Consider the following 57,671-nt stretch of genomic DNA (forward strand, 5'->3'; position numbering starts at 1 on the left):
GTCACGAAGGAGATAACGCAAATTAGCGGGCATGCAGAAACGACTGAGCGCGATCCGCAAAGGCTCGCCGAGGCGCGTTTAGTTGCGGGAAAGCGGTTGCTCACACAACTTGGCTTCGTTAGAGGAGAAGTCGAAACGGATACTCATATCTATGAACATTCTCGCCTGACCAACGGCAAGCGGGTCGAAGTCTCATTCCTTCCCGAGTGCCCCAACGTGTGTTGTCCGACAAGTTCGGGTCTTCCAAGGAACTAGGCAAAGTCGCGGTCCGCTGTGGCGCGTCTGCCGGCGCACGAGTACGCGCCGCCCGCTCACTTCTCGATGTTTGTCTTCTCGTCATGTGCAGCATTGTGTGCCGGCAATTGGATGTGAGCTTAGCAAGGACGCAGTAAATGCCGCCAACCCCGACGCACTGTCCCATAGGGCTCGCCGGCCGGCTCCCGCACAGGGGCAACGCCAATAGACCACTTAGAAAACGAGATCCGGCGAGAGCAAAAATAAAACCAAACCCTCAAGCCTTCCGAATAGCCTCAATCACCAACTGCGTGGCAGGACTAATCCGCCTGTTCTTCCTGAGAATCAACCCATAAGGCGCGAGACGCCCCCGCAACGGGGTGGGCAAAGAAGCGATGGTATCGAGCGCAGCATAATAATCCGCGACCGAGCTAGGCAACACAGCCAGCATGTCCGAATCCCGCAACAGCGACAACGTGGTCAGAATCGAAGAAGTCTCCACGGTACTCACCGGCGGCGCCACACGCGACTCACGAAACGTCTGGTCGATGATCTGCCGCATCGGACTCGGATGCGGCTGCACGATCCACGGATACTTCGCGAGATCGGCGAGCTTCGGCTTGCCCGCAATACCAACAGAAGGATGATCCGGCCGCGCAACGATCGCGAGCGCCTCTTCCGACAAGGTCTCGAACGTCAGATCCAGCGCTGAGAAGCCATAAGGAATGCGCCCGACGACAATATCCAACTGATCCTGCTGCAAGGCCTGCACGAGCACATCGCTCGTATCGATCTGCACGCTGATCTGCAAGCGCGGATGCGCTTCCTTCAACTCCACGATCACCTTCGTCAGCAAGTCAGGCGCAGGTGCCATCACCGCGCCGATCCGCACCTTGCCGATATCGCCCGCCTCGATCGCCGCGAGCTCATCGCGCAATTCATCGAGGTCCTCGAACACGACGCGCGCATAGCGCATCACCGCTTCGCCGTAGATCGTCGGCTCCATGCCTCGCGCATGACGCACGAACAGCGACGCGCCGATCGTGTCTTCCAGTTCCTTCAACGCCTTCGTCGCGGCAGGCTGCGTCATCGCGAGTTCGTCGGCGGCGCTTCTGAGCGATTCGGTTTCCGAAAGCGCCATCATCAATTGCAGATGACGTAAGCGCAGACGTTTGCGGATGGTCGAAGCGGGCGCGATCATGCGAGTGATAACTCCAGGAAATAGCCTGATTCAAATTATTCAATGGTCAGTTATCGCGGAGTTTCGCACACTAGCGCTACCCGAAACAGCCGCGCAAACCCTCGCATCATGCAGTGCGCGCGGCATCAATCGAACCACACGGAGACACCGAAGATGAAGATCAAGCATGTCCGCGCGCGCGTTTTCGAATGGAAAGGCAAGGTCGTTCCGCCGCAATCGCATTTCTGTACGAACGCCGTCGATATCCTCTACGAGCGCGGCGATGCAATGGGCTCGTTCCGCTTTCACGGCTGGCTCGTCGTCGAGATCGAATGCGACGACGGAACCGTCGGCATCGGCAATTGCGCGCTCGCGCCGCGCGTCGCGAAGCAGATCGTCGATGAATATCTCGCGCCTATCGCCATCGGCGAAGATCCGTTCGATCACGAATACATCTGGCAGAAGATGTATCGGCGCACGCTCGCCTGGGGCCGCAAGGGCATCGGCATGGCGGCGATCTCGGCGATGGATATCGCACTATGGGACATCATGGGCAAGGCCGTGAAGAAGCCCGTCTTCAAGCTGCTCGGCGGCCGAACGAAAGAGAAGATCTGGTGTTATGCATCGAAGCTCTATAACAACGACGATCGCGACGCGTTTCTCGCCGAAGCGCAAGGTTATCTCGATCAAGGTTTCACCGCGATGAAAATGCGCTTCGGCTATGGCCCCAAAGACGGTCCGAAAGGCATGGCGAAGAATCTCGAACAAGTGCGCCTGTTGCGCGAGCTTGCCGGCGATGACGTCGACATCATGCTCGAATGCTATATGGGCTGGACGCTGGAATACGCGCGCCGCATGTTGCCGCGCCTTGCCGAATTCAATCCGCGCTGGCTCGAAGAACCGGTGATCGGCGACGACGTCGAAGGCTATCAGGAACTCAAGAAGATGAACATCGTGCCGATCTCCGGCGGCGAGCACGAGTTCACGAGTTATGGCTTCAAGGATCTGCTCGAACGCCGGGCCGTCGATGTCATTCAATACGACACGAATCGCGTCGGCGGCATCACGGCGGCGCGCAAGATCAACGCCATGGCCGAAGCGTGGTCCGTGCCGGTCATTCCGCACGCGGGCCAGATGCACAACTATCACCTGACGATGTCGAGCACCGCGAGCCCGATGTCCGAGTTCTTCCCGGTGTTCGATGTCGAAGTCGGCAACGAGCTTTTCTATTACATCTTCGACGGCGAACCGCAGCCGGAGAACGGCTATCTGCAACTCTCCGATGAAACGCCGGGCCTCGGCATCACGCTGTCCGACAAGCATCTGAGCGACTTCAACATCATCGAATGACGATGCGACCTCGGGACCATGCAGCCCGAGGCGACAGGAGACGAACATGGAAAGCAGAATCGAAGCGCACACGGCGCACGACGCCGCCTCGTCCACACACGTGACGAGCGTGCGCTGGCGCATCTTCGGCGTGGTGTTCCTCATCACGCTGATCAATCTCGTCGACCGCATCTCGCTTTCCATCGCGATGCCCACCATCGCGAAGGAGTTCGCGCTCTCGCCCGCGATGCAAGGGCTCGTGCTGTCGAGCTTCTTCTGGTCATACGCGCTGTTGCAGATTCCGGGCGGCTGGCTCATCGACAAACTCGGCCCGCGCAAAGTAGTTGCAGGTGCAACTGTCTTGTGGGGTCTCTTCCAGACGCTGATGGGCGCAGCCACCGGCGGCATGTCGATGTTGCTATTGCGCGTGGGTCTCGGCGGCGCGGAGGCACCGCTCTTTCCCGCCGGCAGCAAGCTCAACGCGCTGTGGCTGTCGCGCAAGGAACGCGCGCGCGGCGCGGTGCTGATGGATGCCGGATCGCCGCTCGGCGCCGCGATTGGCGGTCTCGCGATCTCGAACCTGATCCTCATGTTCGGCTCGTGGCGCACCGCGTTCGTCGTCGCGGGGCTTGCGACCATCGCATGCGGATGGCTCGCATGGCGCTATCTGCGCGACGATCCCGCGAAACATCCCGGCGTCAATGGCGCGGAACTGGCGCATATCCACGACGGCGCGCCGCCCGCATCGAAGGCGATGCACGCAAGCCAGGACGATGCGCCGCTGCCGCTGCGCTCGACCATCGCGATGTGCGTCGGCCGCATGAGCTGGGCGATGATCTTCTTCGGCTTGCTCACGTGGGGCCCGAGCTATCTGACACAGGCGCGCGGTCTGAGCCTTTCGCAGATCGGCGCGGCGACCTTCTTCATCTTCCTCGCGGGCGCGCTCGGTTCGCTTTCCGGTGGCTTCCTGTGCGATGCCTTGTGCGGGATGAATCTGTCGCGCGGTAAAGTCGTGAAGACGATGATCGCGGTCTCGGGCATCGCAACGCTCGCCGTATTCGCCGCGCTCCCGACGATCACTTCGCCCGTCGTCGCGGTCGCCGTGCTGTGCGGCGCATCGTTCCTGCTGATGTGGGGCAGTCTCTACTGGAGCCTGCCTTCGCTGCTCGCAAGCCCGGGACGCGTGGGTCTGCTCGGTGCATGCATGAACTGCGCGGGCAGCGTCGGCGGCATTTCGATTCCGCTCATCACCGGCTTCATTCTTCAGTGCACCCGCTCTTTCGATGCGGTGCTGCACTTTTACGGCGCGTGCGCGCTGGTGTATATCTTCGGTTCGATCGCAATCGATCTGCGCCGCACGCGTTAATAACCGACAACGGACCATACAGACATGAAACCTCGCATCGCAGTGCTTCTCGGCGATCCCGCCGGCATCGGTCCCGAACTGATCGCGCGTCTCATCGCGAAGCCCGAGAATCGCGCGCGCGCCGATCTGCTCATCATCGGCGACAAGCGTGAACTCGATCAAGGCATGGAGATCGCGCAGCAACGCTTCGAGTATGGAGTCATCGACAACGAAGCGGCCGCCGCGCGCGATACCGGCGTGCCCTCGCTCATCGATTTCCGCCTGCCCGACGATGCGCCTTACGAGCGCGCCGTATCGACGGAACGCGGCGGCCGTTATAGCCTGGAAGCCTTCAAACAAGCGCTTGCGATGACGCGCGCAAACCGCACGCAAGCGATGCTGTTCGCGCCCGTCAACAAGACTTCGCTGCACATGGCCGGCATGGAAACGAACGACGAGATGGAATGGTTCGCGCGTCAGCTCGACTATAGCGGCGCGTTCTGCGAGTTCAACGTGCTCGACGAATTGTGGACCTCGCGCGTGACCTCGCATATCGCGCTGAAGGACGTGAGCGCGAAGCTCACGCCCGAGCGCATCGTCGGCGCGGTGCAACTGATTCACGATGGTCTGAAGCGCGCGGGCGTGGACAAGCCGCGCATCGCGGTGTGCGGCTTCAATCCGCATAACGGCGACAACGGCGCGTTCGGCCGCGAGGAAATCGACGTGATCGCGCCGGCCGTCGAAGAAGCGCGTGCGCGAGGCTATGACGCGCAAGGCCCCTTCCCCGCCGACACCATCTTCGTGCGCGCGCGCGATCAGAAGGTCTTCGATGGCGTGGTCACGATGTATCACGATCAAGGCCAGATAGCGATGAAACTCATGGGCTTCTGGCGCGGTGTCACGGTGCACGGCGGCCTGCCCGTTCCGATCACGACGCCCGCGCACGGCACCGCGTTCGATATCCACGGCCAGGGCCGCGCCGATGCCGGCGCCACGCAAAAGGCCTTCGACATCGCCGTGCGCATGGCGCAAGACCGCGTGAGCTGACGCCATGATGCAAGAACGCATCGAAGCATTGCGCGAACGCTTTCTGCAAAGCGGCGACGACGCCGATCTGCCCATCGTCGACGCGCATCATCACTTCTGGGACGTGTCGCGCAACTATCATCCGTGGCTGCGCGATCTGCCGCGCATCGCGTTTCGTTACGGCGATTACGCGTCGATCTGCAAGAACTTCCTGCCCGACGACTACTTCGCGCAGGCGGGCAATCATCGCATCGTGAAGACGGTGATGATGGAAGGCGAATGGGATCCGCGCGACGTGCTCGGCGAAGCGCGCTGGGCGACGGCGCTGCACGAACGCACCGGCTTGCCGAACGCGATGGCCGCGCAGATCTGGCTCGATCGCGACGATGTCGCCGATGTCATCGACGCCTATCGCGAGATGCCGCTCGTGCGCAGCGTGCGTCATAAACCGAAGACCGTGCCCCGCGCGGAACATCGCGCGGATTTCGCCGCGCCCGGCTCGATGCGTTGCGAACGCTGGCGGCGCGGTTATGCGTTGCTCGCGCAAAGTGGCCTGATGTTCGAACTGCAGGCGCCGTGGTGGCACTTCGAGGAAGCCGCAGAACTCGCGCGCGACTTTCCGCAGATGAAAATCATCGTGAACCATGCCGGCCTGCCCGCCGATCGTAGCGAGGAAGCGCTAACGGCTTGGCGCGCCGCGCTCGATGCGCTCGCGCGATCGCCGAACGTATGGCTCAAGATATCGGGGATCGGCGAACCTGGCGTAAGCTGGCGTGTCGAGCGCAACGGACGCATCGTGCGCAATGCGATCGAAAGCTTCGGCGTCGCGCGATGCCTCTTCGCGAGTAACTTTCCGGTCGATAGCCTCGTCGTCACGCTCGATGATCTTTTTACCGGCTTCAAGACGATCGTCGCAGCGCGCTCGCGCGAAGAACGTCTCGCGCTATTCTTCGACAACGCGTGCGCGCTGTACCGGATCTAGACCAACCAAAGGAGACTTACTTCAATGGCTGCACCTGTTTATCGCGGCGTCTTTCCCGTCGCTCCGACCATCTTCGACGATCAGGGCCGCCTCGATCTCGAAGGCCAGAAGCGCGCGATCGATTTCATGATCGATGCCGGCTCGCACGGCGTATGCATACTCGCGAACTTTTCCGAACAGTTCGCGCTATCCGATGCGGAACGCGACACCGTTCAGCGCACCGTGCTCGAACATGTGGCGGGCCGCGTGCCGGTGATCGTCACGACGACGCATTTCAGCTCGCGCATCTGTGCGGAGCGCAGCCGCGCCGCGCAGGACGCGGGCGCCGCAATGGTCATGATCATGCCGCCTTATCACGGCGCGACGATTCGCGTGGGCGAGCGCGGCATCCACGAGTTCTATCGCGAAGTATCGAACGCGATCGACATTCCGATCATGATTCAGGACGCGCCTGTCGCTGGCACGCTGCTCTCCGCGTCGTTTCTCGCGAAGCTCGCGCGCGACGTCGAGCATGTGTCGTACTTCAAGATCGAAACGGCGCAGGCTGCATCGAAGCTGCGCGAGCTGATCGAACTCGGCGGCGATGCGATCGTCGGTCCGTGGGACGGCGAAGAGGCGATCACGCTGATGCCCGACTTCGACGCGGGCGCGACCGGCGCCATGACCGGCGGCGGCTACCCCGACGGCATCCGCAAGATCGTCGATGCCTACTTCGCGGGCGATTCCGACAAAGCCGCCGAGCTGTATCAGCAATGGCTTCCGCTCATCAACTACGAGAACCGTCAGTGCGGTCTCGCGGCGTGCAAGACGCTGATGAAGGAAGGCGGCGTGATTCGCTCGGATGCAGTGCGTCACCCGCTCGCGCCGATGCATCCTGCCGTGCGCGAAGGCTTGCTGAAAGTCGCGCGCAAGCTCGATCCGCTCGTGCTGCGCTGGGGACATTGACTAGCGCCGACGCTTCTTCTTCGAATCGGCCTTGATTGTGGGAACGCCCACACGTTCCCGCAAATACTCCACGGTCCGCGCGCAACGCGCGGGCAGCGGCCATTCCGCGCGGCGGATGAGCCACAGCGTATCGATCACCGGCGCGCCGCATTCGACCACGCCGATCGCTTCTGGCTGGCCGAACGCGATGCGCGCATAACGCGGTATCACCGTGAAGCCGAGTCCGCGCGCGACGAACTCCAGTATGAGGCTGATCTGATTGCTGAAGCCTTGCCGGCGCAAGCTCGCGACGCCTGGATTGCCCGGGAAGCGGCGGCTCAGCAGACGGCTCGCGGTCATGTGCGCTTCCGGATAGTCGATGAAGCCGAGCCGTTCGAGATCGCTCCATTCGTGTACGTCTTCGTTCGCGGGCACGACGAGTTCGAGCGGCTCCTCGATGAACTTGCTCGCCGCGAGACGCGGATCGTCGGGCTTCAACGCGACGATGCCGAGGTCGTAGCGGCTCTCCAGCACGGCTTCGAGCACTTCCGAATCGGGCGCGAAGCGATGACGCATCTTCCATTCCGGACGCTGCTGCTGCAAATCGAGCAGCAGCGGAAACAGCACGAGCCCGATGCTGCCCGGCGTGATGAGGCCGATTTCGCCAGCTTCGTCTTCGCTATCCGACAGCCGGGAAGCGAGACGCTTGCCCGCCAGTTCCATCTCGTTGCAATAGTCGATCAACGCCCTGCCCGCCGGCGTGAGTTCGATGCCGCGCGGACGGCGAATCACGAGCAGGCCCAGTTCGTCTTCCAGATGACGAAGATGCTGGCTCACGGCGGCCTGCGTCAGATCGAGCCGCTCGGCGGCGCGCGTGAAGTTGCCGAGGTCGACGAGCGCGAGAAAGGTGCGCAGCCATTGCGGATTGAGCATCACGAAATTTTATCGAACCGATAATCTGCAGATAGTTTTCATTATGACACTGAACGGTTAATCTGAACGCCTTCATTGATACAGAGAACCACAGATGTCAGCACTCTTCACTCCTTTCAAACTGAAGGACGTCACGCTGCGCAACCGCATCGCCATTCCGCCAATGTGCCAGTACAGCGCCATCGACGGCTTCGTCAACGACTGGCACCTGAGCCATTACGCGAGCCTTGCGCGCGGCGGCGCGGGCCTCGTGATCGTCGAGGCGACGGGTGTATCGCCGGAAGGCCGCATCACGCCGGGATGCACGGGTCTTTGGGACGACGCGCACATCGAAGGCATGAAGAACATCGCGGCGGCGATCAAGGCGGCGGGCGCGGTGCCCGGCATCCAGATCGCGCATGCGGGCCGCAAGGCGAGCGCGAATCGTCCGTGGGAAGGCGACGATCACATCCCGTCCGACGATGCACGCGGCTGGGACACGCTCGCGCCATCGGCGGTCGCATTCGGCGGCGGGCTGCCGAAAGTGCCCAAGGCGATGACGCTCGACGACATCGCGCGCGTGAAGGCCGACTTCGCGGCGGCCGCACGTCGCGCACGCGAAGCGGGTTTCGAATGGCTGGAACTGCACTTCGCGCACGGCTATCTCGCCCAAAGCTTCTTCTCCGTCGATGCCAACCAGCGCGACGATCAATACGGCGGCGATCTCGCGGGACGCAGCCGCTTCATCGTCGAGACCTTCGACGCGGTGCGCGAAGTGTGGCCCGAGAACCTGCCGCTGACGGCGCGTTTCGGCGTCATCGAATACGACGGCCGCGATGAAGCCACGCTGAACGAATCCATCGAACTGACGAAGACGCTGCGTCGCAAAGGACTCGATCTGATGAGCGTGAGCGTCGGCTTCTCGACGCCCGATGCGCGCATTCCATGGGGACCGGCGTTCCTCGGCCCGATCGCGGAACGCGTGCGCCGAGAAGCGGAGATACCGGTTGCGTCGGCGTGGGGCTTCGATTCGCCGCCGAACGCGGAACACGCGGTCGAATCCGGTCAACTCGATCTCGTGATGATCGGCCGCGCGCATCTGTCGAATCCGCATTGGCCGTATCAGGCAGCCAAGCAGTTGAAGGTCGAGAAGCCGTCGTGGGCATTGCCCGCGCCTTATGCGCATTGGCTCGAACGTTACGCCGTCGCTGAATGACGTCGTGAAATGAAAAAAGCGCGCAATGGTTGCGCGCTTTTTTTAGTTGACCGGCTCCATGCCGTGTTTGATTTTGGTCGCGTCGGTATCGCTCGAACCGAGAAACGCCAGGAACGCGCGAGCATCTTTCGATGCGCTTGCGTTCGCACCGATCGCACCTTCGAATACCGTCAGCGTTTGAATCGCCGGCGGCAACATACCGAGCACGTCGATGCCTTCGACGCCGATCATCTCGCTCAACTGCTGGAAGCCGAGTTCGACTTCGCCACGCGCGATGAGCGCGCCGACAGCGACACCCGGCGGCGCCTGCACGATGCGCGATGCGATGCGTTGAGCGATGCCCCAACGCTCGAACAGACGCGTCAGATAGACGCCGCTCGGCCCCGTCGAATAACCGATGGTGCGCGCCGCGAGCACGGCTTCACGCACGGCGGCTTCATCGTCGATGGCAGGACGCCGCGCGCCCGCTTTCACCGCGATCGCAACGCCCGAACGCGCGATCCGCACGCGACTCGCTGCATCGACGTGTCCTGATGCCGCGAGCCGATCGATCGCATCCGAAGCGAGCACGACAATATCGAACGCTTCGCCCGCTTCGATACGCCTGACCGCCGCGACGCCGCCCACCGATACGATCGCAACGCGCTGGCCCGACTGCGCTTCATACGCGCAAGCGAGATCGTTCAGCACTTGGCGCGTGGCCATCGAAGAGATACCGGTGATGCTCATGCGCGTCAGTCGATATAGCGCAGGCCCGCTTTTTCCAGCGGTTCGCGCATCTTGTACATGTCGAGACCGAGCACGCCGCTTGCGAGCTTCGCGCGTTTTTCTTCCTCGAGCGCCTCGCGCGCAGTGGCTTTATCGAGCACCTGTTGCGCCGATGCGGACGGCACGACCACGACGCCATCGTCATCCGCGACGATCACATCGCCCGGCGTGACCCATGCGCCCGCGCACACGACCGGAATGTTCACCGAGCCGAGCGTCGCCTTCACCGTGCCCTTCGAGGAAATCGCGCGGCTCCATACGGGGAAGTTCATCTCCGTCAGCACGCGCACATCGCGCACGCCGCCGTCGATGATGAGCGCACGCGCGCCGCGCGCCTTGAAGCTCGTCGCGAGCAGATCGCCGAAGAAGCCGTCGGTATTGTCCGTCGTGCATGCGGCCACGACGATATCGCCAGGCTGAATCTGCTCGGCCGCGACGTGCATCATCCAGTTGTCGCCCGGTTGCAGCAACACGGTCACGGCCGTGCCGCTCACTTGCGCGCCCGCATAGATCGGCCGCATGTAGGTCTTCATCAGGCCGACACGGCCCATCGCTTCGTGCACGGTCGCCGAGCCGAGTGCGCCGAGCCTGGCGGCCGCATCCGCATTCGCGCGATTGATGTTGCGATACACCACACCCAGTTCGTACATATCAACGTCCCTTTGCTTTGAGCGCCGCATCGAGGCGCGGATACACGCGGCGCGCGTTGCCTTCGTAAATCTTGTAGCGCGCTTCCGGCTCGATCTGCGCGGCTTCGACGTAGCGCTTCGTATCGTCGAAATAGTGTCCCGTTTCAGGATCGATGCCGCGCACCGCGCCGATCATTTCGCTTGCAAACAAAATGTTGTCGACGGGAATCACGCGCGTCAGCAGATCGATGCCCGGCTGATGATAGACGCAGGTATCGAAGAACACGTTGTTGAGCAAATGATCCTTCAACAAAGGCTTTTTCAGCTCCTGCGCGAGTCCGCGGAAACGCCCCCAGTGATACGGCACCGCGCCGCCGCCATGCGGAATCACGAACTTGAGCGTCGGAAAATCGCGGAACAGATCGGACGTGAGGCACTGCATGAACGCGGTCGTATCGGCGTTCAGGTAATGCGCGCCCGTCGTGTGAAAGCACGCGTTGCAGCTCGTGCTCACATGAATCATCGCAGGGATGTCGTACTCGACCATCTTCTCGTAGATCGGATACCACGAGCGATCCGAAAGCGGCGGGCTCGTCCAGTGCCCGCCCGACGGATCCGGATTCAGGTTGATCGCGACATTGCCGTATTGCTCGACGCACTTCACGAGCTCGGGAATGCACGTCGATACGTCGACGCCCGGGCTCTGCGGCAACATCGCCGCCGGAATAAAGCTATCGGGAAACAGTTCGCTCACGCGATAGCACAGCTCGTTGCAGATCGCGGCCCAAGTGCTCGACACTTCGAAGTCGCCGATGTGATGCGCCATGAAACTCGCGCGCGGACTGAACACGGTGAGATCGAGGCCGCGTTCGCGCATCAGGCGCAATTGATTGCTTTCGATCGATTCGCGCAGTTCGTCGTCGCTGATATGCAACTCCGAAGCAGCCGGCATCTCCGATGGATTACTGATGCCGGCGATCTGCCGGTTGCGCCACGCTTCGAGCGCTTTTGGCGCGGTCGTGTAGTGGCCGTGAATGTCGATGATCATCCCTTACTCCAGGTACTAGTGTGCTGCAGTCGTTTGTGCGTGTGCTTCGTCGGCACGCGTGCGTTGTGCGACGAGAATCGATATTGCCGCGAGCGTCGCGGGCACGGCGAGCATCGCGAGGATCGCGCCGAACTCCCAACCGAGGCCGAGCAACGCGCCGCCGAATGCGGAACCGAAGATGCTGCCGAAGCGGCCCATGCCGAGCATCCAGCTCACGCCGGTTGCACGCGCGACGGTCGGATAACGTCCCGGCGCGAAGGCGTTGAGACCGGTTTGCGCGCCGCTCATGCAAAAGCCCGCTGCGAACACGAGCACCGCGAGCGACGACGACAGCGCGCCGATCCACGCCAGTCCGAGCACGCACACCGCGCCGCCGAGATACGCCGCGCTGATCACGGGCGCCGGACGCGCCTTGTCCATGATCCATCCGACGATGATCGCGCCGATCGTGCCGCCGATCTGGAACATCGCCGTGACGTTCGCCGCTGAGGAGACGGTGAGGCCCGCGTCCTTCATGAGCGTCGGCAGCCAGCCGGTCAGCAGGTAGATCACGAGCAGGCCCATGAAATACGTGACCCACAGCGCTGCCGTCATCAAACCGTAGCCGTGCGAGAACAACACGCCGATCGGCTTCTTCGTCGGCAGCGGAGGCTCGTTCGATACGAACGTTTCGCTACCATCGAAACGCGCGCCGCACACGCGGCCGAGCACCTTGCCGATGCGTTGCGAGGTCGCGCCGCGCACCGCGAGCAGACGCGCGGATTCAGGCAGCAGCCAGATTTGCAGCGGGATCAGCAAGAGCGGCAGCGCGCCGCCGAAGATCAGCACCGAGCGCCAGCCGTGCACCGGAATCAGCCAGCCCGCGACGAAGCCGATCAGCGCGGAGCCGAGATTGAAGCCCGTGAACATGATCGTGATGAGCAGCGCGCGCTTGCGTTGCGGCGCGTATTCGGAGAGCAGCGTCGTCGTGTTGGGCATCGCCGCGCCGAGACCGATGCCGGTCAGTACGCGCAAAAGCGCCATGCTGGAAGGCGAATTCGTGAACGCGGTCGCGATCGTGAAGACGCCGAAGAGGAATACCGAGGTAATCAGAACCCACTTGCGCCCGATGCGATCCGATGCCGGTCCCGCCGCCAGTGCGCCGATCACGAGACCGATGGGCGCCGCGCTCATCACGAGGCCGAACGCGGGCCGCGAGATATGCCAGTCCGCGATGATCGATGGCGCGACGAAGCCCATGATCGCCACGTCCATGCCGTCGGCCGTCACGATGAGAAAGCACAGCGCCACCAGCAGCCACTGGTAGGCGGAAATCGGGCGTTCGTCGATGAAGCCCTTGATGTCGATGGTTTTACCGCTAGTCATGTTTGTCTCCTGTCCCCTGTTGGCCGGAGTCGGTGCTTCTGCGCTTACTCCGGTCCCATGCAACGCGTTCGTGTTTAGCTTCTGGCCTTTTCCGCTTTGTCCCAGTCGAGCTTCTCCGAGCCTTTGCCCGCGACCGAATACAACGCGCCCGGTGCGTTGCGCGTCCTTTGAAACGCTTCGAGCGTTTCGCCGCGCATCGCGGCGTAGATATGCAGATTCGATATGCCCGTCACCGCGCCGAGCTTTTCGAGCATGAAGAAGATCACGCCGTAATGAAGCAGGCCGCGCCAATCGCGCCGGCGAATGAGATCGCGTTCCTGCTCGGAAAGGCCCGCTGCTTCGAAGCTCGCTTCTTCATCGGCCTTGAATGCCTCGCGATGCGCGGGCTCGACCATGCGATGCAGATAATCGTTGATGCGATACGCGCGCACCGCCGTTTCAATCGAGAACGGATACGTGCCTTCGAGCTTCTCGACATCGGTGAGCTGAACGGCCATCTTCTGACGATGACGCTCGACGATCGCGGGCTTGGTCTCGCTGTCCTCGCCTTCGTAGATCGCGGTGGCGATGCCTGCCATCGACGGAAGGTAATAGCTGCGATGCTTGCACACGACGTTCGACGAAAGCGCACCGCGCATCGTCAGCCACATGATGACTTCGGCGCCTTCGTAGCCGCCGAGCGCCGCATATTCCGCGATGGTCATGTTCGCGAGCTGCTCGGGATCGCGCTCGAAGAGATCGAGGAAGCGCGCGTCCCATTCCGTGTTGTTGAAGCCCGAGCGCTCGCCGTGAACCTGATGCGAAAGACCGCCCGTCGCGAGAATCGCGACCTTGATGTCTTCCGGATAACTTTCGATCGCGCGGCGCAGCGCCTGGCCGAGCTTGTAGAAGCGGCGCGCGCTCGGCACGGGCAATTGCAGCACGCCCATCTGCAGCGGCACGAGCTTGACCGGCCATTCGGGCTTGTGCGGACACAGCATCGAAAGCGGCGAGAAGCAGCCGTGATCGAGCGCCTTGTTCTGGAAGAACGACATGTCGAATTCATCGGTCATCAGCGAAGTGCCGATGTGCGCGGCGAGTGCGGGATGACCTTTGATCGGCGGCAGATCGCGCGCGCCGCCGCCTTCGTCCGCGACGCGCCATTCGGGACCGACGCCCAGCGCGAAGGCCGAATAGTGATCGAAAAAGAACGACGTGACGTGGTCGTTGTAGATCGTGACGATGACGTCGGGCTGCTTTTCCGCGAGCCAGTTCGCGAGCGGCGCGAAGTTCTCGAAGATCGGCGCCCAGACGGGATCGTCGCGCTTGTTCTTGTCGAACGCGAAACCGATGGTCGGCGTGTGCGAGGCGGCGATGCCTCCGATGATCCGTGCCATGTGCGCTACTCCTTCAGAATGCGTGGCCGAGCGGGCTTGCTTTAGGGAAACTGAAGCCGAAGGGTAGCGAGGAAGGAGGCAGGCCGGGTACTACGCGTAAACCAGAACTTTGCCTTTACGCATGGGGTTTTATAGGCGCGGAAGGCCGCTGGGACGCGGCGCGCGGCGAAGCGCGCAAGGGCCGCGTCGCCGATACGCCGATAAACAAAACTGATGGCTCGTGAAAGAGGACGCAATTCCGGCCGAGCGACCGGACGATTGCAAACGTTCCGGCGAATCTACATTCCCCACCTGAGCGATGGCGTATGCACGGGGCTGTCCCAATGCCGCTTCATTTCATCGTCCAGCACGCACAAGGTGATCGACGCACCGGCCATTTCCAGCGACGTCGTGAGCGATCCGACCTGTACGCGCGTGACCGCGAGACCGCGCTGGTGCAGCCACGAGCGCGTGGAATTGAACAGCAGATACAGTTCGCCGAGCGGCGTGCCGCCCAGCCCATTGATCAAGACCAGCAGCTCCGAGCCGTTCCCCGGTTTCAGATCGGCGACGATCGCCGTCAGCAGCTCTGCCGCGATCGCGTCGGCGGCGGCAAAGCGCGTTCGCCGCCGCCCTGGCTCGCCATGAATGCCGACGCCGACCTCCATTTCATCGTCGCCGATCTTGAACGTCAGCGTGCCCGCTGCGGGCACGGTGCAACTCGAAAACGCGACGCCCATCGACGCCGTATGCTTGTTGATCCGGTCGCCGAACGCCTTGCATTGTTCGAGATCCGCGCCGCTCTCGGCGAGACTGCCCACCAGCTTCTCGACGATCACCGCACCCGCCACGCCCCGCCGGCCCGTCGTATAACTGGAGTTTTCGACCGCGACATCGTCGTTGATCAGCACCATCGCATTCGCCAACTCCGACATTTCGGATGCCATTTCGAAGTTCATCAGATCGCCGGAATAGTTCTTCACGATGAAGAGCGTGCCCGCGCCCGTATCGACGGCCTTGGCGGCTGCCATCATCTGATCGGGCGTCGGCGAAGTAAACACCTGGCCAGGGCACGCGGCGTCCAGCATTCCGTACCCGACGAAGCCGCTATGCAAGGGCTCGTGTCCCGATCCGCCGCCCGAGACCAGCGCGACCTTGCCCGGCTTCAACGTCTTGCGCCGCACGAACACAGGTTCGTGATTGAGCACGACGAGATCGTCATGCGCGGCGGCGAATCCGGCAAGGCTCTCAGTCAGAAAGTCGTCGACATGGTTGATGAACTTTTTCATGGCCTGCGCTCCTTTCACTCTCTGTATTGCGCGAGCCGCGCGCATACCGCACCGATCATCAACTGGCTCGACCGTGCGCCGGGATCGATGTGCCCGCGCGCGCGCTCGCCGAGAAACGACGCGCGCCCCTTGGTCGCGAGCATGTCGCGCGTCGCGAGCATGCCTTCTTCAGCCGTCCGCGGCAGCGCATCGAGCACGGCTTCGCGCGGCGCACTGCGCTCGGCCAGTTCCATGAAGCGCGACGCGACAGGGATAAGCACGTCCATCATCGTCTTGCTGCCGGTGCCGGCCTTGCCGCGCTGGGCAACGGCATCGACGCCCGCGGCGAAGATCCGCGCCGCGTCCGCCACATTCAGGGTATCCGCGTTCTGCGCCGCCTTCGCCATGCCATGCAGCAACGAAAAGAACAGCGGCCCCGACGAACCGCCCACCGTCGACAGCAATTTGGAGGCGGCCTGGTCCAGCGCGGGCGCAAACGCCTCGGCCTCGATAGCGGCGCGCATCGCAAACAGCGCATCCATGCCCCGCAACAGGTTGAAGATATGATCGCCGTCGCCAATCTGCTGATCGAGCGCGGCGATCTCGTCCGTATGTTCCTTGAGCGTCGCGTGCGCGGCTTCAATGCACGCCATGACCGTTTTCCCGTTCATGCCGGAATCCTCCTGCCGTCGGAGCGGAAATAGAGAAGACTGCGCAGAGGTAGCGACACGCCGACTGTCTGCCCCGGCGTGAAATTGCGCTCGGTCATGGTTGTCGCGACGATGGCGGTGCCGTCGCGCTCCATGATCAGCAGATGCCGCAGCGGAGAATATTCGAGCACGCGAAGATTGAGCACGTCGCGCGTATCGTGCGCGTGCAGCACGATGTCTTCAGGACGGATCGCGACCGTCGAGGTGCCTGCGGGCATCGTGGCAGGATCGAACAACACGGGCGGCAGCAAGTTGATGGGCGGTGAGCCGAGACGTTGCGCGGCGCCTAGCGAAGCCGGATTGCCATATACGTCGCGCGGCGCGCCCACCTGCACGATGCGCCCGTGTTCGAGAATGCCGATGCGGTCCGCGAGCGTGGTCGCTTCGACCTGATCGTGCGTCACGTAGATGATCGTGGCGCCGATCGTGCGATGCAGCCGCTTCAGTTCTATCCGCAGTTCCTCGCGCAACTTAGCGTCGAGCGACGACAGCGGCTCGTCCATCAGAAACACCTTGGGCTGACGCACGAGCGCGCGTCCGATGGCCACGCGCTGCATCTCGCCGCCCGACAGACGCGTCGCCAGATTGCCGAGCTTCGACTCGATATGCAACATCTGCGCGACCGACTGCACGCGCGCGGTGACTTCCGCCTCGCTCACGCGCCGCCGCGGGGAGCGCAGCGGAAACGCCAGGTTGCCGAACACCGTCAGATGCGGATACAGCGAATACTGCTGAAAGATGAAGGCGACGTCGCGGTCCGCCGGATGCATGTCCGTCGCGGCGGCGCCGTCGATGAATATCTCGCCATCGTCGGGCCGCTCGAGACCTGCGATGAGCCGCAACGTAGTGGTCTTGCCCGCGCCGCTCGGACCGAGCAACACGACGAACTCGCCCTCCTTCACGTCGAGCGACACATCATCCACCGCGACGATATCGCCGAATCGCTTCGTCACGCCATGCAAGCGAATTTCAGACATAAGCGCCTCCGTTGCCGCTTCCGTTGACGGCCATCTGCCGCGCGGCGCCGGGCAGCAGCTTGCCGCTCGATGCGTCGTAGAGGAGCGTGCGCTCCTTGGCGAACGACATCCCGACCTGCGACCCCGCCACCAGTCCTTCGTCCTTGCCGACCCGCACGCGCATCACACCCAGTGCCGTTTCGACGACGAGAATCTGATGCGAGCCGAGATATTCATCCGCGATCACGCGTCCACGCAACGCACCGCGCTCGTCGATCACGACATGCTCTGGCCGCACGCCGAGCAGCGCTTTCGCCGCGGACGTAGCCGTGCGCGGCACGGACACGGCGACGCCGGATAGCGAGACCGATTCCGCGCCCGCTTCGACGCCGCCATCCACCGCCAGGAAATTCATCGGCGGGCTGCCGATGAAGCTGCCGACAAACACGGTCGCTGGAAAGTGATAGACCTCATGCGGCGACGCCGATTGCAGCACCTCGCCGCCGCTCATCACGACGATGTCGTCGGCCATCGCCATCGCTTCGCGCTGGTCGTGCGTCACGTAGACCGTCGTCGCGTTGAGCGCGTTATGCAGCTTGCGCAACTCGAGGCACATCAGTTCGCGGAAATCCGCATCGAGCGTGCCGAGCGGCTCGTCCATCAGAAAAGCCTTCGGGTGCCGGACGATCGCGCGGCCCAGGGCGACGCGTTGCCGATCGCCGCCCGACAGCCCGCCCGTCTTTCGGTCGAGCAGGCTTTCGATGCGAAGCATATGCGCGGCCGCATCGACGCGCGCGGCAATCTCGCGGCGCGCAATACCCTCGTTCTTCAGCGGAAAAGCGATGTTGTTACGTACCGTCATATGCGGATACAGCGCGAACATCTGGAACACGAATGCAATATCGCGCTGACGCGCACGCAGCCCCGTGACATCTTCGCCGTCGATCAGAATCTGGCCCGAAGTCGGCAGTTCGAGCCCGGCGATCATGCGCAACGTCGTCGTCTTGCCGCAACCGGAGGGTCCGAGCAGCACCACGAAGCGGCCGTTGCTCACGGTGAGATTCGTATCGTGTACGGCAGTGAAGTCACCGAAGCGCTTATGAAGGTTGGATAGAACGATCGTCGACATGGCTCACTCCGGGAAGTGACTCGTCACGACGAATGCCAGCGCACCCGCCAGAATCACAGGGAACGACCAGGTATAGAGATCGACCGTGAACGGCTGGACGAGCATCGCAATGCCGAGGCCGATCAGCACGGTCGATGCGCCCTCGCCGTAGCGCCTGCGGAACAGACGGCGGCGCGGCATGACGGGCTGGGCTTTCATTTGCGTACCGCTCCGAAGGTGATCCCGCGCAACAGATGCTTGCGCAGCACAACGGTGAAGATCAGGATGGGCAGCACGAACAGCGTCGTCGCGGCCGCGACCGCTGGCCAGTCCTGCCCGCCCTCGCCGATGATGAACGGAATGAACGGCGGCATCGTCTGCGCGTCGCCGCTCGTCAGCAGCAATGCGAACGCGTACTCGTTCCACGCAAAGATCAGACAGAAGATCGCCGTCGCAGCAATGCCGGTGATCGCCTGCGGCAGCACGACCTTCACGAAGGCCTGCAACCGCGTGTATCCGTCGACAAGCGCCGCTTCCTCATATTCGCGAGGGATTTCGTCGATGAATCCTTTGAGCAGCCACACCGCCAGCGACACGTTCACGGCCGTATAGAGCACGATCATGCCGAGGTAGCTGTCGGCGAGGCCGAGCGTGCGATACATGAGATAGATGGGAATCGCCACCGCGATGGGCGGCATCATTCGCGTGGACAGTATGAAGAACAGCAGATCGTCGGCGAGCGGCACCTTGAAGCGCGAAAACGCATAGGCGGCCAACGTGCCGAGAAACACCGCAAGAAAGGTCGAGCCGAACCCGATCACGAGCGAATTGACGAAGCGCGGCAGGACCTTCGACGGCCCTGCAATCACCATGTTGCGCTTTCGGACATCGCGGTCGTACCAGGTCTCTGCGGGCGGCAAACTCGCGATGAACTCCGGCGTCTGCCGCGAGCGGATCGTGAAAAGATTCACGTAACCTTCCATCGACGGATGAAACACGACGACGGGCGGATACGCGATCGCATCCTCCTGCGTCTTGAAGCTCGTCATGATGATCCAGACGATCGGCAGCGTCGCGATGAGCGCATACGCGATCACGACGACTGCGGCAAACGTCTTGCTGCGCGGCGATGCAGCCACCACCGACTGTTGAAGGGCGAGGTCTGTCATCGCTGTTTCACCCGGTTGAGCGCCTTCACATAGATGTTCGCCGCACCGAACACGACAACGAACAGAATGATCGCGAGCGCGGACGAATAACCCGTCCTCCACTTCTCGAAGGCTGCGCGCTTGAGCGTGATCGACACGGTTTCCGTTACGGAGCCCGGCCCGCCCGATGTCAGCAGATTCACCATGTCGAACATCTTGAAGTTCTCGATCCCGCGAAAAAGGATCGCGAGCATCAGGAACGGCAGCGTCATCGGCAGTGTGATCGACCAGAACTGACGCCATGGCGAAGCGCGATCGACTTCGGCCGCTTCATAGATGTAGTCCGGAATCGAACGCAATCCCGCCAGGCAGATCAGCATCACGTAGGGCGTCCACATCCATGCATCGACCATGACGATCGTCCACGGTGCGAGCGGCACATCGCCGATCATCTGGAACGAGTTCGGCGGAATGCCCGTGAAAAAGCCGACGATGTCGTTGAAAAGACCCGTCTGCGGTTGCAGCAAAAAGGTCCAAAAGTTGCCGACGACAGCGGGCGAAAGCATCATCGGCAGCAGAATCAGCGTGGTCCAGAAACTATGGCCGCGAAACTGCCGGTTGATCAGCAGTGCGAGCCCGAAGCCGAGCAGCACTTCGAGTCCGACCGACCAGAAAACGAAGCGCGCCGTCACCTGCATCGCGTACCAGATGTCTTCGTCGGTGAGTATGTCCGTGTAATTGTCGATGCCGACATTGCGCGCGGGCACGCTCGGCATATTCGACTTGAAGTTCGTGAATGAGAGCCGCAATGCCCAGATCAACGGAAAGATGTTGATGGCGAGCAGCAGCACGATAGTCGGAAGAATGAACAGCCACGCGATGGTTCGGTCAGACAGTCCGCGCAAGCGCGCGGCCGCGCGCGTCTGCGCTTTGGTCTGCAACCCTTCCGGAGGAAAAGGCTTGTTTGCCAACATGCCTGACTCCTTGTTGTCGCGGACCGGCGAGATCGATCGGCTCGCCGGCCCGCGCGTTCATGTGCGGTAACGCTAGTTCTTCCCTTCCGCCTTGAATACTTTGTTCCAGTCCTTGACGAGCAGATCGAGCGCTTCTTTCGCCGTGCCCTTATCCGCAACCACATAGTCGTGCACGCGCTTTTGCATGTCGAGCAACAACTCGGCATAAGTAGGCTCGGCCCAGAAGTCTTTCACTATCGACATCGACTTCAGGAATGCAGGCGCAAATGGCGCGCTCTTCGGAAAGTCCGGCGCGTCCACCACCGACTTCGCCGCGGAGTAGCCGCCGAGTTGCCACCACTTCTTCTGCACATCGGCTTGTGCGAACCACTTGATGTATTCGAGCGCGTCGGCCTTGTGATCCGAGTACGACACGACGGATATGCCTTGACCGCCAAGCTGCGTGAACTGTTTCGTTTCCTTCGGATTGACGAAGAAGCCGATCTTGTCGCCGCCGACATTCGGATCCTTGTACAGGCCGGGGAAGAAGGCGAACCAGTTCATCTGCATCGCGACCTGCCCCGACTTGAACGCATCGAGCCCTTCCTGCATGTAGGCGTTCGTCATGCCGGGCGCCGTGCAGCACTTGTAAAGCGCCTTATAGAATTCGAGTCCCTTTATCGCGCCTGGCGAATTCACGAAGCCCTCCAGGTGATACGGCTTCTTCGGGTCCTGGTATTCGAAGCCGAAGTTATAGAGCATGTTGGTCACGCCCATTGTGATCCCTTCCGAGCCGCGCTCCGTGAAGATATACACGCCATACACGGTTTTGCCGTCGATCTTTCGTCCCTGAAAGAACTCGGCTGTCTGCTTGAGTTCGTCCATTGTCGTGGGCGGCTCGAGTTCGCGCTTGTACTTTTGCTTGAACTCCGCGCGCAGTTCGGGCCGCGCAAACCAGTCTTTGCGGTAGGTCCAGCCCACGGCGTCCGCCATCGCGGGCAGCGCCCAGTAATTCGGCGTGTTCTTCGGCCACTCTGCGTAGCCGACGACGGTCGCCGGCACGAAGTCGTCCATCGAGATTTTGTTCTTGTCGAAGAAATCATTGAGCTTGACGTAGTGTCCATTGACCGCGGCACCGCCAATCCACTGACTATCTCCGATGATGAGATCGCACAGCTTTCCATGCGAATTCAGTTCGTTGAGGAAGCGGTCCGCATAACTCGTCCACGGCACGAACTCGAACTTCATTGCAATGCCGGTTTTCGCCGTGAAGTCTTTCGATAATTCGACGAGCGCATTGGCGGGGTCCCATGCGGCCCAACATAGCGTCAACTGCTTGCCCTGCGCATGCGCCGCCGATCCGAAGCTCAGTCCCAGCGACGCGACGAGCGCCGCTAATACCCTTGATGACGTAAGACGTAACATGTGTCTTCTCCTTGTCTCTGTCGGGTCTCAAACTGATGACAGACAGCGCCCATGCGCCGGACGCTGCATATGAGCTCTGGCGGACCGAAGCGAACTGTCCGCGTGTCGCGAGCTTCAGGCATGCGCATTCTCACGAAGATAGATACGGGTTTCGGGCGTCGGGATGGAAGGCACGCCGCGCACGTCGTTCAGGAAGTTGAGAGCGGCGAGACCGGCCCAATGCACGATGCCGCGCACGTCCTGATCGAGGATCACGTCGATCGCCCGCTCCGACAGCAGCGCCCGCGTATCGGCCGTGCACTCGTGGCCGATCAGTACGACGCGCGCCTTGTCGCCCGATTCCTGCAGCGTCGACGCGATGCCGGAAATGCCGCCGCACGTCACATACACGCCGACCAGATCCGGATGTCCCGCCGTCAGTCCTTGCACGGCGAGTCCGGCGCTGTCGTCGTCTTCGGCGAAATCGGGCTCCGTGAGCCAGCGCAGGTTGCGAAAGTCCTCTTCGAGCACCTGGGAAAAACCCGTCCGACGCTCGAGCTGATCGTGCAGACGCGACGACGCCGACAGCACGGCGACCGTGCCGATGCGCGAACCGACGAAGCGGCCCATCAGCAGACCCGCCGTTCGTCCGGCCATGCGGTTATCGACACCCACGTACGTGGCGCGCGCACTCGACGGCAAATCTGAAAAGACCGTAACGACGGGCACGTTGGCATCCATCATGTCCTGAATCATCCGCTCGACCCATGGGTAATCGAGCGGCACGAGCACGAGCGCGTCGTAGTCGATCAATTGCTGTGCGAGTGAGGTCGCGTCGCGCTGGCTGGACAGGTCGCAACGGTAAAACGACGAGACAAGACGATGCTCGCGAAAGAAGCTGGCGGACAGCGCGATATCGCGTTCGACTTGATCGAGAAAGCGGGAATTGATTTGCGGTAAGACGAAGGCGACCCGGAACGATGTGGTTTTCGCAGGCCTGCCGCGGCTTGCGCGTTCGTCGCGCAGCGTGGCCAACGCGAGATGTACACGTTCGGCCGTTTCGGGGCGCACGCCCTGGTCTTCGCGCAGCACACGATCGACCGTTGCCACGCTCACCCCGGCGCGGCGCGCAATCATCATACGTGTAGCTGGCATGGGTCTCCTCCGGTGCCAGGCGAAGAATCGTTTTATGAACTCAAGATAGTTTTCTGCGCGGAGAATGCAAGCTTTTTTCACGCGTTAAATGCATCATTTGCCAGCATGCACCGTTGGATTTTTTCTCTATGTGCTTAATGTCGGCGCTTGTCTCGGCGTTGGATTCGCATTTGTGTGCCGATCAGAACGGATCTGTCATTAGTCATCCTTATACCGTCAAGAAAAGGGTGAACCGATGGCTGCCCCCCTCCGCTACAAAGGCCGCCGAGCGACACAACTCCGATTGACTTCCATTATCGAACTGGACCCGATGAGGGCGAGGGTCCGGTCGATTTCCTCTTTGATCATCGCGATGACATCGGACACACCGGCCTCGCCTTTCGCGGAGAGCCCGTACAAAGTGGCGCGCCCAAGCATCACGGCCGTCGCGCCCAATGCGACCGCCTTCACCACATCGGCCCCTCTTCGGATACCACTGTCCAGAATGAGATCGGTGGTCGGCGTCGCATCGGAGATGCCCGGCAATGCGTCGATCGGCGCAGGAAGATCCGCGAGCTGTCGTCCGCCATGATTCGAGACTATGACACCGTCGGCGCCGATTTCCACGCATCGCGCGGCATCTTCAGCCGTCACGACGCCCTTGACGAGCAGCTTTCCGGGCCAGTCGTCGCGCAAGCGACGGAGGTCGTCCCAGCTAAAGCTCGCGTCCATTTCCCGCCGCAGCACCGCAGCCTGGGAGGCGGTATCAGAGGCGTCATCCGTCGCGAAGTTCTTCAACTGCGGCATACCATTCGTCAGGTAGGACCACAGCCAGCGGGGATGCGAAATGCCATCGAGAGCGCCTCGTGGAGTGACTTTGAATGGCATAGCAAACCCGTTTCGCAGATCGCGCTGCCGGAATCCATTTACCGCGACGTCCGTGGTCAGGATCAACGTCGAATAACGAGCCTCTCGCGCTCTCGTGACCAAGCTCTTCGCCACATTCCGGTGTACTACGTATAACTGGAACCACAAGTCTCCGTCCGCTCCCCTTGATACCTCCTCGATCGACATGTTCGACGCGGTAGAGAGTGCGAACGGGATTCCAGCCTTGCTTGCAGCGCGTGCAAGCGCAAGATCTCCGTCGGGCCAGAACGCACTATTCAGACCTGTCGGCGCGATCACGAGCGGCGACGAAATTTGTCTCCCCAGAAGGTCGGTAGACTGCACACGCTCGCTCACATCGACAAGACGCCGGGGACGCAATTCCCACTTGTCAAAGGCGGCACGATTGTGCGTCAGGCCGGACTCGTCGTCGGCCCCGCCTTCGAGATAGTCGAATACCATCCTCGGCAACCGACGCCGAGCCGCGGAACGATAGTCACCGACGGAGAAGATATGGGGAAACGCTCTTGCCATGATTGTGTCTTGCTTGACCGAACTGGAAACGTGGGGAAGAAAGCAATTTCTTGGCGTGTGTCACGGGCCGTCGAGCGACGACAGAGGAAGACCAACCGCAGTTGCGACTGGCAGACGGAGCGAGAATGCGCCGCTCATGCCAGTCGCCGACCTCGCGCTACTCAGTGACGACTTGCGTGACCAGCCGCTTCTGACGAAGCGCCGGAATATGGTTTCTGACCTGCGACAGCGAGATCAGTACCAACAGCATGGCGACCCCGAGCATCGCGAGATAAAGGGACGCTCCGCCCACGGTGATGACGACGGCGCCAGCGAATGCGCTGAGGATCGCACCGAGTCGTCCAAACGCGAGCGCCGAAGCGAGGCCGGTTGCTCTCACGCGAGTCGGATAGACATACGCACACAAGGCGTACATCGTCGACTGAACTGCATTGACGAAGAGACCGTGGACGCCCAGACCGATAACCAAGAGGCTCGTGTGACTTGCCACATCAACGCCTCGCAGGGAAAAGGCGCTCGCACATCCTCCGGCGCAGCACACCAGGAGCGGCCAACGCGAACCAAAGCGCGTGATGGCCAAGGCGCAGATGAGTGCCCCGAAGACGCCGCCGAGGTTATATGCGGTCAGGCCCGAACCGGCAAGTGCCACGGGAAGCCCTTCGGATGCGAGCATGGTCGGCAGCCAGCTAAAGGCGGCGTAGACCGCGAGCAGGCACATGAAAAACGCACTCCAGATAGCAATCGTGTTACGTCGCTGAGCCGGCTCGAAGAGCGACCCGAAGCCGTCGCGTTGTTCGAGCCTTTGCTCGGCGGCGTCGACGAAAGTCGTCTGCGCACTAATCGGCCGCGACATTCTCGCAAGGAGCGCACGCAACTCGGTCCAGCGCTGTTCCTTGCGAGCGAGAAAGCGGGGAGACTCCGGGAACACGAAAAACAGCAGAATGCCAAGGGCCAAGGGGATCGTGCCACCGATGAAGAACAAGCCACGCCAACCGAAGGTCGGCAAGACGGCACCGGCGAAGAACCCGGCAAGCATGCCCCCGAGCGGCACGCAAACGATGGTAGACGTGACGGCGAGCGTGCGGCGACGTGCCGGGGTGAACTCTGCGGTCATCGTCGTGGCACTGGGAAGCGCTCCGCCGATGCCCAGGCCCGCGATAAAGCGAAGCGCGGCGATCATCGGTATGTCTTGCGCAAGCCCGATGGCGCAGGTTGCCGCGCCGAACACCACGACGCTACCGATGAGCGCCCAGCGCCGGCCAAACCTGTCGGCGAACAAGCCAGCGCACGCGCTCCCGACGCCCATGCCAACCAGACCCGCCGCCACGGCCGGCGCGAACGCATTGCGCGTTATGCCCCATTCTTTGATGATGGTGGGAATGGCGTAACCGATGAGCTGGCCATCGAAGCCGTCCATGATGATCGACAGTGCGGCCAGGCAAACGACGAACTTCTGAATGAGCGTAAAGGGGCCGTCGTCGAGAAGACTGCCAATGTCAGCAGTCTTCGAAGCGCTGAAGGTCTGCGGATTCATTGCTCGACCTCCGCGCACACATTCGATGGTCTGTCGATTGCAACAAGGTCCGCGACGTCGCGCGGGAGCATGGCAAAACATATCTTCATGGCGATGTCTCCTGGGTACGCTGCGCCGGGTTGATCGGCGCGTCTTTTGATGCATGATCGCGGACGTTTGTTGTTCTCGGTTGACGTGCCCGCGGCTACCTACTTCGCAACGGCTGATGCGTTTCGCGCGTCGATAAGCCTGACGAGCTTTGCCAATGTCTCCGTGTGCGGAACGGACACGTTGATGCTGCGGGCCACTTCAACGACTGCGCCGTTGATGCCTTCGATCTCTGTCTTTCGCCGGGCCAGAACGTCTTGCAGCATCGACGGCTTGTGCCCCTTGTGCTGTTCGATCGCATGAACGATGTTTGTCGAGCACACGCTCAGATCCGCGGAAACGCCGCTGGCGTTCGCCACTGCGATGACCTCGGCGGCCACGGTCAGTGCCAGGCTCTTGCTGTCCTCCAGCAGTCCAAGCTGGTCCACCGTCGTTCCAGTGACCGCACAGATGCTGTTGAGCGCAGCGTTGAACGCCACCTTTTCCCAGATAGCTGCCCAGACGTTGTCGTCGATCTGACAATTCAATCCGGCGGAATTCAGAGCCTCGGCGACGGCATTGACTTGGGAAGTGCGTTCACCGTCGGCGCTCATCATGCGAATTTTCCCTTCGCCGTGACTGCTCACCGAGCCAGGACCGACAAGGTCCGCCGGCCACGTGGTAACGCCAACAAGCACGTTGGAGAGCGGCACGAAGTCTCGAATCGCTTCGACGTTCCCGAGTCCGTTTTGCAGCGTGAGCACGGCGGTTGTCTCGCCGAGCAGATGCTCGATGCCGGACAAGGCCGCGCGCGTGTGCATCGACTTCGTGAAGAGCAACAGCAAGTCAGGCGGTTTATCCGTAGCTTCGGGTCGTATCGCGTTGATGTTCGTGATTGCGCGAGTATCGTCATCCATCTCCAAGCGGAGGCCCTTCGCACCGATAGCGTCCAGATGCGGTTGATTGATGTCGATCAGCGTGACTGAGTGACCGGCTTCCGCCAGGCGGCCGCCGAACAACGACCCCATCGCTCCTGCACCGAGTACGGCGATTTCCATAGTTGACATGTCGACCGCGGCTGCGGTCTTACCTGAGTTGTCGAACGAGTTGACGAGGGTGACAGGGACGTAACTCAGAACGGATAGTGTCGCGGCGACGTTTGCACAGTGACCCAGCGCAAGTCGGTAAAAGCGGCAATGCCTGCCTGTCCGCCGAAGTGGCCAAAGCCACTACCTTTGACGCCTCCAAAGGGCATCTGCGCTTCGTCGTGGACGGTTGGCCCGTTGACGTGGCAAATCCCGGATTGGATGCGGCTCGCCACCCGCATCGCGCGCGCGACATCGCGACTGAACACGGCCGCAGCGAGACCGTATTCGTTATCGTTAGCGCATCGGATCGCTTCTTCTTCGCCGTCGACGCGCACGATTGCCTTGACAGGGCCAAACGTCTCTTCGTTGTAGATCCGCATGTTCGGTCCAACGTTATCGACGAGCGTTGCAGGCATAAGCGTGTTCTCTGCTTTTCCCCCGCAGACCATCGTCGCGCCTTTGTGCAAGGCGTCATCGATCAAGGCGTTGCATCGTTGTACCGTCGCCATATCGACAACTGACCCCAACACGACCGGCCCCTTTCGAGGGTCGCCGAGCGGCAGCGTCTTAACCTTTTCACCGAGCTGAAGAACAAACTCGTCGGCGATCGCGCGATCGACGATGATGCGCTCGGTGGACATGCAGATTTGTCCTGAATTCGCGAAGGCGCCGAAAGCGGCAGCATCGACCGCTGCCGCTATGTCGGCGTCGTCGAGCACGATCAGCGGGGCCTTTCCGCCCAGTTCGAGAACAGACGGTTTGAGATGCCGTGCGCAGCTTTCCGCGATGATTTTCCCGACCTTTGTCGAGCCCGTGAAATTGACACGTCGGATAGCCGGATGCGAAATCAGCGCTTCGACAACCGGACCTGCATCGGCAGGCGCGTTCGTGACGAAGTTGACGACGCCTGCGGGCAATCCAGCATCCATGAAGGCTTCCGCGATGAGTGCGTGCGTTGCCGGGCAGATTTCCGAGCCCTTCAGTACCACCGTGTTACCGCACGCGAGTGGAAGCGCAACCGCACGGACGCCAAGGATGACAGGCGCATTCCACGGCGCAATCCCGAGGCATACGCCTGCGGGTTGCCGAACCGCCATCGCCACGCTGCCGGGGACGTCGGACGGAATGACTTCGCCTGAAATTTGCGTGGTCAGTGACGCTGCCTCCCGCAGGCCGTCAGCGGCCAATCGCACATTGAAGTCGGCCCAGATGCGCGAAGCGCCCGTTTCGGCCGCCATCGCGGAAGCAAACGCCTCCGCCTTCGCTTCGAGCGCTTGCGCCGCGCTAAGGAGATAGGAACGACGCTGGGTCGGGCCCTGCTGAGACCAATGAGCAAACGCGACGGCAGCTGAATCCACTGCATCACGAACGTCGTCCAGCGTACACGCAGGGGCCACGCTTGCGACGTCCTGATCCAAGGGGTTAGAACGTTGGAATGTCGCGCCATTGCTCGCGCCGACATGCGCTCCGTTGATAAGCATCGAAATCGTCTTCATAGTCTCCGCCTTATGTTTCTCTTTTCCTGTAGGCCCTTCAGGCAATCACGACCTCGACAAGACGCGGCGCGCCCGCCTCGAGGGCTTCCTTCAAGTTGTCCGCGAGCTCCGCGGCGTTCGTGACACGGAGACCTTTACAACCCATGCCCTGGGCAAGCGACACGAAATCCAAGCCGGGAAGATCAGTGCCCTGAACAGCGTCGTCGGAAGCGAATCCAAACACCGGCGCAAACTCTTGAAGCGCGGCATAGCGCTGGTTGTTCAGAATGACGAACGTGATCGGCAGACGCATCTGCACCGCGCTATAGATCGCCTGGATCGAGTACATGCTCGAGCCATCTCCGATCAATCCAATCACTTTGCGATCGGGAAGAGCGAGCGCGACGCCGACCGCTGCAGGCATGCCGTAGCCCAAGCCGCCGCTAGCCATCGTGAAAAACGTATTGCTCTTTGTGAACGGCAGATACCGTTGCATGACCGGGCGAGAACTCGGTGCCTCTTCAACGACAACGTCGTTCGGATCGCGAACCTCCGCGAGGGTTTGCAGCGCGAAGGCGACCGACATCACGGGCGACGGCTCGGCACGAGGTGCTCTTGGCCGAGGGTCAGGCAAAGGACGCGTGTCTGGCGCCGCACGCGCAAGCAAGTCAAGCAAGCCGAGGCGGACGTTGCCGACCACCGCAGCCCCTCCGGGCGTCCACGCCGCGACGTTGGGGTCGTCGATGAGTTGATAAAGCGCCGCGCCCGCCGGCACGTGCGGGCCTGTACCTTCGACGTGATACGAAAAGGCAGGCGCGCCAAGGACGCAAACGACGTCATGCCCATCGAGCAGCGAGACGATCTTTTCACGCATCGCGGGAAGAAATCCCGCGAAAAGTCGATGGTCCTCGGGGAACGAACAACGCGCGCTCATCGGCGCGACAAAGACGCGTGCGTTATGTCTCTCGGCCAGTTGAACGACTTCCTTCCATGCGCCCGCCCGGTCGACTCCCGCACCTACCACGAGAGCCGGCGTTCTCGATGCGTCCAACGCTGCGCCGAGTTTCGCCAATGCCTCCGGGTCGGGACGAACCGAGTTGCTGACAGTCGCGCGCTCATGAAACTCCGCAGGCTGGTCCCAGTCATCCACGGGAATTGAAACGAAGACAGGCCCACGCGGATCCTGCATTGCGATGTGATACGCGCGCTCCAGCGCGCGCGGCACGTCTTGCGCACGCGCGGGTTCGATCGCCCACTTCACGTATGGCTTGGGCAACTCGACTGCCTGTGCGGCGGAAAGGAACGGGTCGAACGGCAAGATCGAACGGGCTTGTTGACCCGCCGTGATAACGAGCGGCGTCTGATTCTTGAATGCCGTGAAGATATTGCCCATCGCGTTGCCGACGCCGGCCGCAGAATGAAGGTTCACTAACGCTGCGTTTCCAGTTGCTTGCGCATAGCCATCGGCCATCCCGACGACTGCCGCTTCTTGTAAGCCCAGGACGTATCGGAAGTCGGCAGGGAAGTCCCGAAACATTGGAAGCTCCGTCGATCCAGGGTTAGCAAAGATCGACGTCATCCCCAGTTCGCGCACGAGCTTAATGACGACATCCCTGACGGTGGCGTGTGTCGACGGACTGCTTCCTTCGCCTTGTTTGTCGCTGCCTGTCATTGCGATTCCTCTTTGGTTCAAGAGCGTTTCTGCTCTTCGGTGAAACGAGTATGGGTTTCCGAGACATGCTTGAATATTGCTTTTTTTCGCGAAACCCTTTACCTTCAGGTAAAGGCTCGGAGCTTTTGCGAAATGTCATATGTTGAAGTAAGTAGCTGTTTTTGATGCTCTTTTCCAAGCCCAATTCGAGTTGATGGCCAATGCCGTAGGCCAGTGTCCCTAGGGAACACCCCAACGAACTCATGAGCTACAACCTCCATCAATTGCATGCTTTTACGACCATCGTGTCGTCCGGCAGCCTCGGAAGGGCCGCAGCGTCGCTCAATGTGACTCAGCCAGCACTCAGTCGAACCATCAAGCGCCTGGAGGAAGATGTGGGCGCGCCGCTCTTTGAGCGGCACGTCAAAGGCATGCAGTTGACGGATATTGGCGCTGCCTTGCTGCCGCATGCTCAGCTTCTATTGCGCGAGGCAGAAAATGCGCGAGAAGAGATCGACGCGATGCGCGGACTCGCCAAAGGAACGATCAAGGTGGGAGCGGTTGGCAGTCTCGCTGCCCACTTCCTTCCTTTGGCGGTCGATCGTGTCTTGGGGAAATGGGGCAACTTGCACGTCGAAATCATCGAAGGCGTGTGGGACCGCCTTGCCGAGGGGCTCATCAATTACGAGATCGACCTCGCTCTAAGCACGGCCACTAATGACAGCGACGAGATCGTGGCCGTACCTGACTGCCGATGGGAGGACAACAGCTTCGTCGTAGCAGCTTTCAGCCATCCATTGCGCAAGAAACCCAAGCTCGCTCTCGCCGACACATTGACCGCGCGGTGGGCCATCCCGCCCAAAGGTACAGCCCCTTATGAACACATGCGAGAGACGTTTCTCTCTCGCAACCTCGACATGCCGGATATTGCCGTCCGGACGCGCTCGGTGACCGTGCTTAAAAGTCTGGTAGCCGAATGCTCGTTTCTGAGCTGGATGCCGGAACCGATGTACGACTCCGAAAGCAAGGCAGGGATCATGGGGACTCTGCCTATTCCGGGCGTTCGCGCCGCCAGAACATTGACAGCGTTTCAGCGCCGCGACGGGATACTGCCGCGTCCAGCCGCGCGTCTGCTCGACGAACTCAGAAGCCTGACCGAGGGCGGCATGGCGTTGCGGACCACCCGATAAGCCAAAGATTGCCATCGAGTTCGGAATCTCGGGAACTGCGTTAGGAAATAATCTAAATCCTCCGCCTGATTCGATTTAGTCTGCGCAAGCGCCCAGCGGCCGGGCCAAAATCAGTTTCAAATACCAAGTTAGAAATAGTTCTAAATGCGGCTTTAGAATTATTTCTAACTACTGCTTTAAGGCATTTATTAACGGATAATTATTTAGGATTTCCAGACTTTCTATTTTCATTTGGAACCCTTAATATCCGTTTCCAGCATTTGGCCTGGGATCGCAGGATTCGAGAAGGCACGTTATCCCCAGATACCTTCGCAAGCATTTTCGTTTTTGGCGCGTTGAGCGAATACGTGCAGAAGTACCTCACCGAATTGATCTTCAATCTGGTCCAAATCAACTCGACGGAAGGACTCATCGGGCATCTTCTGCGCAATCCGATGCCATGGTTCGAGAAGCGGCACGTCGGCGATGTATTCGCGCGCGTGAAGGCGCAGGACGAGATCACCGGCTACGCGACGCGCTCCATCGTCTCGTTGTGCATCGACGTGGCGGTAGGAACGCTCGCGCTCATACTCATGCTGATCCAAAGCCGGCAACTGACGCTCATTGCACTCGTGGTATTCGCCGCGTACGTGGCGCTGGCGTTGAGCATGTATCCCGCGATGCGCGACAATCACGCGCTGGTCACGGAAACGTCGGCCCGTTGCGATGACGCGCTTATCGAGACCATCCGCGCGGCGTCGCTGCTCAAGCTTGCACAGGGCGAGACTCGACGCACGTCGATCTACATGACGATCTTCAAGGCGTATGCCGTGGCAGCGCTCGCGAAGAGCCGATTGAACTGCACGCGCGACAGCCTGCTCAAACTCGTCAACTACGCGGACACGGTGGTTATTACATACATGGCGGCACGGCTCATGCTCGGCGGCGTCGTTTCGGTCGGCGTGTTCTATTCGTTCCTGATCTACAAGTCGTTGATGTCGGAGCGTTTTGCCAACGCCATCAACGCGATGTTTCAGTACTTCATGTTGAGCGTGCCGGTCGCGCGGGTCGACGATATCGTCGAAGCACAGACTGAAACTTACACGCCATTGAGCGCGAGCGAACGGGCGACGGAGATACGCGATTTCTCGAGTATCGAAATGCGTAACGTGACGTTCAGCTACGGCGTATCCGATAAACCCGTGCTGGCCGATCTCGATCTTTCGATTCGCAAAGGCGACAAGATCGTCATCACCGGTCCTTCGGGGAGCGGCAAGTCCACGATATTCAAGCTCTTATCGGCGGCCGAGCCGCTGCGGGAAGGGCATATCGAACTCAACGGAATCGCGTGGCCGAATCTTGCCGTCGATGAAATTCGGCGCCACATGGCTCATATGCGCCAGGGCGACATCATCCTTCACGGCTCGATTGCCGACAATATCACCTTGTTTGCGGCGAATCCCGACGACGACCGTATCCACAGGCTGCTTTCCGACGTGGGCCTTCTCGACGATGTCATGCGTCTGCCGATGCGCACGCGAACCGTCATCAGCGACACGATTGCCAACATCTCTGCGGGGCAGCGTCAACGTCTTTTGCTGGCGCGCGCGCTCTATCAACAACGCGAGATACTGATGCTCGATGAGCCTACTTCGAATCTTGATCCCGCATCCGTGAAGCACATTGCGCAACTGCTTCGCAGTCTGAAGCAAACGGTGGTGGTCATCACCCACGATATGGCTTTGGCATCGGCATTCGACATGCGCTATGCATTCGCCAATGGCGGGCTCGTGCCTGAACACGTCGTGCAAGCATCTGATCCGGTGCTGGTGGACGCATGAAGAAGCCGGGATTCTCAGCAGTCTTGGTTGCGGTCTGCATGACGCTGGCTAATCAGACATGCGCGAGCGATCTGCTCGATATGGTGAATGCGTCGCTCTCACAGGATGCCGATCTCGCGCAGGCACGCGCCGCCTATGAGGCGTCGAAGCAGGCCATTCCCATTGCGCGAGCTGCCTTGCTGCCGCAGATAAGCGGAGGATGGGGCCGTGCGTATAACGAAATCAAAACGGACGGTTTTCCGCGTCAGAGCTATTGGCAAAACGGATGGACTTTTCAGGCCGCGCAGCCCCTCTTCGACTGGGCCAAATGGACGACCTATCAGCAGGCCGATCTGGTCGTCGCTCAAGGCGCGGTGCAATTCGCGGCCGCGCAGCAAGCGGCGATGCTCAAGGCGGTTCGCGCCTATTTCGATGCGCTCGCGGCGGAGGACGAACTCGAACGTACGAGCGAATATCTCGCCGCCATCGATGAACAGCACAGGCAAACGCGCCGTAAGCGCGCCGCCGGCGAAGCGACTGTCATAGACGAGCGCGATATCGATGTCGCTCTCGCCCAGGCGCGGATTCAAAACGCCGACGCGCGTCAGGACATGGAGGTGAAGCGTCGCGTTCTACAGCAGATGAGCGGCAAGCCATTCTCGCCGCTTTCGGGTCTTGCAGCGGGCACGAAGCTGCCGCGTATCGAGCCGGAAGATCCGGATGTCTGGGCCGGTCAGGCGAGTTCGAGCGGCTACGATGTGCAATCGAAACAGCTCGAGCTCGAAATCGCGAAGATGGATTCGAAAAAGGCGCGTGCGGCGCACTATCCGGTCGTCTCGCTTACCGGCACCTACACGCCGGCTGGCGCAGCGTCGGGCTATGCGCGCCCGACCACGACGACCACAGCCATGCTCCAAGTGATGATGCCGCTCTTCTCCGGCGGAGAGATACAGGCGCGATTGAAGCAAAGCCTGGCGCAGCAGGACAAAGCGCAGGACGCGATCGAATCCGCGTCCTTCACGGCCGAGAAGGATGCGCGTGAAAACTACGCTGCATATCTAAAGGCGCGCGTTCGGAGTATCTCACTCGAACAGCTATTGCAGACATCAAAGGAAGCATTGGCCGCAACCGAAACGGGCTTCAAGGTCGGCAGCCGGACGCAGGTCGACGTTCTGCGTGCGCTCGACTCGTACTTTACGGTTCGCCGCGATCTCATGCGTTCTCGATACGAGGTTATCGTTTCCTCGTTGCAATTGAAGGCGAACGTTGCGTCCCTGACCATCGACGATATTTCCTACGCAAACACGCTGTTGTGCTGCGCGAAAAAATCGGACAACGGACCATCCTTACGCTGACTGTGCAAGAGTGCATTGACGTACCGAATACCTTGAGTTCGTTCACGTAACCCTTCTGGCTTTGCCAGAGCAGTTCGCTCTAATACGCTTGAAACGCGCATCGGGAATTTCCCATTGCGCGTTTTTTGTTGCCTAAAAGGATCGACATGAGTTATTTGCATGCCGTCTCGCAGGCATCTATCAAATCTCAAAAAAGATTTGCTCCAAAAATAGGATGAGTCTTATTATGTTCTTAAGCTGATTATGTTCCCGCAGCGCGCAGATAAGGAATCCCGAGCACAAGAAGTTTCATTACAGGGGCCGAGATGAGAAAAGCGAAGTGGTTGACTATTGCCCGGCACGCGCTGCGCTGCGCCGTCGTGAGTTCCCTTGCCGGGCTTTGCGTGCCGGCTTTCGCGACGCTCGTTCCGGGCGGCACGATCACGTTCAGAGGTGCATTGGTTGCGCCGCCGTTTGACATCGCTGCCAGATCTGCTTCCATGCTCGGAACCAGTGGATTCCAGAACGATTCCGCTGATGTGAAAGGCGTACGTTCCTCCGCCGTTGTCACCTATTACGCGCCACCGCGCAATGCGCCGAGCGCGGAGGTTTCGTTGGTCGTAGTGGGCGATCGTGCCGCTGCGGTGAGCTCGCATTTCATCGACGGCGCGGGACAGCGCGTCGGGCCGTCCCTGGGCCGCTCATATCACGTAGGCCCGGCAGGCGGCGCGCTTCTGATACGGCGATCCGAAAACGCGCGCGCCGAATCGACGACGCTCGTGACCGTCGTCACCGAATACAACTAGCCCATTCAACGCGATGCATATCGCTGCAATCCCGCGATGCTTTCCCGCAGTTCGTCTTGCAGCCGCGCCATCAATTCGGCGGCGGGCAACTCGCGCGCGAGCGCGGCGGCTTGCCCCGCCCATTGCGCGCCGTAGCCGAATTCGCTCTTTGCTTTCGCCGCTGCGTGCAATGCCTTGCCTGCATCGTAGGTAATCGGATACGCGGGAATGGCAGGCGCTCCTTCGGCGCGCCCGAGTTCGGTGAACTTGTTGACGAGGCCGCGCGCCTTGCGCCCCGAAATCGCCGATGTGAACGTCGTGCGTTCGGCCGCATCGGTCAAGATCGCGCGACGGTAGCCCGCATCGATCGACGTCTCCGTGCAAGGCACGAACGCCGTGCCCAATTGCGCGGCCTGTGCGCCCAGCGCAAGCGCCGCCGCAATGCCCGCGCCGTCCATGATGCCGCCCGCCGCGATCACGGGCACATCGAACTTGCTGGCGAGAAGACGCGTCAGCGCCAACGTGCCGAGGTTGTCGTCGTCGGCTTGCGGATCGAAGATGCCGCGATGTCCGCCCGCTTCGATGCCCTGCGCGACGATCGCATCCATGCCCGCCGCGACGACCTGCTCCGCCTCACGCAAATTGGTTGCGGACGCAATCAGTTTGATGCCCGCGTTGCGCAACGCATCGATGTATTCCTTCGACGGCAAGCCGAAGTGAAAACTCACGATCGCGGGCTTCTCTTCGACGAAGACCCGGAGCATGGCATCATCGACGACGAAGCTCGTATAAATCTCGCTCAGCTTCGCGGGCGGCGTCGCGCCGTATTGCGCGAACACCGGCGCGAGCCAGTTCGTCCATGCCTGCTCGATAGCGGCGTCGGCGCGGGCCGGCTCATGACAGAACACGTTGATGTTGAACGGCTTGCTCGTCAGCTCGCGCGTCTCGCGAATCACCTTGCGCGCGCCTTCCGCGTTCATCGCGCCGACGCCGAGCGAGCCGAGCCCGCCCGCATTCGATACGGCCGCCGCGAGCGCGGGCGTGCTGACGCCGGCCATCGGCGCCTGAATGATCGGCACGTCGATGCCGAGTAGCGATGTCAATGCGTTCTTGCTCATGAATGTGCATCCTCTGAACGTTGATTCAACGCGTGCCGAGCTTCTCGACGACGAAGTCGACAAAAGCCCGCACGCGCGACGACAAATGTCTGCCGTGCGGATACAGCAGGATGAACGGCCTGCTGCATCCGCCGTAATCGCGCAGCACCTCGACAAGCGTGCCCGCGCGCAATTCTTCCTCGACGGTGAAGCGATAAATCTGGAACAGACCCGCGCCGTGACGCGCGAGCGGAATGCCCGCGAGCGCATCGCCGGACGTGCCGTAGCCGCCTTGCGTCGTGATTTCCACGAGTTCGCCGTTCTGCATGAAGAGCCACGGCACGGGCCGTCCGGTACTTGGCATCTCGAACTGGATGCATTCGTGCGCGAGCAGATCTTCGATTGTTTTCGGCACGCCCGCGCGCTTCAGATAAGCCGGCGACGCCACCGTGACCAACTCCGCATCTTCGAGCTTGCGCGCGATCAGACCGGAATCGCGGGGTGCGCGTCCGCGTATCGCGAGGTCGAAACCTTCATCGGCGAAGTCGATGTTGCGGTTGCTCAGATGCGCTTCGACCGTGACATCGGGATAACGCTCTCTGAACTCCGCAAGCAACGGCAGCATGCGGTAATGCCCGTAAGGCGTCGGCATGCTGATGCGCAACACGCCCTTCGGCGTCGTCTGCTGGCCGGTGGCTTCGCGCTCCGCTTCCGCGAGACGATTGAGCGCATCGCGACATTGCTCGAAGTAGCGACGGCCTGCATCGGTCAGTCGAATCTGGCGCGTCGTACGCACGAAAAGCCGCACGGCGAGGCGCTTTTCGAGTCGCGCGACCGAGCGGCTCACGGCCGCCGGCGTGACGCTCGCAGCGGTCGCCGCGAGCGTGAAGCTGCCGAGTTCGGCTGCAAGGCAGAAGAGTTCGATGCTGCCGAGAAGAAGGTCGTCGAATTGCCGCTGCATGTCGATTGGCTTCGCGTCGCTGTCGTTTTTGCTGCATCTTCGCCGCTTGCACATGAACGGTCAACTGACGGCGTTTCATACGGTTCGGCGCGCCGGGGCACAAAAACGAACGCCCGCTTCTTCCACACGGAAAAAGCGGGCGATTAGTTGCACGCGTAACGATCGATTACTTCGCGGTCGGCATCACAAATTCCGCGCCCTTCTCCGTGCTCTCGGGCCAGCGCTGCATGATCGACTTCTGCTTCGTGTAGAAGCGCACGCCTTCTTCGCCATACGCGTGCATGTCGCCGAAAAGGCTGCGCTTCCAGCCGCCGAATCCGTGCCACGCCATCGGCACCGGAATCGGCACGTTGATGCCGACCATGCCCACTTCGATGCGACGGCCGAATTCGCGCGCGATATGACCATCGCTCGTATAGCACGCGACGCCGTTGCCGAATTCGTGCTCGTTGACGAGATCGACCGCTTCGCTGAAGTCCTTCACGCGCACGCACGCGAGTACCGGGCCGAAGATTTCTTCCTTGTAGATGCGCATGTCCGGCGTGACATGATCGAACAGCGTGCCGCCCGTGAAGAAGCCGTCTTCGTGGCCCGGCACCTTGAAGCCGCGGCCATCGACGACGAGTTTCGCGCCTTCTTCCACGCCCAGCGCGATATAACCTTCGATGCGTTCGAGTGCCTGGCGCGTGACGATCGGACCCATTTCCGCGTCGTCTTCCATGCCGTTCTTGATCTTGAGTTGCTGCGCGCGCTCTGCAAGACGCGGCACGATCTTGTCGGCGACATCGCCCACGAGCACCGCGACCGAGATCGCCATGCAGCGCTCGCCGGCCGAGCCGTAGCCCGCGCCGATCAACGCATCCACGGCCTGATCGATGTTCGCATCGGGCATCACGACCATGTGATTCTTCGCGCCGCCGAGCGCCTGCACGCGCTTGCCGTGCTTCGCGCCGGTCTCGTAGATGTAGTTCGCGATCGGCGTGGAGCCGACGAAGCTGATCGCCTTCACTTGCGGATGTGCGAGCAGCGCATCGACGACGACCTTGTCGCCCTGCACGACGTTGAAGATGCCATCGGGCAAACCGGCTTCCTTGAGCAGATCGGCCATGAACAGCGACGCCGACGGATCGCGCTCGCTCGGCTTCAGAATGAACGCGTTGCCCGCCGCGATCGCGACCGGGAACATCCAGCACGGCACCATGCACGGAAAGTTGAACGGCGTGATGCCCGCGACGATGCCGAGCGGCTGGCGCGTCGTCCAGTTGTCCATGCCCGTCGAGACCTGTTCGGTGTAGTCGCCCTTCAGCAGTTGCGGAATGCCGCATGCGAATTCGATCACGTCGATGCCGCGCGACACTTCACCCTGCGCATCCGAGAACACCTTGCCGTGCTCGGCGGTGATGATCGCGGCGAGTTCGTCGCGATGCTTGTTCATCAGTTCGAGGAACTTCAGCATGACGCGCGCGCGGCGGATCGGCGGCGTGTCGCGCCAGGCCGGGAACGCGGCTTTCGCGCTCCCGACGGCTGCATCGACATCGGCGGCTTCACCGAGCACGAGCTTGCGCGGACGCTCGCCCGTCGCGGGATTGAACACCGGCTGCGTGCGCGTGGCCGAGCCATGCGTGCGCTCGCCGTGAATGTAATGAACGACGTCGGCGGTGTCGTTGAACGCTTGCATGCTGTCTCCTCTCACGGACTGGTTTGGCAATTGACACAGTGTAGGAAGCGATGCGCCCCTTGCAAAGACGCTATGATTGAACTCATTGTTTATACTGGCAAACAATCGGTTGATGGACGAGCAAAAGATCGAAGGTCTGTGGACCCATTTGCACTGGCTCACCGTGCTTGCGGAACAAGGCAGCTACACGGCCGCCGCCGCGCGGCTGAACGTATCGAAAGCGGCGATGAGCCAGCGCATCGCCGAACTGGAGCGCGCGGCGGGCGTGCCGCTCGTCACGCGCACGACGCGCAGCGTGCGTTTCACCGAAGCGGGCCGCAGGCTCGTCGACGATACGCGCGAGCAGTACGAGCGCATCGCATCGAGCTTCATGAGCGTCAAGGAGATGGCGGGCGTCGCGCGCGGGCTCATACGCGTAACCGCGCCGATGGCCTTTTCGCGGCAGCAGCTCGTGCCGCGCATGGCCGGATTTCTGCACGCGCACCCCGATGTGCGGGTGCAACTGGAGGCATCGGACCGGTTGAGTTCGATCGCGACCGAAGGCTTCGATCTCGCGCTGCGGCACAGCGCGCAGGTGCCGGATACGCACGTCGCGTGGAAGCTGTGCGATACCCGTTCGGTGATCGTCGCGACACGCGCCTATCTGAAGCGGCGCGGCACGCCGGCGACGCCCAACGATCTCGTCACGCACGATTGCCTCGTCTATCCGCGGCCGCAGGCATCGAGCATCTGGTCGTTCGAAAGGAAAGGCGGGCGCAAGACTTCGACCGGGCCTCATACGCTCGCGGTGAGCGGTCCTTTCGCGGCGAACAACAGCGAAGTGCTGCGCGATGCAGCGCTCGACGATCTCGGCATCGCGCTCTTGCCGGATTTCACCGCGCAGGCCGCCGTGCAAGCGGGAAAGCTCGTCGTGCTGTTGCCGGAGTGGCGTCCGGTCGGCGCGTTCGCGGATCAGCTATTCGTGGTGCGGCCTTATGCGCCGCATGTGCCACGCGCGGTCGCGCTTTTCATCGGATATTTGCGCGAGACGTTCGCAGGCGGCTTTCCGCTCTAGAACGAAAAAACGCGCCGGTCCGAGACCAGCGCGTTTCGTGATGCGGCTTGCGGCTTGCTGCTTGCTGCTCAGTGATGCGCGAACGTCGGGAAAACGTCGGCTTGAACCGCGTTGACGCGAGCGCCCGATTGCGCTGAACCATCCGCCACACCGCCATATCCGTTTTGCGCGGCGACGCGCGCTTCGGCAGCTTGAACGTCGGCGGGATACTTCGAATCGCTGATGACGTTCGGGTTATAACCGGCCTTTTCCAATTGCACGATTTGCTCGCGGACTTCGGCGCGCGTCAAGGGCTGATTCGACTGCGCGAACGATGCGACCGGCGCGGCAAAAGCAAGAGCGACCGCTGCGATACCGATGAACTTGTTCATGATGCTTTCCTCCATCCATAAGTTTTGAGTTGCCGCTCACGCTGCCTTGTTTGCTTCGTGCGCGACCGTTGAACAGAGTTTAGGTATCGCACGCCCTAGGGTAAATACCTAAACGGCGAAATCACTTTTGGCGAAAACCCGACTAATACGGGCACGCGCGATGAGAACCAACGCCTTGCGAATCGCCTATAACCAAGAACGGAGCGCCGCTCTACGCGACGCATAGCACGAACGATCGTTTAATCAGGGGAATGGCCTTGAAACGAATCCTTGTGATTGGCGCGGGTTTCGCCGGTCTGTGGAGCGCGCTGTCGGCGGCGCGCAAGCTGGACGAACTCGGGCACGCCGACGAAGCGGAAGTCGCCATCGTCAATCCGGTGCCTTTTCATAGCGTGCGGGTGCGCAACTACGAACAGCCGCTCGACCCGACGCTCGTGCAACTCGATACCGTGCTCGGGCCCGCGGGCGTGCACCTGATTCAGGCGAAGGCGACGAGCCTCGACAGCGCGAATCGCCGTGTGACGATCGAACGCGACGGAGCATCGGAGACGCTCGGCTACGACCGGATGATCCTCGCGGCAGGCAGCGTGCTCGTGCGTCCGCCGATTCCGGGCCTCGATCGCTATTCATTCGATGTCGACACCTACGCGGGCGCGTGCAAGCTGCAGGCGCATCTGCTGACCTTGCCCGCGCTGCCCGACACGCCCGGCCGCTATACGGCGGTCGTGGTCGGCGCGGGACTGACGGGCATCGAGTTGGCGGCGGAATTGCCCGCGCGCCTGCGCGAGATCGTCGCGGAAAAGGATCGCGGCAAGGTGCGCGTCGTGCTCGCGGATCGTTCGGCGCGGATCGCGCAATCGATGGGCGGCGCGCAGCATGTCATCGAAGGCGCGTTGCAGACGCTCGAAGTCGAGATGCGGCCAGGCGTGACGCTCGAATCGGTCGATGGCCAAGGTCTCACGCTCCACGATGGCGCGGCGAGCGAGCGCATCGAAGCGGCGACGGTCGTCTGGTGCGGCGGCATGCACGCGAACGCGCTCGCGGCACAATTGCCGGTCACGCTGGACCCGCTCGGACGCGTGCCCGTCGATACGTTTCTGCGCGCGGAAGGCGTGCCGGGCGTGTTCGCGGCGGGCGATTGCGCGCGCATACTGATCGACGGCACGCGGCCATCGGTGATGTCGTGCCAGCATGGCCGGCCGATGGGACGTTACGCGGGCAACAACGCCGTCTGCGATCTATTCGGGCTGGAGATGCTGCCGCTGTCGATCGACTGGTACACGACCATCTGCGATCTCGGGCCGTGGGGCGCGGTGTATACGGAAGGATGGGACAGAAAGCTCGTCTCGGAAGGAGAGACGGCGAAGGCGACGAAGCGCACGATCAACGGCGAGCGCATCTATCCGCCGAAAAGCGGCACGCGCGAGGACATTTTTCGGGCGGCGGCGCCCGTCGTGCAAACGCCGCCGCCTACCGAACGCGCCAACAAGTAACGAAGCGTCAGACCTTCTTCACGGACGCTTCGTAGATCTCGTCGATCGACTGCTCGAGCGTCTTGTCGAACTCGCTGTCGCTCATGTCCTTCTTCAGCTCGTTGATGAGCGCGCGCGAGAAGCTCGCGATCATGCCGTGGTTCTGCGCGAGCTTCTTGCACGCGTCGCTGCGCGTATAGCCGCCCGACAGCGCGACGACACGCACGACACGCGGATGCTCGATCAGCGGACGATAGAAATCCGCCTCGTCGGGGATGGTCAGCTTGATCATCACGTTGCTCGATTCCGGCAGCGCGTCGAGGCCCTTCAGCAATTCGTCGCGCAGAATCTTTTCCGCGCCTTTCTTGTCCGGGCTCTTGATCGAGACTTCGGGTTCGAGAATCGGCACAAGACCGTGCTTGATGATCTGCGCGCCCACTTCGAACTGCTGCTTCGCCACGGCGGCGATGCCCTTTTCGTCGGCTTGATGGATCACCGAGCGCATCTTCGTGCCGAAGATGCCGAGCTTCACGGCGCGCGCCAGAAGATCGTCGAGACCGGGGATCGGCTTCATGATCTGCACGCCGTCGGCTTCGGCTTCGAGACCCTTGTCGACCTTCAGGAACGGCACGACGCCGCGGTCTTCCCACAGGAACGTGGGAACGGGCTTGCCTTCCGCTTCGCCGTCCATCGTGCGCTCGAACAGAATCGCGCCGATCACCTTCTTGCCCGTGAACGAAGGCGCCGTGATGATACGCACGCGCATTTCATGCATCAGCTTGAACATTTCGGCGTCGCCGTTGTAGGCGTCGTCCGGAATTCCGTATTGCCGCAGCGCGCCGGGCGTCGATCCGCCGCTCTGATCCAGAGCAGCGATGAAACCATCCTTCTCAGCCATTTGCGCGAGCATCTTTTCGTTAGCCACGAACATTTCCTCCTCGAAGTTCAAACACCGGACTTGTGCGCGCACAGTCCGGGCTTATGGTTCAGCTTCTGCAAGTGTAAAGGTTTTGACGGGCGCTCAAGTCGTGCAAATCCGCCATTTGCGCGCAAATGGGGTGATGTCGTGCGCTGGCGCACGGCCCGCGACAAGAAAACTTCAGGAAGGAGCGGAATTGAGGCCGCCCGCGTTGCCGGATCGCCAGACGATGCCGAGGGCGCGCTTGAAGAGCGATGGCGCGCGCGTGAAGTCGCCGGCTTGCGGCAGTTGCGCATGATCGTTCGATGCTTCCGATGCAGCTTCGATCGCCTCCGGTTCGGGAACGGGCTCCGGAACCGGCGCGAGCTTTTCGCGCGCGTCGCCGCAACGCTGGTTCAGCACGCGGCGCATGTCGGGGTCGTCGATCAGCGCTTGCGCGGTCGCCATGCCGCGCTCGAATTGCAGCGCATAGGCGATATCGGTGAAATCTTCGTAGCGGCCGCTATCGGCCAGCTCGTACGCCAGTTCGAGCGTGCGCCGGCGTTTCCATGCATCGAGATCGTCGTGGGCCGTGCTCAAGGTGTCCTCTTCTTCGCGATGAGGTGCCGAAGATGTTAGCCCGCGCCAAACTTTTTTCCGTTGTCGCGTCACAACAAGCAGACGAAAAGCATTCGCGATTTCAAACAAAAAGCGCTTGCCTGAAGCACTGGATTCGCGATAGTCCTCGCTTGACAAGGCTCGTGTAAGGTATTTAATTCACTCACCCGCCTCGCTGCGAAATGATGGGCGGCCGCCGACATGTCCTGTCTGCGCTGTGAAGCAGTCCCGACGTATGGATGTTCGCTCCGGTGCGGAGCGCGATGTGCCTTTATCGGAGCCGCGTCATGAACCCGCTTTCAGGAAGTCCGGCACGCGTGGCCGCTCTCGCTCTCGGCTGCGCGCTCGTCACGTCCGTAACCGGTTGCGGCGGCTCCGATTCCACCGATACGTCCGTCCCCGACGCCATCACGCAGATCATGAAAAAGCCCATGTATCAGGGCGCGACGTGGGCATTGCGCGTCGTCGATCTGAACTCGGGCGATCTCGTCTACGACATGAATTCGAACGCGCAGGTGTATGTGGCGTCGGTGCGCAAGGTGTTTTCGCTCGGCGCGGCGCTCGATCAATACGGCGCGCAGCATCAGTTTCAGACGCCGGTGTATCGCACGGGAACCGTCGATGCGGCCGGCACGCTCAACGGCAATCTCGTGCTCGTCGCGAGCGGCGATCTCTCGATGGGCGGCCGCACGAACGCCGACGGCACGCTCGCCTGGACCAACTTCGACCACAACGAAGCGAACAATCTCGGCAACGCGCAGATCACCGCGCCCGATCCGCTCGCGGGCTACGACGCGCTCGCGGCGCAGGTGGCGGCAGCGGGCATCAAGCAGGTCAACGGCGAAGTCGTCATCGACGATCGGCTTTTCGAACCCTTCGACTTTCGCGGCGAATTTCAATTGCGGTCGATCTTCGTGAATGACGATGTCGTCGATACGATCATCTCGCAGGGCAGCGCCGGCTCGGCGACGCCGGTGGACTATCGGCCGAAATCATCGGCGTTCACGGTGCAATCCACGTTGATGACAGCGGCGGCGGGCACCGAGGCGAAAATCACCGTCACGCCGACGGACCCGACCTGCTTCGGCTCGCTTGCCTGCACCGGCACGATCGGCGGTTCGATTCCGGCGAATTACGTGCCGCCGATCGTGCCGAATTTCCCGGTCATCCGCACGTTCCGCATCACCGCGCCGCAGAACTATGCGCGCACGGTGCTCATCGAGGCGCTCGCGCGCGCCGGCGTGAGGGTCACGGCGCCGGCTGTCGAAAACAACCCGACGCAACTTCTGCCCGCGAAGAATTCATATTCCGCCGATACGCGCGTCGCGCAGCTCACATCGCAGCCGTACAGCGAATATTCGAAGTGGATTCTGAAGGTCAGCTACAACATCGGCGCGGACACGAGCCTCATGCTCTTCGGCGTCGCGAACAACGGTTCGACCACGCTTCAGTCGGCGCTCGCGGCGGAGAACGCGAAGCTATCCGCCGCGCCGTTCAACGTGCCGATGAGCCAGACGCATTTCATCGACGGCAGCGGCGGCGGCGAAACGACGGCGACGCCGGTCGCGGTCATCGCGATGTTGCGCGCGATGAACGGCCGTCCGGCGTTCCCGGCGTATCTGGATTCGATGCCCTTTCTCGGCGTCGACGGCTCGCTCGCGAGCACGACCGACTTCGAAGCCGATCCGACGCTCGCGGGCGCGAAAGGCAAGGTGTACGCGAAGACGGGAACGTACGTGACCGGCATCGAAAACCCCGACGGCACCGCGACGACCACGCTCAAAGGTCAGGCGCTCGCGGGTTATATCGACGCGAAAAGCGGACGAAGGCTCGCGTTCGCGCTGATCGTGAACAACGTGCCGATCAGCGACGTGCCCGACATCATCAACGTGTTCAACGACGAAGGCACGATCGCAGCGAACATCTGGAAGCTGCAGTGAGCCGCTTTCGGCTCACCATGCGCCGGCGAATGCCAGCACCGCGCGATTGAACGCGCCGGGACTCGCGACGTTCATGCCGTGCGATGCGCGCGCGATCGTCTGACGCTCCGCGAACTCGATCCACTCTTCGAGCTTCTCGACGTTGTTGCGGAACATGCGCGGGCTTTTCTCGCCGTCGATCAGCAGCGTGCGGCACTTGATGTCGCGCGCCGCTTCGCGCGTGTATGCGGGCAGCGGATCGCGGAATTGCTTCGGCAGCGTGAGCGCGTTATCCAGCGCCATGCGACGGAAGCTCTCCGTGCTCTTCTTCCAAAAGCCCGGCATGCTGACCGAATCCACGAACATTTCGAGGCCGCGGTCGAATTCGCCCTGTTCGATCAGCTCGGCCACGCGCGTGCGCAGCGCGTTGGTCGCGGGCGGCAGCCTGGCGGGCGTGGCCTGCGGCGAGGTTTGCAGCGGACCGCCCGGATCGGCGAGCGTGAGCGTCTTCACGAGCCGTGGATACTCGCGCGCCAGATGAAACGCGACGCAGCCGCCGCGCGAATGCCCGACGAGATGCACAGGCGCGAGATCGAGCGCCTCGATGAACTCCGCCATTTCCGCGACATGCGCTTCCCAGCCGAATTCGCCTTGCACGAAAGCATCGACGGCGGGCCAGTAATGCGACAGGCTCGGCGCGATCACGCGGAAATGCTTCGCGAGCGACAGAATCTGCGCGTCCCAGTAGCGGTAATCGCACAGCGAGCCATGCACGAGAACGAGCGGCTCGCCCTCGCCGCACTCGACATACGGCACGGAAATGCCCGATTTCGTCGTGGCAAACGACGGTTCAGGCAGACCTTGCACGACAGTGAGGACGGAGAGATCGGTTCGCGCGTTCATGAGTTAGCTCCTTGGATGCGACTATGCGCCGCGGCAAAGCAAAAGAAAAACGCATAATTTTGATAGAATCGTTCAGAATTTCTGATAGCAACCGGTCGCTCACCATGAAAGCGCTCGATCTGGACGTCCTTTCGATGATCATCGCCGTCGCGGATACCGGCAACATCAGCCGCGCGGCGGAGCTCGTGCATCGCTCGCAGTCGGCGGTCAGCATGCAGATCAAGACGCTGGAAACCGCGCTGGGCAAGGCGCTGTTCGTGCGCAAGCCGCGCAGCGTGGTGCCGACGCAGGACGGCGAAGTGCTCCTCACCTACGCGCGGCGCATGATCGCGCTGCGCGACGAGGCATGGGCGGCGGTCGTACGGCCGGACGTGACGGGACGCGTGGTGATCGGCGTGCCGGACGATTACGCGTCGTCGCTTTTTCCGCCGATCCTCAAGAAATTCTCGGCGACGTATCCGAAAGTCGAGATTCAGGTGGTCGGCCTGCCGAGCGTCGCGCTCGCGCCGATGGTGAAAGACGGCTCGGTCGATCTTGTCTGCGCGACGCGCGTGAAGGGTTTGTCGGGCGAATTTCTCCGCCACGAGCCGATGGTCTGGGCCGCCGCGCCCGGCACCGAGATCTGGAAGGAGCGGCCCTTGCCCATCGCCGTGTTTTTGCCGGGCAGCGTCGCGCGCGAAAACGCGATCCGCAGCCTGGAGCGCGCGCGCATCGGCTATCGCACGTCGTATGAAAGTCCGAGCCTGCTCGGTCTGCTGACGATGGCCGAAGCCGGTCTCGCCGTGACGCCGCTCGCGAAATGCGCGGTGCCGGCGCATTTCACGCTGCTCGGGCCGGCGCAAGGCCTGCCCGATATTGGCACGCTCGAAGTGGTTCTGGCGCGCAGCGCGGCGTCGAAACGGCCGCCGTGCGACTTTCTCGCCGAACGCATCATGGCCGAGTTGCGGCGCTGATCTCGGCTTGGATTGCCTGAACACGGCGCGCGGTCCACGCGCGCAACATGCCGTTCGATACGACCATCGGCAACGACGCCGCCATGATCCGGTACACGTCGTTGCGGCGCACCTTCGAGACCTTCCGCGGATCGAGCCACGCTTCGTTGCGCGCGAGCAGGACGAGCGTATCGAGGCCGATCATGATCGGCCAGAGACACGCGAGACGCAGACGGATCGCGCTCGCCGGAATCGCGAGCGTGTAATCGACGGCGTCTTCAAACAGCGCGAGCGACGTGCGCAGCAATTCGAAAAGCACGGGCCGCGCGCGCGCCGACGTTTCGGGCCGCAACACATCTTGCGGCGTGAGGCCATGCCGCGCGAGCATCGATTCGGGCAGATAGCATCGGCCGATGCGCAAATCCTTCGCGCAGTCGCGCAGCACGTTGGTCATCTGCAGCGCCTTGCCGAAGCGCACGCCGAGCGCGAGCATCGTGTCGGGCGCGGCTTTCAGCGTGCCGGGCATATGCGCGTACGTCATCTTCGTCCAGAATTCGCCGACGCAACCCGCGACGAGATACGTATAGCGATCCAGTTCGCCGAATTCCCGCAACGCGACGATCTCGCCCGATGTTTCGTCGGGAAACGTGCGCAGATCGAACTCCATGCCGGTGGAAAGCGTCGTGACGATGTCGCGCACGGCGGCCCGGTCGTCGGCGTTCAATTGCGGCAGGATCGCGAGCGCCGCATCGAGCGATTCGAGCAGCGCGCGTTCGTCCGGCTGCGCCTGCTGCCCCGCGACCTCACCCGCGATGCGCGCGAGCGCGCCGTCGTCGGGCGCACCGTTGATTTGCGCGCGCAGCGAGAGCAGCAATTCCAGCCGACGCTGCGGCGAAATCAGCGATGTATCCGCGATCGTATCGGCGGCGCGCGCAAGCAGATACGCGAGCCCGATGGGGTCGCGCATGCCCGCCGGCAAAATGCGCAGCGTGAGATAAAACGACCGCGACACGCTCTTGAGAAGCGGGCCCAGCAGGAAGGCCCGGGGCGAATTGTTCATGACTTGGATCGGATGACTCGGCCGGAAGCGCGTTGGAAAGCGCGCCGCGGCATTGTATCCGTCCTCGTCGATTTCCTCCGGCAGCGACCGGCTCAGTCACGCGGCCCGTAATCCAGCTTCGGATACCAGTTCGTTCCGCGTCCCTCGGGCGTCATGTCGAGCACGGTCCAGAGCGGCATGAGATCGGGCGCGCCGCGCGGATCCTCGTTCGGATCGGCGGTCGAAAAATCCATCTCGCCGCTCCAGAAATGACGGATCACGCCGTCACGCCGCGTGAAGACGTTGAGCGCGGGATCGTCGCCACCTTCCTTCGATATCGCGTGATAGTCGCGGCTGAAGTTGCCGTTCGTATCGGAGAAAAGCCGCAGGTCGCGCCAGCCGCGCTCCTTCTTGAACGCGACGAGTTTCGCGAGCGGCGAACGCGCGATCACCGCGAGCGCCACGCGCTGCTCGATATCGCGCGCCTCGCCGTCCCACGCCGACAAGAGCGACGTGCACATCGGACACGGCCGCTCGCGCTGCGGCCCGAACATGTAGCTATACGTGACGAGCGTGTCCTTGTCGCCGAAGAGCCCGGCGAAATCGACCGCGCCACGCTCGCCGTCGAATCGATAATCGCCCGTCACTTCGCCGCCGGGCGGCAACGCGCGACGCATCTGCGCGACGCGCTCGATATGCCGGCGCAAGTCGATTTCCTCGGCCAGCAACGCGGTGCGCGCCCGGCGATATTCGGCGCTTTCGTTGGGAAATCTCATCGTCGCGCGCTGCGCGAGTTCATCGGCGGGAATGTAGTTCGTGGTCGTGCTCATATCCGATCTCCTTTCAGAATGGGCGATTCAGTCGCGGTCCGGCGCGCCGAGCGGAAACAGCGACCGGTAAGGCCGCGCTTCGTCGACGGCGCGCGCGAACGACGGCCGCGCGAGCAGCCGCTTGCGATACGCGATCACGTTCGAATACCGCTCCGCGATGCGATGACACCAGTCCGCATAGAACAGGAACGGCGCGGCGCCGCAATCCGCGAGGCTGAACGCGTCGCCCGCCGCCCATTCGCGCGCGGACATCTTGCGATCGAGAAACGCGTACGACGTGTCGAGCATCGCGCGGGCATCGGCGACGCCGCGCGCGTCGCGCTCGTGCGGATCGCGCATCGCGTCGAAAACGATCTTCTGCTGCGGCGTGGACACGTAGTTGTCGAAGAAACGATCCATCCAGCGCGTTTCGAGCGCGGCGCGCGGATCGTCGGGAACGAGGCGCACCGGGCCGGCGTGATACAGCCCGAGATATTCGATGATGACCGTCGATTCGATCACCGGGCTGCCGTCGTCGACGAGCACGGGAAAGCGCTTCATCGGCCAGATTTCGGCGAGTTCGGCCATCGAATGCGGCGTTTCGGGCGTCAGCGCGCGCCATTCGAACGGCGTGCCGTTCTCGTACAGCGCCACCAGAACTTTCTGACAGTAAGACGAAAACGGATGTGCATAGAGTTGCAGGCTCATCGGGCTGTCTCCAGATAGTCGAGCGGATTGCGGACGCGGCGCAGCGATCGCGACATTTGCAGCGCCGGCTACTTCCACGACGAACGGCAGCGCTACGGATCGACCATGAATCGAGAAATTTTGTTGTGCGCCGCAGCGTGAACGCTGCCGATTTGCTAACGTGCGCGCTCGAAGAAATTCCAACGGACATCGTGTGCATTGTCCGTCGAGGCCGGTCTAAAAGAATGAAGCGCAAAAGCAAAATCGAGATCGTCTTTGCCGACGATCGCCCCGTCGTTTTATATGGGCTGCAAAGCTGGTTCGAGTCGAGTGACCGGTTTCGGGTGTCGGCGTGCGTCAGGAACGCCGATAAATTGCTCGCGAGGCTGAAGACGACGAGCTACGACGTAATCGTGCTGAGTTGCGGCATGGAAGGCTCGCCGGCTGACGACTTCGCGTTTTTGCGGGAGATGCGCGCGGCGTGTCCGGATACGCCGGTCGTCGTTTTCACCGACGGAACCAACGCCCACGCGCTCGCCGAGACGCAGCGCGCAGGCGCGGCGGGCCTCGTGAGCATGCGCGAGGGCGCGGGCGAGTTCGAACGCGTATGCGAGCGCGTGCTTTCCGGCGCGACAGGGATCGTCTCGGCGCGCATCGCCGCTTATCGCGACGCCGCCGTTTCTTCCGATGCCGCGCCCGACTATTGCGGCGAAAGCATGAGCGTCACGCAGTTGACCGTGCGGGTCTGACTGCGGCGACGTTATCCGCCGGTACCTTGGCGATTTCGTGCGGATTCTCTGACCATCACTGCCGAATAACGTTCGGGTGGCCGCGTCAGCGGCCACCCGAACCAGCATCATGATCAGAACTGGCGTCTATCAGAAAAATATTCTTCAAAGTCGACTGCATTGCATCTCGATCTTCTTTATCTATTTCAATCGAAACTTTCCTACTATTATTCCAGTGAAAGCAGTCCTCTGAGTCCGGCAGGAAATACAAATCCAATGCCGAGTCATAAAGCGAGTACTTTAGATTTTTAGTTTTTTTGCCATAAATTTGATCTTGCGCTTCTACATATACAAATTTTGGCTCCTCAAACGCATCACGAGAAATAGAAATATACCGTGGCGGCTCCGAATCAACCCAGAGCGTCACTGCATAAAGCCCGTCGTCTTCGAAATCCTTGTCAATCAGAACTTTTAAAGCCTTCATCTGAAATCCCTCCGTCAGCATGCCCCGCTATTGTTCTTGAAACCCTTTCCACCGTTACGAACTTTATTAAAATCGTCTCCCGAGAATTTATAAATTTTTCCCGTGGCTTTTTCATGAATAGTGAGTTCATCAAGTCCTAAGTGCTGCGCCATATTCTTTAGGCTTCGCTTGCAGAAGGAACAAATTTCCTTACCTTCAATAGTCAAAGTTCCTTTTCCACCGCGGAGACCTTCATCGTGCGCTTGCAACATTGCATCGATTTCTGCATGCATATCAAAGCGACTGTTATTAGGACCAGACATACCCGATAAAGTCGGACCATCGATTCGCGGAACACGCTCAGTTGGGTTCACCCCCGTAAAAACCCTTCCCGCCATTTCGAAAATGGCATCAACAGTCGCAAGCCCCCACGGATCAATCCACCCGATCGGGTTAGGCGCATACTGATACAAATTTAAGCCACCGGCCAGCCCAATCGGATCCTGACTGATGAACCGTCCCGCATGCGGATCATAGTACCGGAACAGGTTGTAATGCAGCCCGCTTTCCTCGTCACAGTACTGTCCCGGCATTCGCAACGCCTGCTCGAACGGCCCGCTTCGCGCCACGTTTGCCCGCACCGCGCCCCAGGCCGCATAACTCCCGCTCCATACCACCCGCCCTTCCGCATCCGTCACGTCGCGGGCCGTGCCCGTCGGATCCGTCTGGTAGTAAAAGACCTTCATCTTCGCCGTATCGCTCGACCGGTCCACCCGCGCCAGCGGTGCATACGTCCGCTTCGGGTCGTACACATACGTGCGACTGCTTGCCTCCCCCTCCCGCTCCTGTACGAGCCGTAAGCCTTCCCACACGAACCGCGTGTGCCGCTCCGACTTTCGAGCCACGTCGAACACACGCTTTCCGATTCGGCGTCCTAACGCGTCATACTGATACCTCGCCCGCACTATGCCGTCGTCGCTCCATAGCAGATGACCCTCCCCGTCCCAGCCAAGCTGAAGGTGATTGCGTCGAATCAGTTGTCCCCACGCGTCGTACGTGTAGTCGATTCCCCGATACCGCCTCAGCAGGTTGTCCAGCAACGGCGCCATCTTGTGGGCCGACACCCCGCCTTCATCGTCCAGAAGATTGCCCGCAGCATCCCACGTGAAGCGCTCGATATCGGAAATCTCCGCACTGCGCCACAGCAAATGGCCCGCACGGTCATAGTCATAGACGGTGCGACCGCGCAACCGATCCACGCTCTCGACCAGTTCACCCCGGCTGTCGTACTGATTACGCCACCACAAGGCGCTCTCCGACTCCGTTGGCACGCCTTGCCCGGCGTGCCGAACGCTCGCTCGCTGCCAGGCTATCTGGCCCATCGGTGTGTAGTTCGTGTGCAGGGCCAAACTTCCCTGCGTGCGGACGATCTCCCTATGCAGCGCATCGCGCTCGAAGTCCGCGATCACTTCGCCATCTATCTGAATCTGATGTGCGTGCCCCGAGCCGTAGTACAGCGTTTGGACTAGCTGACCATCGGGCAGTCTCACCGCAACCGCGTTTCCCAGCATGTCGCGCTCATACTGCACTTTGCCGTTCGCACCCTGCTCGCTCAACAACTGCCCGGCCGCGTCATAGTCGAAACGCACCGTGTCGGTCACGATGTCCAGCAACTCTCCCATAGTCGTCGGCACCCGCCGTGCCTCTTGCAACTGGCCCAACAAATCGTATCGATACGCCGTGCGGCTATGTTCGCCTAGTCGCTTTATCAGCCGTCCCAATGCGTCGCGTTCGTGTATCTCGAGACGCTCAGACTGTCCCGCGCGCACGCTCACGTACTGCAAGAAGCCTGCTGCATCATAACTATGATTGCGCACACTTCCGTCCACGCGCACTTCACGGGTCAATCGCCCCAATGCATCCCAGGCGAACTCGTAGCTCGCGCCGTTGCCGTTGGTCAGCCGCTGAACACGTCCGTGCGCGTCGCGCTCGTAGCGCACGCGGTGGCCTTCCGCGTCAATGTAGGCCGTTATCGGTGTATGACTTCCCTGTCTGGATCAGCTTCACGCTGTTGGGCGTCGTTCTGCTCGGGCTCTTCGGCTGGTTCAAATATCAATTGCTCTCCGATGGCGCGTCGGTCGAAAAGCTGATCGTCGATATCGGGAAGATGACGCCGCCGCCCGCGCCACGTCTGCCTCGTCTGCGCGAACTGCTGAAAGAAGAAATTACCGCGGGCACGGTCAGCGTAGATGAAGACGCGAGTCACAGCGGCGTGACGTTCCGGGGCGACGCGATGTTCGCTCCGGGCGGCATCACGGTGCATAGCTCGATGGCCCCGTTGATCGCGAAGATCGCACGCGAAGTGGTCAAGGTGCCGGGCAAGGTCACCGTAACGGGCTATACCGATAGCGTGCCGGTAACGAGCCGCCAGTTTACTTCCAACGATGCGCTCTCGCTCGAGCGCGCCACGCAGGTCATGCAGATGTTGCAGGCATCGGGCATACCGGCGAACCGTCTGGAGGCCGTCGGCCGAGGCGCCGCCGATCCTGTCGGCGACAACGCCACCGCTCAAGGCCGAGCGCTGAACCGGCGCGTCTCCATCAACGTGACGCCCTAGCGCGCCCTCGCCGCATCACAACGGATACTGAAAGATGAAGAAGTTGCTATCGTTTCTGAGTTCGCGCGGGTTCCTGGCATCGCTTGTACTGGTATTGCTCGCGCTCGGCGTCTGGTTTCTTGGACCGTACATCGCATTCGGCGGATTGAAGCCGCTCGAAAGCATCGCACTGCGCGTCCTGATCGTTGCGTTGCTGTTTTGCGCCGTCGTGCTCTGGATCAAACGCTGGTCGATGGGCGCCGTCTTCGTTGCGCTGCTTTGCCTGCTCATCTGGTATGCCGCACCGCTCTTGAGCTTCGGCGAGACGACACCGTTCGCGCCGATCGAAGCGCGCGTAATCGCGATTGCAGTCGTGATCGCGCTTTTCGTGATGTCGGTCCTCTATCGGCTCTGGCAACGGATGCGCCGCGACCCGGACTTCCTGCGCATGACGCTTGCGGTCGATCGCGACAAAGGCCCGTCAGCGGCCAGCCCACGACTGCGGGAAATCGAGGCCCGCATGAATGTCGCGCTCGATCGGCTCAAGACGATGCATACAGGCGCACGAGGCGTCGCGCGGCTCTTCCAGGGAACACGCCATCTCTATCAGTTGCCTTGGTTCATCGCACTGGGTTCGGCCGAATCAGGCAAAACACGCGTGGTTTGCAACTCGGGGCTTGCGGTGCTCACAGGAAATGCACCGTTGCCCGCAAGTTTGAAGCGTTCGTCGTCGGACGCATTGGTGGACTGGTGGCTGACCAACGATGCAGTCTTCATCGATACTGCCGGGCACTTCGTGCATCCGGGCAGCTCCGGGTATTCGCTGCCACCCCCCACAGCGCCGACGCATAACTTCGACGACACTTTCAGCCAAAGACTGTCTGGCGTGCAACCATTGTCAGAGAAGCGCTCGGCCGAAGTCGACCAGACCGGTTATCGCCGTCAGGCCGACACCGACGAATGGTTTGGCTTCTTGCGCTTGCTGCGCCGTTGCCGTCCGCGCACGCCGATCAATGGCGCATTGCTGACCGTCAAGCTCGATCTGCTCACCCATCCTGATGCATCCCTGCGCGAAGTCGAAGCCCAGGCATTGCGCGCACGTCTCACGGATCTGCGCGCAACGCTCGGTATTCGCTTTCCCGTGTATTTCATCGTCACGCAAATGGATCGATTGCCGGGTTTCGGCGAATATTTCTCCTCGCTAACCGAGGAAACCCGCGCCCAAATCTGGGGCTTCACTCTGCCGTTCGAAGATGCGTCGTTCGAAATGCGCTATGCGGATGAACTCACGGCATTGGCGGGGCGCCTGACCGCAGGTGTCAACACGCGCCTCGAAGACGAGTACGACATGAAGTGCCGCCGTCAGTTGGCCGCTTTGCCCGAAGCGTTTTCTGCGCTCATTGCGCCGCTCTCGGGCCTGCTCGCGCAAACGTTCCTCGACTCTCGCTACGACAACACTCAGCATCACACGATGTTGCGCGGCGTGTACTTCACGAGTGCGGCTCAGGGCGGAGTTCCTGCGGAGCCCGAGCGGTTGACCATCATGCAGCGTCTCGCCGCCGGATTCGATTTGCCGCCGCCAATCCGCAGCGCCACGTCAACGAGCACTCACAGCCACTTCTTGCGCGATGTCTTTTCGAAGGTGATTCTCCCCGAATCGCATCTGGTGCGGCCGAATCTGCGCTGGGAATATCGCTCACGGGCGCTGCGTTTGCTGGGGCACGCCGTTGTAGTGTCGCTCTTCGTGTGGCTGGCCCTTGCACTGCGGGTGAGTTTCGGCAACAACGGTGATTATCTGCAAGTCATCGCGCGAAAAGCGCAGGCGCTCACGGCCAAGGTCACGCAACTTTATCGCGAGCCCAAACCAGCGCTCATTCCCGACACGCTGACCGAAGCTCGCTATCTGCCCGCCTGGACCGGCCTCGATCTGGCCGATCCGGACACCGGATTCCGCTATGGTCTTTATGCCGCGCCCAGTGTCGTCAACGCGAGCGAGCAAACCTACCGCGCACTTCAGGACAATCTCCTGCTCCCCCAGATCGTGCGTCGTATGGAGGCGGTCATCACCGAGGCCATCGACGGCAAGGATGCACACACGACGTATGCGGCGCTACGCGTCTACCTGATGCTGCACGATCGCTCGAAATACAACGCCGAGGAGATCAAGACCTGGGTGTTCGACGACTGGTCGCGCACCGATAGCGCATCGATTTTCGGCGGACGTGCGTCGATGCTTGGCCATGTGGAGCAACTCTTCTCGGGCGAGCGCATCGTTCAGTCGCCGCTCATTCGCAACGATGCGCTTATCGAGCGCGCGCGCGCGTTTCTCGATACGAGCAACGGCACCCAGCGGCTTTACGAGCGCGCGAAAGCCGCGATGCGGCAGGACGCGCCCGACGATTTCACGCTCTTGCGCGCGGTCGGCCCGCAAGCCGGAACAGTGTTCACCCGCGCAAGCGGTGATCCGCTCTCGCGCGGCGTGCCCGGGCTTTTTACCTTCGACGGTTATCGCAACGTGTTCGATAAGCGTCTGACGGAATTCGTACGCGCAGCGCGCGATGACGACGCATGGGTCATGGGCCGCGCCTATCTTTCGAGCTGGCCGGATGGCGGACTCGAAACAGCTCAAAAAAAAACGCTTGAGATCGCGCGTGCCGCCGCAGACGTGGACGACGCTTTGACCGACGCCATCCGGCGGCTGTATCTGACCGAGTACGCGCTGCAGTGGGACGCCTTCCTTGCGGATATCCGGCCGATCACGGGGTCGACCCTTGCGTTCAATCTGCAGGTCCTGCGCGCGTTCGCGGCTCCCGATTCGCCGCTGGCGCGTCTCGCCCGCGCAGCGGCACGCGAAACCACGCTGACACAAAAGATCACTGGCACCAGCGGTACGCTCATCGACAAGGCGGCGAGCAAGCTCGACGAGAAAGCAAAGTTGCTCGGTATTCGCGCGCAAGAACGCGTCGAACGCGAACTGGTCGATAACCGCTTTTCTCCGCTGCGTGAAATCGTCACGGGCAACACGCAAGCGGCGCAGGAAGGACAAACGGCCGCTGCATCCGCCGGCAAGGTCGGCCTCGATAACCTGGCGACCCTGCTCAGCGAGACTTATACGGCGCTCACGATCGCCGACAATGCGCTGGTCAATAACGGCCTTCCGCCGCCGAGCGATGCCTCGGCCAAGCTGAAGATGGCCGCGGCGACGATGCCCGCGCCGTTTCGCGAGGTCTTGTTGAAGCTTGCTGCCCAAGGCTCGCGCGACGTGAATGGCGGTGTCGGTCAATTGCTGTCGCGTCAGACGCAAGCGGTGGTCGGCGATGCATGCCGCCTCGCTGTGGAAGGCAACTATCCATTTGCGCCCGATAGCAAACGCGACATCAGCATCGAGGATTTCACGCGCGTATTTGCGCAAGGCGGCCTGATCGACGATTTCTTCACGAAGAACCTCGCTCCCTTCGTCGACACATCTTCCCAGCCATGGCGCTACAGAACCTTGCCGGGTTCAACCGAGCCGGTGCAGGGACCGAGCCTTGAACCGTTCCAGCAGGCACAGGCCATCCGTCAGGTCTTTTTCGGCGATCAGGGCAAGCAGCTTGCGTGGAAGGCCGAATTGCGCGTCCCGGAACTGGATCCGACGATATTGGGCCTGCTCATCGACATCGACGGGCAAAGCACACAATATCAACACGGTCCGGTGACGCCGCTGAAGTTCTCCTGGCCGGGGCCGCGCGGCGGCGTGCATGTAGAACTGACGGCAAACCCGCGGGTCGGCGCGGACACATCGACGATTGCCGCAGACGGCCCTTGGGCCCTTATGCGTCTGATGCGCCGCGGGCAGATCGTGCAGACCGCCACGCTCGGCCGCACGCGCGCGGTGTTCGACTTCGACGGCCGTAAGGCCGCGCTCGATATCTCCAGCGCGGGGAGCGTCGCAAATCCGCTCACGAGCGACGTGCTCACCGGATTTCACTGCCCGAGCGCTCTGCCAACGTTCAACCTTGCAGATAGCGGGCCACCGCCGGGGCTGCCATCCGCGTTGACAGCTCCGGCAAATGCAACGCAAACAGGTCAAGCACGTCGAGAGGAGAACGCCACCAAAACTTTCTGACAG

Annotated in this window: 49 protein-coding genes and 2 pseudogenes; 17 read left to right on the plus strand and 34 right to left on the minus strand. The window is 61.6% G+C overall.

Translation table 11 applies throughout. The features are described from left to right. Nucleotides 1-511: 511 nt before the first annotated feature. Nucleotides 512-1,435, minus strand: coding sequence for a LysR family transcriptional regulator (locus tag NCS67_RS23345; RefSeq protein ID WP_008348596.1), 924 nt, complete (start codon nt 1,433-1,435; stop codon nt 512-514). A 153-nt stretch (nt 1,436-1,588) separates the two neighbouring features. Between NCS67_RS23345 and NCS67_RS23350 the strand changes: the two genes are divergently transcribed. From NCS67_RS23350 to NCS67_RS23370, 5 genes are read left to right on the plus strand one after another with little or no spacing between them, the layout of a single operon-like run. Beyond that, a complete protein-coding gene (locus NCS67_RS23350) occupies nt 1,589-2,764 on the plus strand; it encodes an L-rhamnonate dehydratase (protein WP_250436839.1) in 1,176 nt (391 codons plus the stop codon). Between the two features lie 46 nt (nt 2,765-2,810). Then, nucleotides 2,811-4,109, plus strand: a complete 1,299-nt coding sequence (locus NCS67_RS23355) for an MFS transporter (protein WP_250436841.1) — start codon at nt 2,811-2,813, stop codon at nt 4,107-4,109. Nucleotides 4,110-4,133: 24 nt separating this feature from the next. After that, nucleotides 4,134-5,135, plus strand: a complete 1,002-nt coding sequence (locus NCS67_RS23360; protein ID WP_008348602.1) for a 4-hydroxythreonine-4-phosphate dehydrogenase PdxA — start codon at nt 4,134-4,136, stop codon at nt 5,133-5,135. Nucleotides 5,136-5,139: 4 nt separating this feature from the next. Then, entirely contained in the window at nt 5,140-6,096 is a 957-nt protein-coding gene (locus NCS67_RS23365) for an amidohydrolase family protein (protein ID WP_008348604.1), read from the plus strand. Nucleotides 6,097-6,120: 24 nt separating this feature from the next. After that, nucleotides 6,121-7,041, plus strand: coding sequence for a dihydrodipicolinate synthase family protein (locus tag NCS67_RS23370; RefSeq protein WP_250436843.1), 921 nt, complete (start codon nt 6,121-6,123; stop codon nt 7,039-7,041). Here the strand turns inward: NCS67_RS23370 and NCS67_RS23375 are convergent, their stop codons facing one another. After that, nucleotides 7,042-7,953, minus strand: coding sequence for a LysR family transcriptional regulator (locus NCS67_RS23375; protein ID WP_250436926.1), 912 nt, complete (start codon nt 7,951-7,953; stop codon nt 7,042-7,044). It abuts the gene before it with no gap. Nucleotides 7,954-8,047: 94 nt separating this feature from the next. Here NCS67_RS23375 and NCS67_RS23380 point away from each other — a divergent pair, with 94 nt between their 5' ends. Beyond that, a complete protein-coding gene (locus NCS67_RS23380; RefSeq protein ID WP_008348610.1) occupies nt 8,048-9,148 on the plus strand; it encodes an NADH:flavin oxidoreductase/NADH oxidase in 1,101 nt (366 codons plus the stop codon). Between the two features lie 42 nt (nt 9,149-9,190). Here NCS67_RS23380 and NCS67_RS23385 read toward each other — a convergent pair whose 3' ends face one another. From NCS67_RS23385 to mdlC, 19 genes are all read right to left on the minus strand, one after another. Further along, nucleotides 9,191-9,877 carry a substrate-binding domain-containing protein gene (locus NCS67_RS23385; RefSeq protein ID WP_250436844.1) on the minus strand — a complete coding sequence of 229 codons (687 nt, stop codon included), beginning with the start codon at nt 9,875-9,877 and terminating at the stop codon, nt 9,191-9,193. A gap of 5 nt (nt 9,878-9,882) precedes the next feature. After that, on the minus strand, nt 9,883-10,566 hold the full coding sequence (gene ligK / locus NCS67_RS23390; protein ID WP_175982593.1) for a 4-carboxy-4-hydroxy-2-oxoadipate aldolase/oxaloacetate decarboxylase: 684 nt from the start codon (nt 10,564-10,566) through the stop codon (nt 9,883-9,885). 1 nt (nt 10,567) lies between these two features. Then, nucleotides 10,568-11,593, minus strand: coding sequence for an amidohydrolase family protein (locus tag NCS67_RS23395; protein WP_250436845.1), 1,026 nt, complete (start codon nt 11,591-11,593; stop codon nt 10,568-10,570). Between the two features lie 15 nt (nt 11,594-11,608). Then, complete coding sequence (locus NCS67_RS23400) at nt 11,609-12,958, minus strand: MFS transporter (RefSeq protein WP_250436846.1); 1,350 nt, start codon at nt 12,956-12,958, stop codon at nt 11,609-11,611. 74 nt (nt 12,959-13,032) lie between these two features. Further along, nucleotides 13,033-14,334: a gallate dioxygenase gene (locus NCS67_RS23405; RefSeq protein WP_250436847.1), complete on the minus strand. Its 1,302-nt coding sequence runs from the start codon at nt 14,332-14,334 to the stop codon at nt 13,033-13,035. 278 nt (nt 14,335-14,612) lie between these two features. Then, entirely contained in the window at nt 14,613-15,602 is a 990-nt protein-coding gene (gene dhaK, locus NCS67_RS23410; RefSeq protein ID WP_175982594.1) for a dihydroxyacetone kinase subunit DhaK, read from the minus strand. A 14-nt stretch (nt 15,603-15,616) separates the two neighbouring features. Continuing rightward, a complete protein-coding gene (dhaL, locus tag NCS67_RS23415; RefSeq protein WP_250436848.1) occupies nt 15,617-16,252 on the minus strand; it encodes a dihydroxyacetone kinase subunit DhaL in 636 nt (211 codons plus the stop codon). Next, nucleotides 16,249-17,268, minus strand: a complete 1,020-nt coding sequence (locus NCS67_RS23420) for an ABC transporter ATP-binding protein (RefSeq protein ID WP_250436849.1) — start codon at nt 17,266-17,268, stop codon at nt 16,249-16,251. Before NCS67_RS23420 ends, dhaL begins: the two co-directional genes overlap by 4 nt. Then, a complete protein-coding gene (locus NCS67_RS23425) occupies nt 17,261-18,376 on the minus strand; it encodes an ABC transporter ATP-binding protein (RefSeq protein WP_034472427.1) in 1,116 nt (371 codons plus the stop codon). The genes NCS67_RS23420 and NCS67_RS23425 overlap by 8 nt, the downstream gene beginning before the upstream one ends. A gap of 3 nt (nt 18,377-18,379) precedes the next feature. Next, nucleotides 18,380-18,574, minus strand: a complete 195-nt coding sequence (locus tag NCS67_RS23430; protein ID WP_008348936.1) for a hypothetical protein — start codon at nt 18,572-18,574, stop codon at nt 18,380-18,382. Continuing rightward, complete coding sequence (locus NCS67_RS23435) at nt 18,571-19,524, minus strand: carbohydrate ABC transporter permease (RefSeq protein WP_008348938.1); 954 nt, start codon at nt 19,522-19,524, stop codon at nt 18,571-18,573. Before NCS67_RS23435 ends, NCS67_RS23430 begins: the two co-directional genes overlap by 4 nt. Beyond that, nucleotides 19,521-20,477 carry a carbohydrate ABC transporter permease gene (locus tag NCS67_RS23440; RefSeq protein WP_008348939.1) on the minus strand — a complete coding sequence of 319 codons (957 nt, stop codon included), beginning with the start codon at nt 20,475-20,477 and terminating at the stop codon, nt 19,521-19,523. Before NCS67_RS23440 ends, NCS67_RS23435 begins: the two co-directional genes overlap by 4 nt. Before the next feature lie 72 nt (nt 20,478-20,549). Beyond that, nucleotides 20,550-21,881, minus strand: coding sequence for an ABC transporter substrate-binding protein (locus NCS67_RS23445; protein ID WP_175982597.1), 1,332 nt, complete (start codon nt 21,879-21,881; stop codon nt 20,550-20,552). A gap of 114 nt (nt 21,882-21,995) precedes the next feature. After that, nucleotides 21,996-23,015, minus strand: a complete 1,020-nt coding sequence (locus NCS67_RS23450) for a LacI family DNA-binding transcriptional regulator (RefSeq protein WP_250436851.1) — start codon at nt 23,013-23,015, stop codon at nt 21,996-21,998. 252 nt (nt 23,016-23,267) lie between these two features. Next, nucleotides 23,268-24,413, minus strand: a complete 1,146-nt coding sequence (locus tag NCS67_RS23455) for an alpha-hydroxy-acid oxidizing protein (protein ID WP_250436853.1) — start codon at nt 24,411-24,413, stop codon at nt 23,268-23,270. A 157-nt stretch (nt 24,414-24,570) separates the two neighbouring features. Then, the gene (locus tag NCS67_RS23460; RefSeq protein WP_250436854.1) at nt 24,571-25,947 is read right to left on the minus strand and encodes an MFS transporter; all 1,377 of its coding nucleotides are present in this window, start codon (nt 25,945-25,947) and stop codon (nt 24,571-24,573) included. A 188-nt stretch (nt 25,948-26,135) separates the two neighbouring features. Further along, nucleotides 26,136-27,071 carry a ketopantoate reductase family protein gene (locus NCS67_RS23465; RefSeq protein WP_284502584.1) on the minus strand — a complete coding sequence of 312 codons (936 nt, stop codon included), beginning with the start codon at nt 27,069-27,071 and terminating at the stop codon, nt 26,136-26,138. 74 nt (nt 27,072-27,145) lie between these two features. Continuing rightward, entirely contained in the window at nt 27,146-28,597 is a 1,452-nt protein-coding gene (locus NCS67_RS23470) for an aldehyde dehydrogenase (protein ID WP_175982602.1), read from the minus strand. Between the two features lie 37 nt (nt 28,598-28,634). Beyond that, complete coding sequence (gene mdlC, locus NCS67_RS23475; protein ID WP_250436856.1) at nt 28,635-30,248, minus strand: benzoylformate decarboxylase; 1,614 nt, start codon at nt 30,246-30,248, stop codon at nt 28,635-28,637. A 242-nt stretch (nt 30,249-30,490) separates the two neighbouring features. On the opposite strand from mdlC, the gene NCS67_RS23480 reads away from it, so the two are divergent. The 3 genes and pseudogenes from NCS67_RS23480 to NCS67_RS23490 all read left to right on the plus strand — a co-directional run bounded on the left by NCS67_RS23480 (nt 30,491) and on the right by NCS67_RS23490 (nt 34,571). Beyond that, nucleotides 30,491-31,417, plus strand: a complete 927-nt coding sequence (locus NCS67_RS23480; protein ID WP_250436857.1) for a LysR family transcriptional regulator — start codon at nt 30,491-30,493, stop codon at nt 31,415-31,417. 305 nt (nt 31,418-31,722) lie between these two features. Next, nucleotides 31,723-33,237: pseudogene (locus tag NCS67_RS23485) on the plus strand (ATP-binding cassette domain-containing protein); the annotation flags it as partial. A gap of 38 nt (nt 33,238-33,275) precedes the next feature. Beyond that, the gene (locus NCS67_RS23490; protein WP_250436858.1) at nt 33,276-34,571 is read left to right on the plus strand and encodes a TolC family outer membrane protein; all 1,296 of its coding nucleotides are present in this window, start codon (nt 33,276-33,278) and stop codon (nt 34,569-34,571) included. A 241-nt stretch (nt 34,572-34,812) separates the two neighbouring features. On the opposite strand, the gene NCS67_RS23495 is transcribed toward NCS67_RS23490, so the two are convergent. Next, nucleotides 34,813-35,052 carry a hypothetical protein gene (locus NCS67_RS23495; RefSeq protein ID WP_250436859.1) on the minus strand — a complete coding sequence of 80 codons (240 nt, stop codon included), beginning with the start codon at nt 35,050-35,052 and terminating at the stop codon, nt 34,813-34,815. 112 nt (nt 35,053-35,164) lie between these two features. Here NCS67_RS23495 and NCS67_RS23500 point away from each other — a divergent pair, with 112 nt between their 5' ends. Beyond that, nucleotides 35,165-35,356: a hypothetical protein gene (locus NCS67_RS23500; RefSeq protein WP_175982610.1), complete on the plus strand. Its 192-nt coding sequence runs from the start codon at nt 35,165-35,167 to the stop codon at nt 35,354-35,356. A 5-nt stretch (nt 35,357-35,361) separates the two neighbouring features. Here NCS67_RS23500 and NCS67_RS23505 read toward each other — a convergent pair whose 3' ends face one another. From NCS67_RS23505 to NCS67_RS23515, 3 genes are all read right to left on the minus strand, one after another. Continuing rightward, a complete protein-coding gene (locus NCS67_RS23505; RefSeq protein ID WP_250436860.1) occupies nt 35,362-36,453 on the minus strand; it encodes an NAD(P)H-dependent flavin oxidoreductase in 1,092 nt (363 codons plus the stop codon). Between the two features lie 25 nt (nt 36,454-36,478). Continuing rightward, nucleotides 36,479-37,393, minus strand: coding sequence for a LysR family transcriptional regulator (locus tag NCS67_RS23510; protein ID WP_008348964.1), 915 nt, complete (start codon nt 37,391-37,393; stop codon nt 36,479-36,481). 166 nt (nt 37,394-37,559) lie between these two features. Beyond that, complete coding sequence (locus NCS67_RS23515; RefSeq protein WP_250436861.1) at nt 37,560-39,071, minus strand: CoA-acylating methylmalonate-semialdehyde dehydrogenase; 1,512 nt, start codon at nt 39,069-39,071, stop codon at nt 37,560-37,562. A gap of 112 nt (nt 39,072-39,183) precedes the next feature. On the opposite strand from NCS67_RS23515, the gene NCS67_RS23520 reads away from it, so the two are divergent. Continuing rightward, nucleotides 39,184-40,125 carry a LysR family transcriptional regulator gene (locus NCS67_RS23520; protein ID WP_175982612.1) on the plus strand — a complete coding sequence of 314 codons (942 nt, stop codon included), beginning with the start codon at nt 39,184-39,186 and terminating at the stop codon, nt 40,123-40,125. A 68-nt stretch (nt 40,126-40,193) separates the two neighbouring features. On the opposite strand, the gene NCS67_RS23525 is transcribed toward NCS67_RS23520, so the two are convergent. Beyond that, nucleotides 40,194-40,496 (minus strand): DUF4148 domain-containing protein, encoded by a 303-nt coding sequence (locus NCS67_RS23525; protein ID WP_033536520.1) that lies wholly within the window; start codon nt 40,494-40,496, stop codon nt 40,194-40,196. 257 nt (nt 40,497-40,753) lie between these two features. Between NCS67_RS23525 and NCS67_RS23530 the strand changes: the two genes are divergently transcribed. Next, on the plus strand, nt 40,754-41,989 hold the full coding sequence (locus tag NCS67_RS23530) for an NAD(P)/FAD-dependent oxidoreductase (protein ID WP_175982613.1): 1,236 nt from the start codon (nt 40,754-40,756) through the stop codon (nt 41,987-41,989). A 7-nt stretch (nt 41,990-41,996) separates the two neighbouring features. On the opposite strand, the gene NCS67_RS23535 is transcribed toward NCS67_RS23530, so the two are convergent. Together NCS67_RS23535 and NCS67_RS23540 are read right to left on the minus strand one after the other, a co-directional pair. Beyond that, on the minus strand, nt 41,997-42,893 hold the full coding sequence (locus tag NCS67_RS23535; protein ID WP_008348976.1) for a fructose bisphosphate aldolase: 897 nt from the start codon (nt 42,891-42,893) through the stop codon (nt 41,997-41,999). A 174-nt stretch (nt 42,894-43,067) separates the two neighbouring features. After that, the gene (locus NCS67_RS23540; protein ID WP_250436863.1) at nt 43,068-43,466 is read right to left on the minus strand and encodes a hypothetical protein; all 399 of its coding nucleotides are present in this window, start codon (nt 43,464-43,466) and stop codon (nt 43,068-43,070) included. Between the two features lie 305 nt (nt 43,467-43,771). Between NCS67_RS23540 and dacB the strand changes: the two genes are divergently transcribed. Next, complete coding sequence (gene dacB / locus NCS67_RS23545; RefSeq protein WP_250436864.1) at nt 43,772-45,424, plus strand: D-alanyl-D-alanine carboxypeptidase/D-alanyl-D-alanine endopeptidase; 1,653 nt, start codon at nt 43,772-43,774, stop codon at nt 45,422-45,424. Nucleotides 45,425-45,436: 12 nt separating this feature from the next. Here the strand turns inward: dacB and NCS67_RS23550 are convergent, their stop codons facing one another. Next, nucleotides 45,437-46,306: an alpha/beta fold hydrolase gene (locus NCS67_RS23550; RefSeq protein WP_250436866.1), complete on the minus strand. Its 870-nt coding sequence runs from the start codon at nt 46,304-46,306 to the stop codon at nt 45,437-45,439. A 104-nt stretch (nt 46,307-46,410) separates the two neighbouring features. Between NCS67_RS23550 and NCS67_RS23555 the strand changes: the two genes are divergently transcribed. Continuing rightward, on the plus strand, nt 46,411-47,259 hold the full coding sequence (locus NCS67_RS23555) for a LysR substrate-binding domain-containing protein (RefSeq protein WP_008348983.1): 849 nt from the start codon (nt 46,411-46,413) through the stop codon (nt 47,257-47,259). On the opposite strand, the gene NCS67_RS23560 is transcribed toward NCS67_RS23555, so the two are convergent. The 3 genes from NCS67_RS23560 to NCS67_RS23570 all read right to left on the minus strand — a co-directional run bounded on the left by NCS67_RS23560 (nt 47,237) and on the right by NCS67_RS23570 (nt 49,794). Next, on the minus strand, nt 47,237-48,298 hold the full coding sequence (locus tag NCS67_RS23560) for a phytoene/squalene synthase family protein (protein WP_008348985.1): 1,062 nt from the start codon (nt 48,296-48,298) through the stop codon (nt 47,237-47,239). The two genes, NCS67_RS23555 and NCS67_RS23560, sit on opposite strands and share 23 nt — an antisense overlap. Before the next feature lie 92 nt (nt 48,299-48,390). Next, nucleotides 48,391-49,107 carry a DUF899 family protein gene (locus tag NCS67_RS23565; protein ID WP_250436868.1) on the minus strand — a complete coding sequence of 239 codons (717 nt, stop codon included), beginning with the start codon at nt 49,105-49,107 and terminating at the stop codon, nt 48,391-48,393. Nucleotides 49,108-49,134: 27 nt separating this feature from the next. Further along, nucleotides 49,135-49,794 carry a glutathione S-transferase family protein gene (locus NCS67_RS23570; RefSeq protein WP_008348990.1) on the minus strand — a complete coding sequence of 220 codons (660 nt, stop codon included), beginning with the start codon at nt 49,792-49,794 and terminating at the stop codon, nt 49,135-49,137. Between the two features lie 224 nt (nt 49,795-50,018). Here NCS67_RS23570 and NCS67_RS23575 point away from each other — a divergent pair, with 224 nt between their 5' ends. Next, nucleotides 50,019-50,522, plus strand: a complete 504-nt coding sequence (locus tag NCS67_RS23575; protein WP_250436869.1) for a response regulator — start codon at nt 50,019-50,021, stop codon at nt 50,520-50,522. An 85-nt stretch (nt 50,523-50,607) separates the two neighbouring features. Here the strand turns inward: NCS67_RS23575 and NCS67_RS23580 are convergent, their stop codons facing one another. Beyond that, nucleotides 50,608-50,985, minus strand: a complete 378-nt coding sequence (locus tag NCS67_RS23580) for a hypothetical protein (protein WP_250436870.1) — start codon at nt 50,983-50,985, stop codon at nt 50,608-50,610. A gap of 14 nt (nt 50,986-50,999) precedes the next feature. After that, nucleotides 51,000-52,964 carry an RHS repeat-associated core domain-containing protein gene (locus NCS67_RS23585; protein ID WP_250436871.1) on the minus strand — a complete coding sequence of 655 codons (1,965 nt, stop codon included), beginning with the start codon at nt 52,962-52,964 and terminating at the stop codon, nt 51,000-51,002. A 32-nt stretch (nt 52,965-52,996) separates the two neighbouring features. Between NCS67_RS23585 and tssL the strand changes: the two are divergent. Both tssL and tssM read left to right on the plus strand, forming a co-directional pair. Continuing rightward, nucleotides 52,997-53,581, plus strand: a pseudogene (tssL, locus tag NCS67_RS23590) (type VI secretion system protein TssL, long form); the annotation flags it as partial. A gap of 34 nt (nt 53,582-53,615) precedes the next feature. Beyond that, nucleotides 53,616-57,668, plus strand: a complete 4,053-nt coding sequence (tssM, locus tag NCS67_RS23595; RefSeq protein ID WP_250436872.1) for a type VI secretion system membrane subunit TssM — start codon at nt 53,616-53,618, stop codon at nt 57,666-57,668. The last annotated feature ends 3 nt before the right edge of the window (nt 57,669-57,671 follow it).

The sequence above is a fragment of the Caballeronia sp. ATUFL_F2_KS9A genome, from assembly GCF_023630765.1.
Lineage (GTDB): Bacteria > Pseudomonadota > Gammaproteobacteria > Burkholderiales > Burkholderiaceae > Caballeronia > Caballeronia zhejiangensis.

Bases quoted from the DNA above. Each gene is read 5' to 3' on its own strand.
- NCS67_RS23425 (WP_034472427.1), bottom strand. From the start codon at position 18,376: ATGTCGACGATCGTTCTATCCAACCTTCATAAGCGCTTCGGTGACTTC.
- NCS67_RS23570 (WP_008348990.1), bottom strand. From the start codon at position 49,794: ATGAGCCTGCAACTCTATGCACATCCGTTTTCGTCTTACTGTCAGAAA.
- NCS67_RS23365 (WP_008348604.1), top strand. From the start codon at position 5,140: ATGATGCAAGAACGCATCGAAGCATTGCGCGAACGCTTTCTGCAAAGC.
- NCS67_RS23380 (WP_008348610.1), top strand. From the start codon at position 8,048: ATGTCAGCACTCTTCACTCCTTTCAAACTGAAGGACGTCACGCTGCGC.
- NCS67_RS23355 (WP_250436841.1), top strand. From the start codon at position 2,811: ATGGAAAGCAGAATCGAAGCGCACACGGCGCACGACGCCGCCTCGTCC.
- NCS67_RS23385 (WP_250436844.1), bottom strand. From the start codon at position 9,877: ATGAGCATCACCGGTATCTCTTCGATGGCCACGCGCCAAGTGCTGAAC.
- NCS67_RS23525 (WP_033536520.1), bottom strand. From the start codon at position 40,496: ATGAACAAGTTCATCGGTATCGCAGCGGTCGCTCTTGCTTTTGCCGCG.
- NCS67_RS23510 (WP_008348964.1), bottom strand. From the start codon at position 37,393: ATGCAGCGGCAATTCGACGACCTTCTTCTCGGCAGCATCGAACTCTTC.
- NCS67_RS23575 (WP_250436869.1), top strand. From the start codon at position 50,019: ATGAAGCGCAAAAGCAAAATCGAGATCGTCTTTGCCGACGATCGCCCC.
- NCS67_RS23400 (WP_250436846.1), bottom strand. From the start codon at position 12,958: ATGACTAGCGGTAAAACCATCGACATCAAGGGCTTCATCGACGAACGC.
- NCS67_RS23440 (WP_008348939.1), bottom strand. From the start codon at position 20,477: ATGTTGGCAAACAAGCCTTTTCCTCCGGAAGGGTTGCAGACCAAAGCG.
- NCS67_RS23420 (WP_250436849.1), bottom strand. From the start codon at position 17,268: ATGTCTGAAATTCGCTTGCATGGCGTGACGAAGCGATTCGGCGATATC.
- NCS67_RS23455 (WP_250436853.1), bottom strand. From the start codon at position 24,413: ATGGCAAGAGCGTTTCCCCATATCTTCTCCGTCGGTGACTATCGTTCC.
- NCS67_RS23515 (WP_250436861.1), bottom strand. From the start codon at position 39,071: ATGCAAGCGTTCAACGACACCGCCGACGTCGTTCATTACATTCACGGC.
- NCS67_RS23465 (WP_284502584.1), bottom strand. From the start codon at position 27,071: ATGGAAATCGCCGTACTCGGTGCAGGAGCGATGGGGTCGTTGTTCGGC.
- NCS67_RS23395 (WP_250436845.1), bottom strand. From the start codon at position 11,593: ATGATCATCGACATTCACGGCCACTACACGACCGCGCCAAAAGCGCTC.
- NCS67_RS23360 (WP_008348602.1), top strand. From the start codon at position 4,134: ATGAAACCTCGCATCGCAGTGCTTCTCGGCGATCCCGCCGGCATCGGT.
- tssM (WP_250436872.1), top strand. From the start codon at position 53,616: ATGAAGAAGTTGCTATCGTTTCTGAGTTCGCGCGGGTTCCTGGCATCG.
- NCS67_RS23430 (WP_008348936.1), bottom strand. From the start codon at position 18,574: ATGAAAGCCCAGCCCGTCATGCCGCGCCGCCGTCTGTTCCGCAGGCGC.
- NCS67_RS23490 (WP_250436858.1), top strand. From the start codon at position 33,276: ATGACGCTGGCTAATCAGACATGCGCGAGCGATCTGCTCGATATGGTG.
- NCS67_RS23445 (WP_175982597.1), bottom strand. From the start codon at position 21,881: ATGTTACGTCTTACGTCATCAAGGGTATTAGCGGCGCTCGTCGCGTCG.
- NCS67_RS23580 (WP_250436870.1), bottom strand. From the start codon at position 50,985: ATGAAGGCTTTAAAAGTTCTGATTGACAAGGATTTCGAAGACGACGGG.
- ligK (WP_175982593.1), bottom strand. From the start codon at position 10,566: ATGTACGAACTGGGTGTGGTGTATCGCAACATCAATCGCGCGAATGCG.
- NCS67_RS23345 (WP_008348596.1), bottom strand. From the start codon at position 1,435: ATGATCGCGCCCGCTTCGACCATCCGCAAACGTCTGCGCTTACGTCAT.
- mdlC (WP_250436856.1), bottom strand. From the start codon at position 30,248: ATGACAGGCAGCGACAAACAAGGCGAAGGAAGCAGTCCGTCGACACAC.
- NCS67_RS23375 (WP_250436926.1), bottom strand. From the start codon at position 7,953: ATGCTCAATCCGCAATGGCTGCGCACCTTTCTCGCGCTCGTCGACCTC.
- NCS67_RS23480 (WP_250436857.1), top strand. From the start codon at position 30,491: ATGAGCTACAACCTCCATCAATTGCATGCTTTTACGACCATCGTGTCG.
- NCS67_RS23405 (WP_250436847.1), bottom strand. From the start codon at position 14,334: ATGGCACGGATCATCGGAGGCATCGCCGCCTCGCACACGCCGACCATC.
- NCS67_RS23550 (WP_250436866.1), bottom strand. From the start codon at position 46,306: ATGAACGCGCGAACCGATCTCTCCGTCCTCACTGTCGTGCAAGGTCTG.
- dacB (WP_250436864.1), top strand. From the start codon at position 43,772: ATGAACCCGCTTTCAGGAAGTCCGGCACGCGTGGCCGCTCTCGCTCTC.
- NCS67_RS23495 (WP_250436859.1), bottom strand. From the start codon at position 35,052: ATGGAAGCAGATCTGGCAGCGATGTCAAACGGCGGCGCAACCAATGCA.
- NCS67_RS23460 (WP_250436854.1), bottom strand. From the start codon at position 25,947: ATGAATCCGCAGACCTTCAGCGCTTCGAAGACTGCTGACATTGGCAGT.
- NCS67_RS23555 (WP_008348983.1), top strand. From the start codon at position 46,411: ATGAAAGCGCTCGATCTGGACGTCCTTTCGATGATCATCGCCGTCGCG.
- dhaL (WP_250436848.1), bottom strand. From the start codon at position 16,252: ATGAACGGGAAAACGGTCATGGCGTGCATTGAAGCCGCGCACGCGACG.
- NCS67_RS23560 (WP_008348985.1), bottom strand. From the start codon at position 48,298: ATGAACAATTCGCCCCGGGCCTTCCTGCTGGGCCCGCTTCTCAAGAGC.
- NCS67_RS23565 (WP_250436868.1), bottom strand. From the start codon at position 49,107: ATGAGCACGACCACGAACTACATTCCCGCCGATGAACTCGCGCAGCGC.
- NCS67_RS23470 (WP_175982602.1), bottom strand. From the start codon at position 28,597: ATGAAGACGATTTCGATGCTTATCAACGGAGCGCATGTCGGCGCGAGC.
- NCS67_RS23505 (WP_250436860.1), bottom strand. From the start codon at position 36,453: ATGAGCAAGAACGCATTGACATCGCTACTCGGCATCGACGTGCCGATC.
- NCS67_RS23350 (WP_250436839.1), top strand. From the start codon at position 1,589: ATGAAGATCAAGCATGTCCGCGCGCGCGTTTTCGAATGGAAAGGCAAG.
- NCS67_RS23435 (WP_008348938.1), bottom strand. From the start codon at position 19,524: ATGACAGACCTCGCCCTTCAACAGTCGGTGGTGGCTGCATCGCCGCGC.
- NCS67_RS23370 (WP_250436843.1), top strand. From the start codon at position 6,121: ATGGCTGCACCTGTTTATCGCGGCGTCTTTCCCGTCGCTCCGACCATC.
- NCS67_RS23450 (WP_250436851.1), bottom strand. From the start codon at position 23,015: ATGCCAGCTACACGTATGATGATTGCGCGCCGCGCCGGGGTGAGCGTG.
- NCS67_RS23520 (WP_175982612.1), top strand. From the start codon at position 39,184: ATGGACGAGCAAAAGATCGAAGGTCTGTGGACCCATTTGCACTGGCTC.
- dhaK (WP_175982594.1), bottom strand. From the start codon at position 15,602: ATGAAAAAGTTCATCAACCATGTCGACGACTTTCTGACTGAGAGCCTT.